Annotated in this window: 47 protein-coding genes and 1 tRNA gene (2 of these 48 cut by a window edge); 16 read left to right on the forward strand and 32 right to left on the reverse strand. The window is 57.9% G+C overall.

Features of this window, described 5'->3' with window-relative positions; genetic code table 11:
* Positions 1-2,517: the 3' portion of an efflux RND transporter permease subunit gene (locus ACPOL_RS11150; RefSeq protein WP_414633342.1), read on the forward strand. 624 nt of this gene lie to the left of the window's left edge; the window shows 2,517 of its 3,141 coding nt (coding positions 625-3,141); its start codon lies beyond the left edge, outside the window; it ends in the stop codon at positions 2,515-2,517.
* Positions 2,518-2,557: 40 nt separating this feature from the next.
* On the opposite strand, the gene ACPOL_RS11155 is transcribed toward ACPOL_RS11150, so the two are convergent.
* Positions 2,558-3,910, reverse strand: coding sequence for a nucleotide sugar dehydrogenase (locus tag ACPOL_RS11155; protein WP_114207132.1), 1,353 nt, complete (start codon positions 3,908-3,910; stop codon positions 2,558-2,560).
* Between the two features lie 116 nt (positions 3,911-4,026).
* Between ACPOL_RS11155 and ACPOL_RS11160 the strand changes: the two genes are divergently transcribed.
* The gene (locus tag ACPOL_RS11160) at positions 4,027-4,734 is read left to right on the forward strand and encodes a uracil-DNA glycosylase (RefSeq protein WP_114207133.1); all 708 of its coding nucleotides are present in this window, start codon (positions 4,027-4,029) and stop codon (positions 4,732-4,734) included.
* Positions 4,735-4,805: 71 nt separating this feature from the next.
* The gene (locus ACPOL_RS11165; RefSeq protein ID WP_114207134.1) at positions 4,806-4,961 is read left to right on the forward strand and encodes a DUF3309 domain-containing protein; all 156 of its coding nucleotides are present in this window, start codon (positions 4,806-4,808) and stop codon (positions 4,959-4,961) included.
* 87 nt (positions 4,962-5,048) lie between these two features.
* On the opposite strand, the gene ACPOL_RS11170 is transcribed toward ACPOL_RS11165, so the two are convergent.
* The 7 genes from ACPOL_RS11170 to dcd form a co-directional block, all read right to left on the reverse strand.
* A tRNA-Gly gene (locus ACPOL_RS11170) sits at positions 5,049-5,123 on the reverse strand.
* 186 nt (positions 5,124-5,309) lie between these two features.
* The gene (locus ACPOL_RS11175) at positions 5,310-8,390 is read right to left on the reverse strand and encodes a chitobiase/beta-hexosaminidase C-terminal domain-containing protein (protein WP_236657403.1); all 3,081 of its coding nucleotides are present in this window, start codon (positions 8,388-8,390) and stop codon (positions 5,310-5,312) included.
* Positions 8,391-9,802: 1,412 nt separating this feature from the next.
* On the reverse strand, positions 9,803-11,122 hold the full coding sequence (locus ACPOL_RS11180) for a Gfo/Idh/MocA family protein (protein ID WP_114207136.1): 1,320 nt from the start codon (positions 11,120-11,122) through the stop codon (positions 9,803-9,805).
* Between the two features lie 73 nt (positions 11,123-11,195).
* The gene (locus tag ACPOL_RS11185) at positions 11,196-12,191 is read right to left on the reverse strand and encodes a sugar phosphate isomerase/epimerase family protein (protein WP_114207137.1); all 996 of its coding nucleotides are present in this window, start codon (positions 12,189-12,191) and stop codon (positions 11,196-11,198) included.
* A 230-nt stretch (positions 12,192-12,421) separates the two neighbouring features.
* Positions 12,422-13,327: a lysophospholipid acyltransferase family protein gene (locus ACPOL_RS11190; protein WP_114210771.1), complete on the reverse strand. Its 906-nt coding sequence runs from the start codon at positions 13,325-13,327 to the stop codon at positions 12,422-12,424.
* Positions 13,328-13,449: 122 nt separating this feature from the next.
* Entirely contained in the window at positions 13,450-14,136 is a 687-nt protein-coding gene (locus ACPOL_RS11195) for a lipid-binding SYLF domain-containing protein (RefSeq protein WP_114207138.1), read from the reverse strand.
* A gap of 331 nt (positions 14,137-14,467) precedes the next feature.
* Complete coding sequence (gene dcd, locus ACPOL_RS11200; RefSeq protein WP_114207139.1) at positions 14,468-15,022, reverse strand: dCTP deaminase; 555 nt, start codon at positions 15,020-15,022, stop codon at positions 14,468-14,470.
* A 211-nt stretch (positions 15,023-15,233) separates the two neighbouring features.
* Between dcd and ACPOL_RS11205 the strand changes: the two genes are divergently transcribed.
* Together ACPOL_RS11205 and ACPOL_RS11210 are read left to right on the forward strand one after the other, a co-directional pair.
* Positions 15,234-15,569 (forward strand): HU family DNA-binding protein, encoded by a 336-nt coding sequence (locus ACPOL_RS11205; RefSeq protein ID WP_479686126.1) that lies wholly within the window; start codon positions 15,234-15,236, stop codon positions 15,567-15,569.
* 13 nt (positions 15,570-15,582) lie between these two features.
* Positions 15,583-16,545, forward strand: coding sequence for a site-2 protease family protein (locus ACPOL_RS11210; RefSeq protein ID WP_161557299.1), 963 nt, complete (start codon positions 15,583-15,585; stop codon positions 16,543-16,545).
* Positions 16,546-16,639: 94 nt separating this feature from the next.
* On the opposite strand, the gene priA is transcribed toward ACPOL_RS11210, so the two are convergent.
* From priA to ACPOL_RS11275, 13 genes are all read right to left on the reverse strand, one after another.
* Positions 16,640-19,123, reverse strand: a complete 2,484-nt coding sequence (gene priA, locus ACPOL_RS11215) for a replication restart helicase PriA (RefSeq protein WP_114207141.1) — start codon at positions 19,121-19,123, stop codon at positions 16,640-16,642.
* Between the two features lie 50 nt (positions 19,124-19,173).
* On the reverse strand, positions 19,174-20,037 hold the full coding sequence (locus tag ACPOL_RS11220; RefSeq protein ID WP_114207142.1) for a uracil-DNA glycosylase: 864 nt from the start codon (positions 20,035-20,037) through the stop codon (positions 19,174-19,176).
* A 3-nt stretch (positions 20,038-20,040) separates the two neighbouring features.
* Positions 20,041-21,300, reverse strand: a complete 1,260-nt coding sequence (gene coaBC / locus ACPOL_RS11225; RefSeq protein ID WP_114207143.1) for a bifunctional phosphopantothenoylcysteine decarboxylase/phosphopantothenate--cysteine ligase CoaBC — start codon at positions 21,298-21,300, stop codon at positions 20,041-20,043.
* A gap of 209 nt (positions 21,301-21,509) precedes the next feature.
* A complete protein-coding gene (gene rpoZ / locus ACPOL_RS11230) occupies positions 21,510-21,740 on the reverse strand; it encodes a DNA-directed RNA polymerase subunit omega (protein ID WP_114207144.1) in 231 nt (76 codons plus the stop codon).
* A 58-nt stretch (positions 21,741-21,798) separates the two neighbouring features.
* Positions 21,799-22,518, reverse strand: coding sequence for a guanylate kinase (gene gmk / locus ACPOL_RS11235; protein WP_114207145.1), 720 nt, complete (start codon positions 22,516-22,518; stop codon positions 21,799-21,801).
* Positions 22,519-22,555: 37 nt separating this feature from the next.
* Positions 22,556-23,551, reverse strand: a complete 996-nt coding sequence (locus ACPOL_RS11240; protein WP_236657404.1) for a YicC/YloC family endoribonuclease — start codon at positions 23,549-23,551, stop codon at positions 22,556-22,558.
* Positions 23,548-25,425 (reverse strand): ABC transporter ATP-binding protein, encoded by a 1,878-nt coding sequence (locus tag ACPOL_RS11245; protein ID WP_114207146.1) that lies wholly within the window; start codon positions 25,423-25,425, stop codon positions 23,548-23,550. The genes ACPOL_RS11240 and ACPOL_RS11245 overlap by 4 nt, the downstream gene beginning before the upstream one ends.
* A gap of 194 nt (positions 25,426-25,619) precedes the next feature.
* Complete coding sequence (rapZ, locus tag ACPOL_RS11250; protein WP_114207147.1) at positions 25,620-26,624, reverse strand: RNase adapter RapZ; 1,005 nt, start codon at positions 26,622-26,624, stop codon at positions 25,620-25,622.
* Between the two features lie 141 nt (positions 26,625-26,765).
* The gene (gene hpf, locus ACPOL_RS11255) at positions 26,766-27,428 is read right to left on the reverse strand and encodes a ribosome hibernation-promoting factor, HPF/YfiA family (protein ID WP_114207148.1); all 663 of its coding nucleotides are present in this window, start codon (positions 27,426-27,428) and stop codon (positions 26,766-26,768) included.
* A 79-nt stretch (positions 27,429-27,507) separates the two neighbouring features.
* Positions 27,508-29,301 (reverse strand): RNA polymerase factor sigma-54, encoded by a 1,794-nt coding sequence (gene rpoN / locus ACPOL_RS11260; RefSeq protein ID WP_114207149.1) that lies wholly within the window; start codon positions 29,299-29,301, stop codon positions 27,508-27,510.
* A gap of 86 nt (positions 29,302-29,387) precedes the next feature.
* Positions 29,388-30,113, reverse strand: a complete 726-nt coding sequence (lptB, locus tag ACPOL_RS11265; RefSeq protein WP_114207150.1) for an LPS export ABC transporter ATP-binding protein — start codon at positions 30,111-30,113, stop codon at positions 29,388-29,390.
* A gap of 5 nt (positions 30,114-30,118) precedes the next feature.
* Positions 30,119-32,602, reverse strand: a complete 2,484-nt coding sequence (locus ACPOL_RS11270) for an LptA/OstA family protein (protein WP_114207151.1) — start codon at positions 32,600-32,602, stop codon at positions 30,119-30,121.
* Between the two features lie 171 nt (positions 32,603-32,773).
* The gene (locus tag ACPOL_RS11275) at positions 32,774-33,388 is read right to left on the reverse strand and encodes a hypothetical protein (RefSeq protein ID WP_114207152.1); all 615 of its coding nucleotides are present in this window, start codon (positions 33,386-33,388) and stop codon (positions 32,774-32,776) included.
* Positions 33,389-33,578: 190 nt separating this feature from the next.
* On the opposite strand from ACPOL_RS11275, the gene ACPOL_RS11280 reads away from it, so the two are divergent.
* The 3 genes from ACPOL_RS11280 to argE are packed head-to-tail and all read left to right on the forward strand — an operon-like array spanning position 33,579 to position 37,561.
* Complete coding sequence (locus ACPOL_RS11280; protein ID WP_114207153.1) at positions 33,579-35,000, forward strand: phytoene desaturase family protein; 1,422 nt, start codon at positions 33,579-33,581, stop codon at positions 34,998-35,000.
* A gap of 28 nt (positions 35,001-35,028) precedes the next feature.
* Positions 35,029-36,435, forward strand: a complete 1,407-nt coding sequence (locus ACPOL_RS11285) for a formimidoylglutamate deiminase (RefSeq protein WP_114207154.1) — start codon at positions 35,029-35,031, stop codon at positions 36,433-36,435.
* The gene (gene argE / locus ACPOL_RS11290) at positions 36,428-37,561 is read left to right on the forward strand and encodes an acetylornithine deacetylase (protein WP_114207155.1); all 1,134 of its coding nucleotides are present in this window, start codon (positions 36,428-36,430) and stop codon (positions 37,559-37,561) included. The genes ACPOL_RS11285 and argE overlap by 8 nt, the downstream gene beginning before the upstream one ends.
* A 4-nt stretch (positions 37,562-37,565) precedes the next feature.
* Here the strand turns inward: argE and dgt are convergent, their stop codons facing one another.
* The 8 genes from dgt to allB form a co-directional block, all read right to left on the reverse strand.
* On the reverse strand, positions 37,566-38,687 hold the full coding sequence (gene dgt, locus ACPOL_RS11295; protein ID WP_114207156.1) for a dGTP triphosphohydrolase: 1,122 nt from the start codon (positions 38,685-38,687) through the stop codon (positions 37,566-37,568).
* A gap of 179 nt (positions 38,688-38,866) precedes the next feature.
* Complete coding sequence (gene pucL, locus ACPOL_RS11300) at positions 38,867-39,715, reverse strand: factor-independent urate hydroxylase (protein ID WP_114207157.1); 849 nt, start codon at positions 39,713-39,715, stop codon at positions 38,867-38,869.
* A gap of 3 nt (positions 39,716-39,718) precedes the next feature.
* Complete coding sequence (gene uraH, locus ACPOL_RS11305; protein WP_114207158.1) at positions 39,719-40,045, reverse strand: hydroxyisourate hydrolase; 327 nt, start codon at positions 40,043-40,045, stop codon at positions 39,719-39,721.
* Positions 40,042-40,545: a 2-oxo-4-hydroxy-4-carboxy-5-ureidoimidazoline decarboxylase gene (gene uraD, locus ACPOL_RS11310; RefSeq protein WP_161557300.1), complete on the reverse strand. Its 504-nt coding sequence runs from the start codon at positions 40,543-40,545 to the stop codon at positions 40,042-40,044. Before uraD ends, uraH begins: the two co-directional genes overlap by 4 nt.
* On the reverse strand, positions 40,542-41,798 hold the full coding sequence (locus tag ACPOL_RS11315) for a M20 family metallo-hydrolase (RefSeq protein WP_114207160.1): 1,257 nt from the start codon (positions 41,796-41,798) through the stop codon (positions 40,542-40,544). The genes uraD and ACPOL_RS11315 overlap by 4 nt, the downstream gene beginning before the upstream one ends.
* A gap of 3 nt (positions 41,799-41,801) precedes the next feature.
* A complete protein-coding gene (gene allE, locus ACPOL_RS11320) occupies positions 41,802-42,536 on the reverse strand; it encodes a (S)-ureidoglycine aminohydrolase (RefSeq protein WP_114207161.1) in 735 nt (244 codons plus the stop codon).
* A gap of 33 nt (positions 42,537-42,569) precedes the next feature.
* Positions 42,570-43,820, reverse strand: coding sequence for an allantoate amidohydrolase (locus tag ACPOL_RS11325; protein ID WP_114207162.1), 1,251 nt, complete (start codon positions 43,818-43,820; stop codon positions 42,570-42,572).
* Positions 43,817-45,166: an allantoinase AllB gene (allB, locus tag ACPOL_RS11330; protein ID WP_114207163.1), complete on the reverse strand. Its 1,350-nt coding sequence runs from the start codon at positions 45,164-45,166 to the stop codon at positions 43,817-43,819. Before allB ends, ACPOL_RS11325 begins: the two co-directional genes overlap by 4 nt.
* A 54-nt stretch (positions 45,167-45,220) precedes the next feature.
* On the opposite strand from allB, the gene ACPOL_RS11335 reads away from it, so the two are divergent.
* Together ACPOL_RS11335 and ACPOL_RS11340 are read left to right on the forward strand one after the other, a co-directional pair.
* The gene (locus ACPOL_RS11335; RefSeq protein WP_338026786.1) at positions 45,221-45,721 is read left to right on the forward strand and encodes a nucleoside deaminase; all 501 of its coding nucleotides are present in this window, start codon (positions 45,221-45,223) and stop codon (positions 45,719-45,721) included.
* A gap of 45 nt (positions 45,722-45,766) precedes the next feature.
* On the forward strand, positions 45,767-47,200 hold the full coding sequence (locus ACPOL_RS11340) for an APC family permease (RefSeq protein WP_114207164.1): 1,434 nt from the start codon (positions 45,767-45,769) through the stop codon (positions 47,198-47,200).
* A 13-nt stretch (positions 47,201-47,213) separates the two neighbouring features.
* Here the strand turns inward: ACPOL_RS11340 and ACPOL_RS11345 are convergent, their stop codons facing one another.
* Positions 47,214-47,657 carry a nucleoside deaminase gene (locus ACPOL_RS11345; protein WP_236657405.1) on the reverse strand — a complete coding sequence of 148 codons (444 nt, stop codon included), beginning with the start codon at positions 47,655-47,657 and terminating at the stop codon, positions 47,214-47,216.
* A 120-nt stretch (positions 47,658-47,777) separates the two neighbouring features.
* Between ACPOL_RS11345 and ACPOL_RS11350 the strand changes: the two genes are divergently transcribed.
* Positions 47,778-48,842 carry an aromatic ring-hydroxylating dioxygenase subunit alpha gene (locus ACPOL_RS11350; protein WP_114207166.1) on the forward strand — a complete coding sequence of 355 codons (1,065 nt, stop codon included), beginning with the start codon at positions 47,778-47,780 and terminating at the stop codon, positions 48,840-48,842.
* Positions 48,843-48,889: 47 nt separating this feature from the next.
* On the opposite strand, the gene ACPOL_RS11355 is transcribed toward ACPOL_RS11350, so the two are convergent.
* Together ACPOL_RS11355 and ACPOL_RS11360 are read right to left on the reverse strand one after the other, a co-directional pair.
* Positions 48,890-49,882: a phospholipase D-like domain-containing protein gene (locus ACPOL_RS11355; protein ID WP_114207167.1), complete on the reverse strand. Its 993-nt coding sequence runs from the start codon at positions 49,880-49,882 to the stop codon at positions 48,890-48,892.
* Between the two features lie 100 nt (positions 49,883-49,982).
* The gene (locus ACPOL_RS11360; RefSeq protein WP_114207168.1) at positions 49,983-51,809 is read right to left on the reverse strand and encodes an ABC transporter ATP-binding protein; all 1,827 of its coding nucleotides are present in this window, start codon (positions 51,807-51,809) and stop codon (positions 49,983-49,985) included.
* Between the two features lie 299 nt (positions 51,810-52,108).
* On the opposite strand from ACPOL_RS11360, the gene ACPOL_RS11365 reads away from it, so the two are divergent.
* The 5 genes from ACPOL_RS11365 to glgP form a co-directional block, all read left to right on the forward strand.
* Positions 52,109-52,987 carry a ferritin-like domain-containing protein gene (locus tag ACPOL_RS11365; protein WP_161557665.1) on the forward strand — a complete coding sequence of 293 codons (879 nt, stop codon included), beginning with the start codon at positions 52,109-52,111 and terminating at the stop codon, positions 52,985-52,987.
* Positions 52,988-53,122: 135 nt separating this feature from the next.
* On the forward strand, positions 53,123-54,490 hold the full coding sequence (locus tag ACPOL_RS11370; protein WP_114207170.1) for a pyridoxal phosphate-dependent decarboxylase family protein: 1,368 nt from the start codon (positions 53,123-53,125) through the stop codon (positions 54,488-54,490).
* Between the two features lie 55 nt (positions 54,491-54,545).
* Positions 54,546-55,469 carry an aldose epimerase family protein gene (locus tag ACPOL_RS11375; protein WP_114207171.1) on the forward strand — a complete coding sequence of 308 codons (924 nt, stop codon included), beginning with the start codon at positions 54,546-54,548 and terminating at the stop codon, positions 55,467-55,469.
* Between the two features lie 36 nt (positions 55,470-55,505).
* The gene (galK, locus tag ACPOL_RS11380; protein ID WP_114207172.1) at positions 55,506-56,672 is read left to right on the forward strand and encodes a galactokinase; all 1,167 of its coding nucleotides are present in this window, start codon (positions 55,506-55,508) and stop codon (positions 56,670-56,672) included.
* A 286-nt stretch (positions 56,673-56,958) separates the two neighbouring features.
* Positions 56,959-57,671: the 5' portion of an alpha-glucan family phosphorylase gene (gene glgP / locus ACPOL_RS11385; RefSeq protein WP_114207173.1), read on the forward strand. The gene runs 1,060 nt beyond the window's last position; the window shows 713 of its 1,773 coding nt (coding positions 1-713); it begins with the start codon at positions 56,959-56,961; its stop codon lies off the right edge, out of view.

Consider the following 57,671-nt stretch of genomic DNA (forward strand, 5'->3'; position numbering starts at 1 on the left):
GGTGTCACTATCTCGGATATCGTCAACGGGATTCAGCTGACGAACCTCGTCGATTCTCCGGGTCTCTATGAAGCCAATCATCAGTTGGTTTTGGGTTTAGTAGGCGGGCAGGTACACGATGCGCAGGAGTTATCCAGAATTCCGGTGAAGACCACCGCGGCCGGCGTCCCGATCAGGCTGGCCGACGTTGCCAAGATCGTTCCGGATACGCTACCGGTCTACACGGTGGTGACAGCGGATGGAGCGCCAGCAGTATTGATCAACATCACGCGGCAGCCTGCAGGAAACACGGTGGCGGTCGCAAATGCGGCGAACGCTGCGATCGAGCAGTTCAAGAAGACCTTACCTCCGGGCATCCAAGTTCAGCCCTATTACGATCAATCGCAGGTTGTGCGCGCGAGCATTGCCAGCGTCCGCGACGCGATTCTCATTGGCCTGGTATTGGCCTCCATTATCCTGGTTGTCTTTCTACGGGATTGGAGTTCTTCGCTGGTTGCGGGCCTCGTTATACCGGTGACCATCGCAATTACCTTTCTGTTCTTGAGGATCGTCGGCCAGAGTTTTAATTTGATGACTCTCGGCGGCTTGGCCGCGGCAGTGGGTCTGGTGATCGACGACGCGATTGTCGTGGTTGAAAACATCGCGCTTCACATGGAATCAGGAGAGTCGCGAGTCGCGGCCGTGCGGAAGGCACTTCGCGAGATAATGGTTCCTCTAGTGGGCTCAACGGTTACGCCAATCGTCGTGTTCTTACCACTGATCGCGGTAACCGGGGTTACTGGCAGTTTCTTTCGCGCGCTCGCCATCACCATGACGGTAGCTCTGCTAACTTCGCTGCTGCTTGCACTTACCTGGACTCCCAGTCTTAGCCTTTATCTTCTGCGAGCAAAGCCAAGGACGAGAGAGAACCAGAGCCAAGGCGGCGACGAATCTGGGCGCCAGGCGAAGGCGGGCAGACTCATGGCGACCGTTCTTGGCTGGCACGAGCGTGCGCTGCGTTTTGCTCTCAACAAGCCTTTGTGGCTGCTTGGTGGATGTGTGGTTTTGGTCGCCGGGACGTTCTTCGGTTATCAGACTCTCGGAAGCGATTTGCTCCCCGAAATGGACGAGGGAGGGTTCATTCTCGATTACATTATGCCGGCGGGGAGTTCACTGACGGAGACGAACCGGGTTCTGGAGCACGTCGAACGCCTGCTGCGTAATACTCCCGAGGTGCAGAGCATCTCCCGGCGCACCGGTTTGCAGATGGGTCTTGCCGCAGTGACCGAAGCGAATACGGGCGATATTACGGTCAAGCTCAAGAATCAGCGCGATCGAGGCATTGATGAAGTGATGGCTGACCTGCGACAGCAGATCAAAACATCTGAGCCAGAACTGGATGTCGAGTTCACTCAAGTGCTCCAAGACATGATCGGCGACCTGTCAAATGCGCCGGAGCCGATCCAGATCAAGTTATATTCCGATAACCCTGATTTGTTGAACAGCATAGCACCTCGCGTAGGAGATGCTATCAGCAAGCTGCCCGGCGTAGTGGACGTCGAAAACGGCATTGACAATACGATAAGCGGTCCAGCAACGAGCTTTCAGGTGGATCCGGCGGTCGCGTCGCGACTTGGGTTTACGACAGAAGAGATCTCAACGGATGCGACCTCGATACTCGATGGAGTGCAGGCCCTAACCCCGCTCATCCAAAATGGCCATCCTTACACGATCAGAGTGCGTCTCGATGCTGCCCATCGTGCTTCTCTGGACGCGATAGAAAATACCGTCTTTAACAGTGCTTCAGGGCGAACGGCGACCCTGAGCGCACTCGCTGAATTGGAACAACTGCCGCCACAGAATGAGATACGCAGGGAGAACCTGAAGCGATTCGTTACGGTTACTGGCAGATTGGAGGGTTCCGATCTCGGGACGGCGATCAAACGAGTCCAGCAGACGGTTTCCCGGTTGCAGATTCCGTCGACGGTGGGGGTGAGTTATGGCGGCACTTACGAAGAGCAGCAAAAGTCGTTCCGTGAGTTAGGCGCAGTCCTCGCACTCGCATTGGTTCTGGTCTTTGGAGTATTGCTAGTAGAGTTTCGCAATTTCTCTGCGCCTATTGCGATCCTGATTTCGTCGGTGCTGTCGACGGCGGGAGTCATTTTTGCGCTTTTAGTTACAGGAAAGACTTTCAATGTCGCTTCGTTTATGGGCCTGATTATGGTCATCGGCATTGTAGCCAAGAACGGCATCCTCCTGCTGGATGCTGATGAGAATTTCCGCGCCGCGGGTCTTACCTCCTACGATGCCATGCTCAGTGCGGCGCAGAGACGTTTGCGGCCGATTTTGATGACTGCCTTAGCGGCGATCAGCGGTATGCTGCCTTTGGCCTTAGCTCTGGGGGCTGGCTCGCAAATGCTGCAACCTCTGGCAATCGCGGTAATCGGAGGATTATTGATCTCGCTCGCATTGTCGCTGATAGTTACGCCTGCCATTTACTACTATCTGACGCGCAACACTATCGTATCGACAACCTAGAGCAGAGTTTGTGAACGTCTCAGGTCAACTCGCTTTTACCTCAGCAACGAACGATGTTCCCGGCCACTATGCCCTTTGTAGCATTGCGAGTGTCAATGACCAATTGCGATTCGCGAACAATGGCTGGATAGTCATAGGTGGTGTGATCGGTAACGATCATCACTGCGTCGTAATCGCCTAGGCTGGTGACTGGAACTCGTTGCATGTTGAGGTCATAATGACGGCCACGGCCTACGGTGGGGAAAAATGGATCGTTATAGGAGACAATGGCGCCGCGTTCGCGCAGCAGTTCGATGATGGTGAGCGCGGGCGATTCGCGCAAGTCATCGATATCGCGTTTATAAGCCAAACCGAGCACCAGGATCTTCGAGCCGTTCAATGCTTTTCGCCGGTCATTCAGTGCAGCGGTCGCGCGATCGATCACGTAGTACGGCATACCAATATTGACTTCCCCGGCTAGCTCGATGAAGCGGGTGCGAAAGTCAAACTGTTTGGCTTTCCATGAGAGATAGAAAGGGTCGATGGGGATGCAATGGCCACCGAGACCGGGCCCCGGATAAAAGGCCTGAAATCCGAATGGCTTGGTCTTCGCGGCATCGATCACTTCGAACAGGTCGATACCCATTCGCTGGCATAGTTGCTTGAGTTCGTTGACCAGGGCTATGTTGACGCAGCGATAGATGTTTTCGAGAAGCTTGGTCATCTCCGCGGCGGCGGGCGAAGAAACCGGTACGGTACGATCGAAAATCGTCTGATAAAGGGCGGACGCGAACTCAAGAGCAACCGGCCCAACTCCTCCTATGACCTTGGGTATCTTGCGACGGGCAATCGTGTCGTTCCCGGGATCTTCGCGCTCCGGTGAGAATGCCACATAGAAGCCTTCTTCTTCTGCAGTGCGCGCAACTTTTAAGGACTGCGTATTGCCCGCTTCGAGGAGCGGAACAAGGACCTCTTCGGTGGTGCCAGGATAGGTTGTGCTCTCGAGAACAATCAGCTGACCGGCCCAAAGATAAGGCGCGATTGAGGATGCTGTCTTGGTGACGAAGCTCAGGTCGGGCTCGTGATAGTCGTTCAGCGGAGTGGGCACACAGATAAGGACTGCGTCCATAAGTGCGATTTGTGAAAAGTCGGCAGTGGCGGAGAAGCCCTGTTTCCGAGCAGAGCGGATCTCCTCTGGAGTGATGCGGACGATGTAGGAGCCATCTGCATTCAGGGTTTCCACTTTAGCCGGATCGATATCGAAGCCGGTGACCGGAAACCCTTCTTCGCTAAAGAGCAGAGCGAGTGGCAGGCCCACATACCCAAGGCCAATCACGCCAATCCGCGCGGTCCGCCGGTCGAGTTTCTCTTTTCTTTCGTTAATGGGGCTGGCGGCAAGCGCGGGCACTGACATAAGGTGTCTCTAGTTTAACGCGGAGACTGCAATCGAACATTCTGCTGAAGAGAACGTGGGCGCGGGCCTCATTGGACGGGGCGATGGCTCGTCGCAAACTGCTCTAGAATTTCCAAATGGTTTCCCTTACAAAAACCGGCCCGGAGGCACTAGCTGAACTGAATAGCCGCATCCTGATATGCGAGCGCTGTCCGCGCCTCAGGATGCACAGCGAAGAGATGGCGCTGCGCAAACGCCGTGCCTACCAGGACCACGAGTATTGGGGACGACCCGTGCCTTCGTTCGGCGACCCACTTGCGCGGGTATTAATCCTTGGTCTTGCGCCGGGAGCGCACGGTTCTAACCGGACGGGTCGGCCCTTTACAGGAGATGGTTCCGGGAATTTCCTGTATCCCATCCTCTATGAGGCGGGTTTCGCTTCGCAGCCCCACTCCGTCTCACGAACCGATGGCATGCAGCTTCTCGATGCGTGGATCAGCGCGGTAGTGCGCTGCGCTCCGCCCGATAACAAGCCGCTGCCGGCAGAGATCGCAAATTGCTCCTCTTACCTCGACGAAGAGATTGTGGCTCTGGAGCGTCTGCGGGTGGTAGTCTGCCTGGGTAAAATCGCCTTCGACGGGTATGTTGCCCATCTGATCCGGCGCGGACATCTTAGCCGCCGACGCGACTTGCAGTTTGCCCATGGAGCGGAGTTCGAACCGGTCTCAAAGAGGTTCCTGATAGCGACCTACCATCCTTCGCTGCAGAACACGAACACCGGCAAGCTCACTTCCGCCATGTTTCTCAAGATTTTTCAGAGGGCGCGTGAACTCGCTTCTTTCTAGCAAGTGCTCGGTGGCGCCTAGACATCTTCATGGCATGAAACTACATCTTCCTAGCTATAGGAGGGTCAAAGATGCTTGTCGATGTTCTGATTGTCATTCTGGTTTTGATGCTCATCGGCTCCTTCCCCGCGTGGCCTTATAGCCGGGGATGGGGATACTATCCTACCGGAGGTATCGGTCTGATTCTGGCGATCGTAGTCGTCCTGCTTCTTCTCCATGTCTTCTGAGCAAGAGATTGGTACGTGCGGAAGCGGGAACTGCCCTTATACCATTCGCCGGCGCCGACATTCCTTCGTATGGAGCGGCTATTTATATGGAGCGGGAGACCGGGATCGAACCGGCGACATTCAGCTTGGGAAGCTGACGTTCTGCCACTGAACTACTCCCGCAGGCGCTTAGAACAATTCATCAAGACGTGGCTATTCGACATCACGTACCAACAGGGTACCACCTCAGAGCCGAAACGTTCCAGCGAGCCTCAACGCAAGATTGTCCACCGGCACCTGCTGGCCGTTCCACCCAATTTGCGAGACTGGGAATGAGACGACTCTCTGATCTATGGCCAAAGACTTGGGCTAAGGACTCGTATATGTCCAGTCGACGATGTTTTGAATCGCTGTTCCATCCCCACTTGCGGCAGTGAAGCCCACGTACGCCGTGTATCCTCCGAGGATCTCCGACAGGCTGACCGTCTTACTGTTGGTGTTGAACCGATGCCCCAGCGGATCTGTGATTGTCCAGGTGAGTACCGAACCATCGTAGACGATATGCGCATGATCGAGATGCCCCAGGTTTAAACCCAAAGACGAAGGGGTGAGATCGATCGACGGTATCGTGGGAGGAGCGCCATTCTGGTAGAAACCCGTCGAGTCGGATCCTTCTCCAGCATTGTTATAGATGTCGAATTTGATCGCTGCGCTCTGAGGTATGCCGCTGTAACCAAGTCCGCCCCCGCCGGCGCCGATTGCGGTGGTTCCTGCATTCTGCAGAACGAAGGTAAACCCATCGGCCGTCGCGCCCGTAAATTGAAAATCGAAGTCTGTTGTGAATTTTGCAATTGGTACTGCCTGGGAGAAGTAAGCACTTGATAACTGACTTGCGCCTCCATTCGTTAGATGGAGCGTGCTGCCCGTCAGTGCTGCGTTCCCATTCATCACGAGATTGCCGTTGTCGAAGCCAGCAGGATAGTTCGGCACAGTCAATTGGCTGCCCAGGTAAGTCCAGTAGGTGACCTTTTGGCTTGCCGAGACTGAGTCGCTCGAAGCAGTGAAGCCGACATAAGCGGTATTTGCGCCAACCGCTGCCGGTATGTTGACGGCAAAGGAATGCGACCATTTGGCGCCAGTAATCTGGTCGGTGATGCTCAGGTTCAGGGCGGCGCCATCATAAGTGATGTGCGCTTGCATGTAGTCTCCGCTATGCAGATTGATGCCGGTATTCGTCAGATCGATAGCTGGAACGGTGGGCATAGCGCCGTTGAGATAAATACCGGTGGAATCGGGTCCTTCTCCCTGGTCGTTGACTAAGTCGAACTTGACCGCCACACTGTTGGGAATAGTGGCATAGCCAAGTGCGTCTCCATTACCGCCGACAGCGTTCGGCCCGCTGTTCTGAATGGTAAAAGTAAGTCCATCTCCTTGAGGGTTCGATAGCTGAAAGACAAAATCGGTAGTAAATGCCTGGATGTTAACAGGGGTGTTATAGAATGCACTACTTTGTTCATTCAAGCCGCCGTTGGTCAGCTGTAGACGAAAATCGTCTAGAGTGGTGCTGCCGTTGAACTGGATAGTACTCTCCGACCCTACAAAACCATTCGGATAGGCGAACGTGTAAAGCGGATCGATAGTATAAACAGCCGTTACCACAAAGCTAGGCGAGAGACCTGGAGCAACAGCGAGTGTTTGTACGGTCTCTGGAACGGGGATATTCAGAGGCTGAGCGTAGATATTCGAGGAGGTTGTCGGAGTGGATCCATCGACGGTGTAGTAAATGACTGCTCCTGGAGAGCTATCGGTAATGGTCAGCATCTGCGGACCTGAGTACTCTCCGGCCGCCAACGAAAGGGACGGGTCCATAGTTGTAACTGACGAGGTGTAAGTTGCAGTCGACGAGGGGCCTTGCAAGTATCCTGGTGCGTTGGCAACAGCCGTGATGATCTTGCTCGAAGTAATCGTGAACGGGCCAGTGTAAAGGTTTGAACTTATCGAGGGTGTCGAACCATCGGTTGTATAGTAGATTTTTGCCCCGGGCGATGCATCGGAGATGCTCACTACCTGAGAACCAACGAAGCCTGTTGAGGATGGGGTGAAGATCGGGGAAGCGACGGTTGGTAGATTGCCAAGGATCCCATATACGCTCAACTGATTGGCGGTACCGACGTATACTCTGCCGTTGGCCACGGTAGGCACGTTGAATCGTATAGCCGGACCCGGAGTGTCGCGCGCCGAGTTTGCATTGCTTGCATAAAGGAGATTCGCGAGGTTGGTGGCGTCATAGGCCAATAAGAGGGCCGGCCCTGAGATTGTGTAAGCATCGTTCTTCAGGACCCACACAATGCCGCTGTGAGTTCCGTTCGCGGAAATGGAAGGCGTAGGACCTGGGTACGCAAACTGCTCCGCTGTCTGGCTAGTTGGCGCTGACGAGAGAACACCCTTGACGAAGGAGTAGGCCGTCACGCTGTTTGTCCCGCCGGAAGGAACCCCGCCAAAATAGATTTTATTATTCCAGTAAGCAGGAGATCCCCAGATACCCGATCCCCAACTACTGTAGCCTGAACTGGGAGTCTTTACCTCTTGCACTACCTGATCGGCTGTCGTGTTATAACCGCCCAATTGATTCCGGTTTAGAATGGTGATCGTGCCATACTTGCCCACGTGCACCAGTGGATTCAGAGTTGTTCCGGATGCCAGAACCTGACTTGGTAACAACACGGCGCCCCCCGAACCTAGGTCACCATCCTGAGCGTCCAGGGACGCTGCGTTGAAAGGTGTGAACTCATCTTCAACGGTCATCACCCCGCCAGTAAGATCAAGATCGATCAAGCTCATCGCATAACTCTGGCTGTTTGTATAAGGTGGAGCAGTCGCGATGGTCCCATTGCCCGTCGAGACAAACATCCTGCCGAATGGCTGGTTGGGATTGTTCACCTCTGCCGCAAGCCCCGCACCCCCTTGCCATATTCCCCCACCGGTTCCGTTCGGAGTGGTGCAGAAGATGCTGATTGGCTGCATGGTCGCTGCACTATACGAGAAGATCCAGCCATGCCAAGCGCCGTTATCGTTAATCGAGGCGAAGGGGACGTAGACTACGCCGTTTTGCAAGAGTAGTCCGGCTCGCTGAATTTCGAGGCCGGCGTTGAAAGTGAGTACCCCTCCGACGCTGCCACTTCCAGTTCCGGCGACCGATCCCTGGATTAAGGTAGGGCCACCAAACTTCTCCAGCCCTGTTGTAATATCCAGCGCGTGCAATCGAGCAGTCCAGGTTCCGCTGTCTGACGTCATAGCCGCCACGTACATCGTGTTTGTGGTTGGGTCGATGACTGGCGTGCCAAGGATCGTATAGACAGTAGGTTTACTGCCGGTGCCAGCAAGCAATGAAGACTTCCACAAAGGTTTAGCATCGCTGCCGCCATTGCTTCCCGCGTCGAATGCGTACATGGTGCCGTTAGAACTACCAACAAAAACGACGTTATGTACGCCTCTCCCGGGGATTGTAAGCGACGAAACATATAGAGGCTGTGCACGAATCGGGCTATCCACAGGCTGCGAGAAAAGCTTTCCAAAGGTGGCAGTGTTCACGTTCGCTGGCGTCAACACTAGTTCCTTAAGATACTGTCCTGTGCGCGCATTATCATTGTGGGCTGTGAGTACGCTAGCCTCAATGCTAGAAGTTCCTATATAGCTAGCAAAGCCGAGAAAAAAGCAGATCCGCAATGACAAGAGGCAGCTTCGCCGGGAAGATGACAGACCTAGGGATGTGGAAGGATGAGCTATAGTCACACTGCTGGCGACGGGATGTTTCATTTATTCTCTCGCAAGAAAATCCAAGGTGGCTGTGAGACGAAACGCTAAAATGATCTTCAGAGATGGCGCTTCACCGCCCAACTGACATATAGGACCAACCACGTAGCTTCCTAGTCTTCGGCATAGAACGTCGGTTTAGTTCTTCATTGAGACAGGAATGCTTTCGGGTCTACTCCAAGGGTGGAACTAGTAACTGGCTGCCTATACTTATAAAAGCCTTTAGCAGACGCGTCATGCTCAATGCACTATTTCAGATTCCTGCCCGATCTACAACGAAACTTATAGCTGTCATTAGTAATTCCTTAAAACGGTTACCGCGATCTCACGATTGCGCAACGCTCGCAACGTTCGGCCGTAAAGTGTGCTGGATGGTATCTAGAGACTATGCGGTTCGCTCGAGCGGATGTGACTTTCGTTTCGATAATTATGTGTATTGAGGTTCCTAAAGGGGATTACTCGGGTATGACCAACTGCCCGGAACATTTCAAAGCGCCATATCTCGCACCACGCTCGGGCAGAGATGCGAAACTCACGACGCCAGGTCAATGAAGTTGTTAGGGGCCGATAGGAGCAGCGAAAGGTGACACGACTTTCGAAAGAAACGCACCGGTGACGAATTATGAGGGTTAACTCGCTTGCGAAAGCGGTGCCGTCACTCCATAGTGAATCTTTTTGTGGCTAGGGTCGGTGTTTGTTATTGCGGTGTAGCCGGAGGAGCGCCAGCGTCGCCTACCTGGGTGTAGAGCGATGCCAGCTTTCGGGTACCATCATCAAGGGCGGCTCCTCATTGGCATCTCTTATGGCTGCTCGAGAGAGAGAACTTATACTTTGCCTAGCTCCTCGACGGAGCTTTAACGTTGAGGAGAGAGAAAACTCTACTGTATTAGATGGCGCCTCTGTTTATCCGTGGATAGACTGTGCCTCGAGAAGGGCTTTGGCGCTGGTCAAAAGTCATCTCCGATCCGTTAACTCCCGAGGCGCAGAACTCTGAAACAGATTGCTGGTGCAATCACGACCGCGACTATGCTCCTTCTAGCGGAACCGTGCTAGATGGTCGGCGCCCAGCCTTTCTCGTAGTCTCGCTGCCACATCTCCATCGCCTTAGCATCGTTCTTGATCTTGCCGTTCTGGGTGTCGAGGTGCATCTCGCGATTCACCTCCCACGCGATGTTGGAGATTTGCAGCATGGTAACGGCGACGTTTCCGACTTCGATCGGCGCATGCAGCTTCTCGCCTTTCTGGATACCGGCGATGAAGTTCGCGAAGTGCAGGTCCGTCATCGAATCGCGGCCGATGAGATCTGAGGATGAGGTCTCTTTCCCTACTTTGAATTCGCTCGCCTTGTTTCCCTTGGCATCGTAGACCTCATATCCGTCACGATCGACCAGGACCGATCCGGTGGTTCCCATGATCGTCGACCCCCGGTCCCGGTTGTAATATTTCATGCCCTGGCAGCTCTTACCCTCCCAGGACAGAAATTTGTCGTCATACTCGAAGCTAGTCACCAAGGTGTCATAGAACTGCCAGTCATCCTTGAACTGATATCTTCCACCGGAGGCGGTGACCCGGTTGGGATAGTCGACGCCCAGCGCCCAGCGACATACGTCGACTTCATGGGTACCGTTATTCAGAGCCTCTCCAGTGCCGTAGATCCGGAACCAGTGCCAGTTATACGGTTGCACATTGTCTGTATAAGGCCGTCGCGGGGCAGGACCTTGCCAGAGTTCCCAGTCCAGCTGCGGCGGCACCGCGGCTTGCTTTCCCGTTCCGATTGACTTTCTGGTGTTGCTATACCAGGCCTTAGCGAAGTAGGCGCGACCGATCAATCCGTTATGAATCTTGTCGACGATCTCGATCGTATGGGGAGAGGACCGTTGCTGGGTGCCCATCTGCACCAGCTTGCCGTACTTCTGTTGAGCACTTACCAGCAGCGCGCCTTCAGCGGGATTGTGGCTGCAGGGCTTTTCTACATAGACATGCTTGCCCGCCTTAAGCCCCGCGATAGCCATGGGAGTATGCCAATGATCGGGGCTGGCAATGGTGATGGCGTCGACATCTTTCGCCTGCAGGATCTCTCGAAAATCTTTGCCGGTGGCGGCGGAATAACCCATCTCCTGCTGTACGCTGTCGGCGAACTTCTTGAGGATATTGCTATCGACGTCGCATATATGAGAGATCCGGGCAGTATTCTTGTTCGCCTTCAGGGAAGAAAGATGCGCATAGGCGCGGCTGTTCAGTCCGATCACTGCGAAGTTGAGGCGATCATTCGAGCCCATGATTTGACCGTAGCTCTTTGCCGAAGAGGCGATTGCAAATCCTGCACTTCCAATTGCCAGTGTTTCGAGAAACGCACGCCGAGTCGTCATCGTTTTCCTTAGGGATGAACTTCGAGAAGCTTTCTGTTGCAATCCTTTTGTGGTCTCGAACCGGTAAGACGACCTAGCATTGGATACCGGCCTTTTGCAGCGCGTCCTTCAGGCCCTTCATACTGACGCGGGTGGACGCTTCCGGAGTTCCCGCTCCGCGCCAATGTGTCTCCAGACTTACAGCATAGTGGTAGCCATCGCGCTGAAATGCGCGGAACTGCCCGACCCAATCGACCAGGCCGCCGCCGACTGGCTGCCATTCGAACTTGCCGTCTGGCTTGCGGCTCACATCCTTACAGTGACAGTGACCGATGCGTTCTTTGGGAAGACTCTCATAGCCATTCGGGTAAGGAGTATTCCCTGGAAAAGTCCCGGCGTTGCCTGGGTCCCAGTTCAGCATGAAGTTCTTGTTCGGGATGGCTGCCAGAACGGCGGCTCCTTCCTCGCCGGTGCCGGTATTGCAGGCCATCTCGTTCTCAAGGATCAAGATCACGTTGCTTTTGGCGCAGGTCTCGGCAGCTTCGCGGAGCTTGTCATTGATGGCCGCGCGATAGGGCTTCTGGTCGTCCAGTCTCCAGAAGTCGAAGCAACGAAGCCGGTCGGTATTAAATGCCTTGGTCAACTCGATGCAATGTTCCAATAGAGGCGTCTGCTGCTTGAAATCGAACGCGGCATTGAACTGGTCGCGCTTGGGGCTTTGCTTGGACAAGGGCGCCCCGGGCCAATCAGTCTTAAAAACCGGACTGGCGATGTCAGTCACCCGCAGCTGGTACTTCTCGAGGATCTTGCGTGCGTCAGCAATCTCCTTCGCATCGAGATCGCTAATGTTTTTGTTCCACATGCCGCGCAACTCGATCCATTGCAGACCGAAATCTTTCGATACCACATAGCAGGCGTGGTCAAAATCCTGGGAGATTTCATCATTGATCACAGCCAGACGGAATGGACAACTTGTACCAGGTGACTCGCCTGCAGATGCCCGGCCGCGTGCGTGAGACGCGGATGGAAATCCTGAGATGAGGCCCGATGCTGCTAGCCCAGCTACAAACTCGCGACGGGTGGGGGACATCGATGGCTCCTGCACTTACTATGAAATGGCTTAGAGAGCGCCTGTAGATTGAGCGATCACCCTCTATCCGATCCTGGATGCACTCACGAAGCACGGCTTCTCTGTTGAAAGTAGCGCGCGACGCTGAGTTGATTCGCAAATCCCGGAAGTGAAAGGCTCACGCAATCGCAGGCGCCGCCCGAAAGCTCGAAACACCCAATGTAGTTCTTCGATAGCGGAAAATCAATTTTCTAAGGGGCGTAAATGGGCGGCTCGCCTTCCGGCCGAGTCTTCCAGCGGCGATGCAGCCATAGCCACTGTTCAGGATATTGGCGGATATATTGTTCCAGCACCTTGGTGAACATAGCGGTATTGGCGATGATGTTTGCCTCGTTGTCACCGGTACGAATCAGTTCCAGCGGTTCCCCGAAATGGAGGACGTAGCGCCGACTGGCCTCTTCCCACAGCAGGAATCCGGGAAGCACGACCGCGCCCGTCTTGAGGGCGACACGCGCCATCCCGGAAGCAGTGCAGGCTGGGGTTCCGAAGAAGTCCACGAAAAGCCCCTGCGGCGGAGTCATGTTGGTGTCCATGAGTATGCCCACGGTTTCGCCCTGGCGCATCGCGGAGATCAAACCGCGGGCGAAGTCATCTTTATGAACCACATTGTTCCCGTGAAGACAGCGGATGCTGTTGACCAGGCGATCGACGGCTTCGTTATCCAGCCGGCGGATCACCATACTCATCGGGTAGCCCATGAGCGAGTGGTAGAAGCTGGAAAGCTCCCAAGCGCCCAGATGGCCGGTAAGGATGAGAACCCCCTTCCCAGCATCGCGGGCCGCCAGATATCGTTCCAGCCCATCGTAGCTGAGGAAATTCCTGGTATTTTCTGGAGTGTACTTCCGCATCTGGCAGAATTCGGCAAGCAGCCAGCCTAGATTGCGATACTCTGCCCGAAGCAACCGAGTCATCTCGTAGCGGGAGAGCTGCGGAAAGGCAATTTGCAGGTTTCGGTAGCCGACTCGACGAAGACGGTGCAACAGGATATACGCCGCAGCGCCAATGCCGGCTCCCACGGCGCGGGCCGCATTGCGCGGCAACCAACCCAGGCAGCGGATCAACAGCAGGACGGCAACAAACTCAAGCTTTCTTCGCAATGCCTCGCTCGACCAATGCAAAGTGTAGCTCACAAACAGTCGCAGCTACACAGCCCTCCGCCAGACGGTAGCCGAAGCTACCTCTGGCGGATAAATGTCTGGGATTGTGCGGCGAGAAGAGACTACTGCTGAACGGAATGGAAGTACTTGGCTACGGTGCGGACGAAAGGCTTCGCGTCATCCGGCACGGGAACATTGCCCTTCAGGATGTCTTCGAAGGTGTGCCCTTCTCCGTAGAAGCTCTTGGTGTCGTCCATGCTCTGAGTCACGGATGCGCCGTTAAGGTCAATTCCGGCGAAGAGGCCCTTGCTACGGGAGTAGGTGAGGAGCTCGGCATTGAGCTTCCAATCGGTTGCAGCCTGGGAGTTACGTCCAACCGGGCCAGCCGAGGCAGCAGCGTCGCCGCCAATCTTGAACTTCGACTTGAGAAGATCCTGAAATCCCTTGTCATTCACGGCAACCAGGACGACGTCCGTCGATTGACCGCCAAGCTGCAGGCCAAAGGAGCCGCCACCCAGGGTAATAAAGACCGGAGCGCTCCAGCCCTGGCCAGTGCGGCAGGTGACTACTCCACGCCCATACTCCGCGCCGAAGATGAAGGCGCCCTTTTTGAGCCCAGGAATCACACCGATGCAGGTTGCTTGCTGCGCGATCTTATCCGGAATAGCGTTGTCCGGCACATCCATGATCTGCTTGATGGTGCTGGTGGCGGCTTGGATGCGGCTGTCCAATGTTGCCCGGTCGGTGGCGGCATTGGCAGACAACGTGACTGCCCCTAACAGGCAAAGTGATGTAAAAACCTTTTTCATGTGTTCCCCTATCTGCCGGTAGAGGTTTCTCTCCGGACTTGAACAACTCATTAAAGTTTTAAACACAGCAACAGGCGCCCCGCTGCGCGGAGCATAGCCAGTAACCCGTCAGATGCTGATTTTACCTGTAGGGTTGAGAAAAATCGCGATCAAAAGGCCTGAAGGGAGAACAAAAAAAATCGGGGTAGTAAACGCCTATACGGCGATCACTACCCCGTTCCCCAGATCTGCGTTGTTTCTAGTAACACTATGGGTCATAAGGCATGGTTACTGCAAGACACGAAAGTAACAATTTGCGGAATATTGATCTTTAGGCCGTAATGGGAATTCTTTATAGCTTCGGAAGTACAATGCCCTGCTGCTTCTGATATTTCCCTCTGCGATCAGCGTAGCTGACCTCGCAGACCTCATCTGACTGGAAAAAGAGGATCTGACACAAGCCTTCGTTGGCGTATACGCGCGCCGGCAAGGGCGTGGTATTGGATATCTCGAGGGTGACGAACCCCTCCCATTCCGGCTCGAACGGGGTGACATTGACGATGATGCCGCAGCGGGCATAGGTCGATTTGCCGACACAGATCGTCAGGACATCGCGGGGAATCCGAAAATATTCGACCGACCGTGCCAGGGCAAAAGAGTTTGGGGGGACCAGCACCGAATCCGACTGCACGGCGACGAACGACCGTTCGTCAAAGTCTTTCGGATCGATGATCGCGCTGTTGACGTTGGTGAATATTTTGAACTCGTCCGCTACCCGAAGGTCATAACCGTAGGAGGAGAGACCGTAGGAGATCACTCCTTCGCGGACCTGTTTTTCACTGAAAGGCTGGATCATCGAATGTTGCAAGGCTTGTTCGCGGATCCAACGGTCACTCTTAATGGACATTTCTCTCCCTGATTGCGCTTGGGGAACCGATGGCGCTGTTTTTTGCGACTAAAGGAAATCGCAGAATGATGGTCTGAAATCAGCATATTACGGGAGCGGCGATGCGTTGACAATGCTCAGCAAGCCCTCTAGCATCGGCTTAGAGCGGTCTCGGGGGGGTAGCTCCGGGCATTGCTCCAGGGTGGAGAGACGAACCCGCTGATTCTCCGAGGTGAGCGCGTTGATCAAGCAGGACATCATCCACAATGTGATCGAGCGGACCGGATTGCCGCGCAACAAAGCCGAAGCGGCGGTCGACACCGTATTTGAAAGTCTCAAAAAAGCGCTGGCCGGAGGCGATCGCATCGAACTCCGCGGTTTCGGCGTCTTCAATGTCAGACCTCGAAAGACGGGAATCGGACGGAATCCTCGCACCGGGGCGGAAGTCACGATAGCGCCGGGGAAGGCGGTCCGCTTCAAGCCGGGCAAAGAGTTGCACCTGAGTGATGCTCCCGTGACCGCCGACGTCGATGATGACGTTGACGACGAAGAAGACGATGACGATTAGATCCGTCGAGTAAGTGCTGGCTTTTCGACAACTCCTTCGACGGCTAAACCCGGCGCCGGTCTCTCGCCGACAGGCGGCATTGTCGATCCTGCTCGGGGTCGTGACGATAATCACCACTACGAGTACTGGCGCTCTCTACATGTGGAACTTCCGGAGGGGCATTCCGGCCTTTGCCACGGTTGGGGACTTTGTGCCGTTTATGTGGGTTTTCAAGCATCCGGGCGAACTGGCTGGCGGTTTGTCCTTCTCCCTGACCCTATTGGCAATTCTGCTGGCGCATGAATTTGGCCATTGGCTGCTCTGTGCGTACCACCGGGTTGTTGCTTCCTGGCCTTATCTGCTGCCTGCACCGACGCTGAGCGGCACGGCGGGCGCCGTGATCCGCATACGATTCGGCATTCCGTCGCTCGACGCGCTGATGGATGTGGGCATTGCGGGGCCGGTTGCCGGCTGTGTCGTGGCGATTCCTGCGACTCTGGTTGGTTTGCTGCTGTCGAAGACGGCGGCGGGACCGGTACAACCGGTACTGATCCAACTGAACGCTCCGCTGGCCATGAGGCTGTTATATGCACCAATGCGACTACTGGCGCCGTCGTTTCCTTCGCTGGACAACTTACTTTGGCATCCGGTCCTGATTGCCGCCTGGGTCGGCTTGTTCGTCACCTCTCTCAACTTGATTCCAGCCGGGCAGTTGGATGGCGGCCATGTTCTTTATGCGATTTCGCGGCGGTGGCACCGTTGGATCACGATCGCCGTTCCCGGACTGCTGCTGATTGCCGGTCTGACGTTGTGGGTGGGTTGGCTCTTGTGGGGCGTAATCCTGCTGATCCCGGCGATGCGGCATCCCTATGTTGCGGCGTATCCGGAGTTGAGCGGTAACCGTGGCCGCTTTGGATGGCTGGCAGTGTTGATGCTGGTGCTGACGTTCTTGCCTGCTCCTTTCGCTGACGCCGGGCTGCTGGGCTATCTGCGATGACAGAGATTGCAGGTTTGGATTGCAGATTTGCCTGATCGAGCAGTGCCGGCGCGACGTGCCCTGACTCGGCCTTTCCTGACTGGCCCTTAAGGATTTACATCAGATTGACGGCGTCAACGTCGACGATCAGGCCCCGCGACGGAATCTTGAGTACCTCGGCTCGAGCGAGAGCGGCGCGGAGAGTTCGGGCGAGCGTGGCGCGCTTCTCGGCTTTGATCACAAAATGAAAGCGATAGATGCGCTTCAAGCGACTGATGGGAGCAGTGGCCGGACCGAGGATTCTTACCCCCTCGAAGGCAGTGTTGGCAAACCATTGGCCAAGTTGCGAGGACCACGCCGCCGCTTCTTCAAGGCGCGGGCTTTGAACGATCAGATTGGCCAAGACGCTGAAGGGCGGATAATGCATCCAGCGACGAAACTGGAGTTCCTTTTCGGCGAACGCCTTGAAGTCGTGTGCCGCGGCCAGGCGGATGGCGTAATGGTCCGAATGATAGGTCTGGACGAGGACCCGCCCAGGAAGCTCGCCACGACCGGCGCGGCCGGAGACCTGGGTCAACAATTGAAAAACGCGTTCGGCGGCCCGAAAGTTGGGCAATCCTAAAGCGAAATCCGCGCCCACCACGCCGACCAGTGTCACCCCATGAATGTCATGGCCTTTGGCAATCATCTGGGTGCCGACGAGCAGGTTAATTTCGCCAGAGTGGAGGCGTTGAAGCAGGCGCTCCATGTCGTGGCGGCCGCGCACCGTGTCGCGGTCCATGCGGCCGATACGAGCGTGGGGGAAGATCTCCTGTAGACGCTGTTCGCCTTGCTGGGAGCCGGCGCCGAGAAAGTGCAGGTGTTCGCTTTCGCAGTCTGGGCAGACTTTAGGGACCGTCCGCTTATAGCCGCAATAGTGACATTGGAGACGCTGGCCGGTGGGGGATGGATCGGCATCGTCCAAGCTGGTTGCTCCGTGGGGCCGGTGGTAGGTGAGGGATATGGCGCAGTTCTCGCACTGCAGTTTTTCTCCACAGGCGCGGCATAAGACGACGAAGGAATAGCCCCGCCGATTGAGTAGGATGATCGCCTGTTCGCCTCGTTCCAGAGTGGCCTGCGTTTCCTCGATGAGCAGGCGGGAGAAGAGCTGTTCCTGCCCGGTTTCTTGAAACTCCTTGCGCATGTCGACGAGTTCGACGACCGGAAGCGGTCGATCGGCTACGCGCTGCGCCATCTCGATCAGCGCATATTTACCGGTCGTCGCATTGCGCCAGGACTCCAAAGAAGGCGTCGCGGAGCCAAGCACGACAACCGAGGAATCGAGTTTGGCGCGCATCACGGCCACATCCCGGGCGTGATAGCGGGGAGTTTCCTCCTGCTTGTAGGAGCTGTCATGCTCCTCATCGACGACGATGAGGCCGAGCCTGGTCACCGGCGCGAAGACCGCAGAGCGGGTGCCGACGACGATGCGGGCTTCTCCTGCCCGGATACGATGCCATTGCTCGGCGCGCTCCCCGGGGATAAGCGCGGAGTGGAGCAGGGCGACTTCGCTGCCGAATGCCGTGTAGAGCTGCGCGGCCATGGCGGGTGTGAGACCGATCTCGGGAACCAGTAGAATCGCAGAATAACCTGCGTCGAGCGCGGTTTGCATGGCGGCCAGGTAGACGGCGGTCTTTCCCGAGCCGGTGACTCCACGAAGCAAGGTTGGTTTGAAAACACCCGAGCCTATCGAGGCAGCGATCGCCTTGAAGGCGGCCTGCTGCGCGGGATTTAGCGTATGAACTAGGGCGCTGCCCATTGGCTGCATCGCGAGATGAAAGTCCGCGGGTCGTTCTTCGAGTCGAACTAATCCGCGGCGAACGAGCGAACCGAGGGTGGAGTCGGGAAGATCCAGACGGCGGAGCTCGGCAACGGGCATTTCGCCGCCGGCTCCGGCAAGCTCCGCAAGCAGGCATTGCTGATTCGCATTCAGCTTGGGGATCCGTACGTCGTGGAGTAGCACGGCGTAGCGGATGGTGCGGCGCGCATCGCGCTGGACGGCCGATGTTTCGCGGAGGAGCCATTTCTTGCGCAGCATGCTCCGCAAAAGATCGAGAGTGGCTCCGGTTGCAGTTCGCAGCTTGGAGACTCGCTCGGCTTGGCCAGCTTCGAGATAATTCAGTACATCGTATTCCACGTCCTGGTCTTCAGCCGACTTTCGACTGTGGCGGGAGGAGCCCTGATTGGCGCTGGCGTAGAGCACCTCGCGGCCTTTATCGGCAATGCGGTAAAGGATCTGGTGCTTCACTTCGGCCATTAAGGGGAGCATCGAGCGAAAGACTTCGCCGAGGGGCGCGAGGTAATAGCTGCTGATCCAGGCGGCGAGTTCCATCAGATCGGGGGCAAGCAAAGGCGCGCCATCGAGGACGGCGAGGATGGGCTTCGCTTCAACCGGCGGAGGCTCCTGGTGGATCCGGGTCACGATGCCAGTCAACTTCTCATTGCGGAAGGGAACGATGACGCGACAGCCGATCGCCGGCGGCTCTGCAGCCTCGCCGATCTTGTAGGTGAAGACACGATCGAGCGGGACGGGCAGAGCGACATCGCAGAATTGAAGCATGCGGGAAGCTACCAGTATCTCAGCTAGAGCGTTTTCACTTCCGGCGGGGTTCACGATCCGGCGCGTTTTGCTTTCAGGCCCAGCTCCGCCATGGCCATCTGTAGATCTTTCCACGCCTCTTTCTTTTGGGTGGGATCCCGCAACAGGTATGCGGGATGGTAGGTAACGATGAGCCTGGTTCCAAGCGCCTCGTGAATGCGCCCGCGCAGTACGCTGAGCGGACGCTTGATTCCTCCCAGCAGATAGGTCGCAGCGGTCGATCCAAGAGCAACCAGGATCTGGGGCCTAATCACACTAATTTGCTGAAACAGAAATGGCGTGCAGGTATTCGCTTCGACCGGTTCAGGAACCCGGTTCTGCGGCGGCCGGCACTTCACGATGTTGGCGATGTAGACTTCTTCCCGCTTCAGGCCCATGGCGTTGATCATGTTGTTCAAGAGTTGGCCGCCACGGCCGACGAAGGGAAGGCCCTGCGCGTCTTCGTCGGCTCCTGGGCCTTCTCCGACAAACATCAGCCGCGCGTTCGGGTCGCCGTCGCCGAAGACGATCTTGTTGCGGGTCGCGGAGAGAGGGCAGCGGGTGCAATCGCCGATCTCTTCCCGGATGGCTTGCAGGGCTTCGCCGCGGCGTGCAGGTGCGATCGGCGCTAGTGAGGGAAGAACGGGAATCGGCGGAACGGCTCTTGCCATGTCTGGAGAGTTCTCAAGCAGTTCGGAAGCGGCCATGGCGGGGGTGGTAGCAGTTGCATTCTGTAGAGCCATGGCGGGAAGAGGGTCTAGGGTCGCTTGGGCTTCGCTACTGGCTGCGGTGAGGGGCAGCGGTTCGCCGCGACGGTAGAAGTCGAAGATGCCAAGGTCGCGGAAGTAGTTGACGCGGGCTGCGACCGCCTGCTGGAGTTCTCGATCGAGCGCCACCCGCTAGCGCCTCGACGTGGTCTGGCTGGGCGAAGTCTCATCGATGACCGATTGTGGGCGGCGCAGAGCAATGGCCTCATCAAGGATGCGATCGGCGAGGTCGCGCTTGGACATCTCCGGCAATTCGATGGCGGTCTGCTTGGTGAGGAAGGTCGCCGCGTTCCTATCGGAGTCAAAGCCGATCCCTTCGCGAGAGACATCGTTCAAAACGATTGCATCCGCGCCTTTGCGCAAAAGCTTGTCGCGGCCGTGAGTGAGATGGTCCTCTGTCTCGGCGGCGAAGCCGATGACCAGCGTACCCGGCTTCCTGAGACTCGCGACTTCGGCGAGGATGTCGGCGGTGGGCTCGAGTTGCAGGGTGAGCGGTCCGGAACGCTTGAGTTTTTGATCGGCCATCGAGATGGCCCGGTAGTCGGCCACCGCGGCGGCTTTGATCACCATCGTCGCTTCGGGCAGACGGCTGACGACGGCGTCGCGCATCTGTCCGGTGGTGACCACGCTCACCACCTCGCAATTCGGTGGCGGATGCAGCGCCGTCGGAGCAGTGATCAGAATGACGCGGGCCCCGCGACGCTGGGCGGCGTAGGCGAGCGCATAGCCCATTTTTCCGCTCGAACGGTTGCCGATATACCTGACGGGATCGAGCGCCTCACGGGTGCCTCCGGCGGTGACCAGAACGACCTCGCCAGCGAGATCGTTGGTGTGATTCAGAAGCTCCAGAGCCGCGCGAACAATCTCTTCATTCTCCGCTAGGCGGCCGCTCCCGACCATGCCACAGGCCAGGTAGCCGCTGCCTGGAGAAACGACGGTGACTCCGCGGGCGACCAGGAGTTGAAGATTCGCCTGAGTTGCCGGGTGCTCCCACATGTTGACGTTCATCGCCGGAGCGACGATCACCGGCGCCTTGGTTGCCAGATACAGCGTAGTCAGGAAATCGTCGGCGATTCCGTGGGCGAACTTGGCGAGCGTGTTCGCCGTAGCCGGGGCAACGACCAGTAGATCGGTACCCTGGGCGGTGTCGATATGCTGGATCGAGGAAAGCGAAGTGCCTTCCGCGGTCTCACTTGCAGAACGACCCGATGCCCATATGCCGGTGATGACCTCGTGCCCGGTAAGGGACGCGAAGGTAAGCGGTTGAACAAACTGCGTGGCTGCCTCGGTCATGACCACGTGCACATCGAGGGCCTGCCGCTGCAGGGCGCGGACGAGTTCCGCCGCTTTATAAGCCGCGATGCCACCGGAGACGCCTACGGTAACTTTCATAGCCCGATTGTACGCCCGGTCTGCGCTCCGGCCGTAGACGGAATGATTGCGCAAAACCGGGGCTCGCCAGTGGAAATTCTGGAGATGAAAGGATCAGGTCGACTTACTTCGAACGCTAAAGCAGAGGAGCCACCAGCGGACGAGAATTGCTCTGCAGGCTTTTTCTAGTGAAAAAGCCCGTTTGCGTGGCGGCTTACTCTGCTTTGGTCCTAGCTGACGAATTTCGGAATGATGGGCGCCTCGATTTCAGGCTTGTGGAGAGGTACGTTCGGCTTGACGTAACCGACAACGCCGGCAGCAATCTCGTCCTGGGCGACGCGGCAGGCCTTGCGGGAGTCCGTTGCGATGAGCGGCTGGGAACCATTTTGCAGTTGCCGCGCCCGCCGGGCGGCGACCATGACATAACCAAAGTGACTGTTCACTCCGTTTTCGACATTCATTGGACAGATCCTCCGAAAGTTTTAACAGCGGCCTAATTCCATAGGCTTGAAGTGTCTCTTAGGTTGGCACTGTCGTTTGATCGTAGAGCCCGAAGGAACTGAGCACTGGTTGCAGCCGGGCCATTGCGTTGGTTTGGCGACAACCTTCAGCCAACTCGATCAAACGCCGCTCCTCGAGATCCGGTTCGCGTCCACTTCGGCGAATACGTTCCGCCGAGACAATAGCCGCAAGTTCCTCCACCGCGTTCTCGAGGATGTCGTTGACCAGAATATATCCATATTGGCGATAATTCACAATCTCGCTGCCTGCCTGGGCCAGGCGACGGTCGATGACTTTCTCCGTCTCGGCAGTGATGCTGCCCTCTGCACGGCTGCGATTACGGAGCCGTGCGGCGAGGTCCTCCTTGCTGGGAGGCATGACGAAAATGCTGATCGCATCGGGAATCTTCTTGCGCACCTGGGCGGCGCCCTGCACGTCGATGTCAAGCAACAAGTCTTTCGCTCGTGCCTCGGCGTCGCGGAGCGATCGGACAGCGGTGCCGTAGTAGTTGCCGAAAACTTCAGCATGTTCGAGGAACTCGTCTCCGGCAACCATCTCTTCAAAGCTGGGGCGGTCAGTGAAGTGATATTCCCGTCCCTGCTGCTCCGAGCCTCGCGGACTGCGGGTCGTATATGAGACCGAAAATTCCAGATTGTCGACCAGTGAGCGCAGCTGACTCACGAGCGTCGATTTGCCCGAGCCGGACGGCGCTGAAATGATGAAAAGAATTCCCGCCAAACGATCTTTCCTGATACCTGGGTTCTCTGGAATAAGTCTATTCGAGATTCTGGACTTGTTCGCGGGCCTTTTCAATCTCAGCCTTCATTCCCAATCCAAGAGTGGTAATGTCAGCCGCATTTCCGGCAATGCCGCTGGTTTTGGAGAGCAGGGTATTTGCCTCCCGGTTCATTTCCTGTAACAGGAAGTCGGCCTTCTTCCCGATCTCTCCTCCCGCAGCGAGGAGCAAGTGAAAGTGCTCGATGTGCGCGCGAAGCCGGGCGATCTCTTCTGCCACATCGCTGCGCTCGACGAGCAGAGCGACCTCCTGCAGGATGCGCTCTCTTTCCATGGGAACTCCGCTGGCCGTGCCGGCGCCACTGAGCAGAGCCGCCACACGCTGGCTTAACCGTTCGAAATAAGCGTTCTGCATCGAGTCTCGCAGGGAAGCGACTTGATCGACCAGTCCGCTTAGCTGATGGAGACACCGACTCAGCTCGGCGGCCAGCGAAGAGCCCTCCTGCGCACGCATGGCATTCAACGCTGCGATGAGCGGATCCAGTTGCCCGACCACCGCGGCTTCGAGGGCTTCCCAATCTTCTTTCATCGAAAAGCTTTCGGTAGCGAAGACTCCGGGCAATCTCAGGATCGCGTTCAGATCAGGTTGCTGGTCGAGGTGATGCTCGGCTGCTGCATCGCGAAATGCATCGAGGTAGGCGGAGACGATGGAGCTGTTGTAACGTGCTCCCCGCTCTGTACCGCGGTCCAGCGTCAGGGTGAATTCGAGGTGGCCGCGGATGAGGTTGTCTTTGAGATAGCGGCGGACGCGCATCTCGAGCGACTCAGTTCCTGGGGGCATGCGGAGGTGGGGATCGAGGAACCGGTGGTTCACGCTCTTGAGACTGAGGGTAAAACCGAGATTATCCGAGACCCGCCCGGAGAGACGAGCGAAGCCGGTCATCGAATAGATCGGCGAGTGAATTGGCGAAGGCGAAGGAGTGGGGGCTCGATGTGCCGCTGGTTTTGAAGAGGAAGTCAATGATTTTGCAGTCACGCCCGAGTGCTCCCGGTATCCAGAGCGACCGCGAACTCGGGCTCCGCGGGAACTGCATCGGCCACTGTCGAAAACTGAAGCTGGTTGAGCCGTTGATAGGTCGGAGAGATGCGCAGGAGCTCCTCGTGTGGGCCGATGGCGGTGATGCGGCCACTCTCGATGACCGCAATGCGGTCTGCGCGGCGCACCGTCGAAAGCCGATGAGCGATGACGATCGAGGTGCGTTTCGCCATAAGGTTGGCGAGAGCAGCCTGAACCAAGGCTTCGCTCTCGGAGTCGAGGGCCGAGGTCGCTTCGTCGAGGATGAGGATAGGCGCATTCTTGAGCAACGCGCGGGCGATCGCCAGGCGCTGGCGTTCCCCTCCTGATAGGCGAAACCCTTTCTCGCCGATGACGGTGTCATAGCCGTCGGGAAGGTTCAAGATGAAGTCGTGCGCCAGCGCGGCCTGGGCTGCACTGATAACCCGTTCGAACGAAATGTCTGGCTGGCCGTAGGCGATATTGTTGCGCACCGTGTCGTTGAACAGGATGGTCTCCTGAGTGACCTTGCCGATTTGTTCGCGCAAACTCCGAAGGCTGACATCGCGCACGTCGTTTCCGTCGATCAGGATACGTCCTGAGCTGACGTCGAAGAAACGCGGCACGAGATTGACCATGGTGGATTTGCCGGCGCCGCTGGGGCCGACCAGAGCGACCACCTCCCCACAGCGGATTTCGAGATCGATATGGTGCAGAACTTCCCGCTCGCCTTCCTCATCGCTGTAGGCAAAACCCACGTCTTCAAAGCGAATGCTTTCGCGGAAGCCTTTCAACGCCAGCGGCCGCGGTCTCTCGCGGACATCATCCTGGGCATCCATAAAGCTGAAGATCTCGGAAGATGCTCCTAGCGCGGTCTGAAAATTGTTGTAGAAGAGGGCAAACTTCCTCACGGGGTCATAAAGCTTGAAGACGGCGACGATGAAGGCGAAAAAAGTGCCTTCGGTCATCGCGCCATGATTGATCTGGATGCGACCCACCCAGAGCAGCAGCGCTATGGCGATGGCTCCGATCGAATCCATAAGGGGCGAGCTGATGGCCTGGGCGCGGACCGACCGGAGATTGGCGCGAAAGAGCCGGCGGGCAGCCGTCTTGAAGCGCAGAGTCTCCCACAACTCCATGTTGAAGGCTTTGACGATCCGGTTGCCGGTGACAGTCTCGTGGAGGATGTTCTGAATCTCAGCAAGCTTATCCTGACCGCGGCGGGTCGTGGTCCGCACCTGGCGGCCGATTTTGCGCGCAGAGCCGATCACCACGGGCAGAAAAATGAGCAAAACCCAGGCCAGCTTTCCTCCGTACCCGATCACGACAACGATCGTGAAAAGCAGCGTAAAGGCTTGCTGGAGAAATTCCGAGAGCACCGAAGACATGGCATACTGCACTCGCTCAATGTCGTTGATGAGCGTCGAGAGAATGGTTCCGGTGGCATGCTTCTGAAAGAAGGAGACCGATCGGCGGAGGATTGCCTCATAGAGCTCGTCGCGCAGATCGGTGATCATGCCGAAGCCGGCGTAATTCACCAGGTAGGTCCCGCCGTAGTCACAGAGCCCCTTGATGATGGTCGAGACGATCAACGCGAAGGCGACGACGTTCCAATCATTATGGAAGTAAGACGGCACGAAGTGGCGCAGGTCAAGGTTGTAGTGGGTGCCGGGAATATTGAAAAGCGAGATGCCGCCATGAGGCGCGGCCGGATCAAGGACCCGGTCGAAGATCGGCTTGATGAGAAGCAGGCGGAAGGCCTCTAGCAGCCCGACGGCGGCCATCAAAACGACGGACAGCAGCGCTTGCAGGGAATAAGGCCGGACGTAGCGGAGAAGACGAAGGAATCTGCTCATGAGGAAGTACCACGCGAACAGACCTCGGCCCCCATTGATTGCGGGACAGAGCTTACCTTCATCGCCATTTCGCTATTGTACTCACCATGGTGAGACGAATTCAGGGCGCTTTGAGACCTGCTTCGATCGGGGCTGCTTGGCGAAAGTTGGTTTGACGCGCTCCGTTGCTCGCCGAATCCGATGCCTCCCGTCGACTAGGTCCGGCTGGAACGAGGCATATCGCGATGCGCCGTCTTGACGCGGTAGCCGTGTTTGTCGAGGCGTTTTTTCACCTCTTCAGCGATAGCCACCGAGCGGTGCTGGCCGCCCGTGCAGCCGAAGGCGACGGTGAGGTAGCTTTTGCCCTCCTGGATGTAATACGGAAGCAAAAACAACAGCATCTCGGTCACTTTGTCCAGGAATTCCTGGGTCTGGGGGAAGTTGCGGACGTAGGCCGCCACCTTCGAGTGTCTCCCGGTAAGTTTCCGAAATTCAGGAATGAAGTGAGGGTTTGGAAGAAAGCGCACGTCGAAGACCAGATCGGCTTCGAGCGGCACGCCGTTCTTGTAGCCGAAGCTGATCGAAGAAATCAGCAGGTTTCTGCCGGTGCTTTCAGTTTCAAACTTGGCCTGAAGGTAGGCGCGCAGCTCGTGAACGTTGAAATTGGAAGTATCGAGGGTGATATCGGCGACGTTCCGGACCGGATCGAGGAGCGTACGCTCGGATTCGAGGGCGGGGCGCACCATCCCTGATTTGCCGAGCGGGTGAGGACGGCGGGTTTCGGAGTATCGCCGGAGCAGGGCAGCATCGCTGGCTTCGAGAAAGATGACGGTGGTTGCGAGCGACTTTTTGATCTGCTGCAAGATGGCTGGAAAGCGCTCCAGGGTCTGGCCTTCCCGGACATCGACGACCAGCGCGGCGCGATCGATCTCGGCGGATTGCCGCACCAGGTCGGCGAACCTGGGCAGAAGCTCGAGCGGCAGGTTGTCGACGGAATAGAAGCCGAGATCCTCAAATGCCTTGAGAGCGGAGGCCTTACCGGAGCCTGAGAGCCCGGTCAGGATGATCAGCTCGCTGGCCTTCGAGGGCGATGGCTTTGGCGTTGCAGCCACTTCGGCCGCCCCTTTTGCGGGAGAAACGGGTGGCTTGGACTTGGGCCTGGTCGCGGCTGGTTGGGCGGCGGAAGACTTCGCCCCAGGAGGTTGACTTTTGCGCGGCATGGCCCATGCTAGAGCATTTTTACTTCCGGTGCATACCAGGCAGCTGGTCACTTCCTGGCTTTTTCCCCGGAAGAAGCCACGCCTCGCAAGTCTTTGGCTGCCGGACTAGAAGCTCAAATGCCCTGGCGGCGCGGCAGCCGGCTACGGAACTTCGATCAACTCCATCTTGCCATCGCGCTTCCGATGCAGAACCTTGAGCTGACCCTGATTGTCACGGAATACGAAAACTTCCCGATCGCGGAACTCTGCCTCCTTTACTGCTTCTTCCAGAGACATTGGCCGAAGCGCCACGGAGTCGATTGACCGGACAACGTGGGGCTCGGCGATGGGGGCCTTTGCCGGAAAAGAGTGGACTGTGACTGGCACCGCCGGCTTGGTCCGGCCGTTGCCGTTGGCTGCGCCATTTCTTATTTCATCCGGGTAAGCTGCGCTGGCGTCGATGGCCATCGCGCGACCGGTGCGCCGGGTGCGGGCCAACTCTGAATCTTCGGAGTTCTTTTCTTCCTTAGGCTTGCGCTTCTTGGCGCGAACCCTGTCTTTGTGGCGAATCGCCTGCGTCTCAGCCTTGGCGATGGCCTCACGCAACGCGGTTTCCATACTGGTCGACTCACATAAGCCAACAATGCTCTGCAGCCGGGTGTTGATGGTGACTTCCGCGGTTTGACGGTATTTTTCTGCAGTGAGCACGATATGGGCGGTGGTGATCCTGCCGAGGATTTTGCCGATCCGCTCGATCCCTTCATCGCCGATGGCGTGATGCGCTTTGGTCACTGTGATTTGTCTGCCGGTGTATTCGATCTGCATTGTTTCGCCTGCTCGGAGGAAGGATCCTCGGGGGGAATTTCCGATCTTACATCAAAACGCGTGCCGGGGAAGACAGGCATCAGTCCCGTTTGCGTCTTTGATGGGTGCTGGGAATACGTAGATCTTCGCGGTACTTGGCGACGGTGCGCCGGGTCACATTGATACCCTGAGTTTGAAGCAAATGAGCTAACTGATCGTCGGTAAGAGGCTTGCGTGCATCCTCTTCTTCGATCAACTTCTTCACCTTGCGCTTGAGCAGCATCAGCGGAGTTCCTGCACCCTCCGGACCATTGACGCCCTCGGAGAAGAAGAAGCGCAGCTCAAAAACCCCCTGGGCGGTGTGAACATACTTGTTTGAGACTGCGCGGCTGACGGTGGACGGGTGCACACCGATCTCCTCAGCAACCTCCTTAATCATCATTGGCTTGAGGTGCTCGACGCCGCGCTCGAGGAATTCGTGCTGCCGGCGGACGATGGACTCGCAGGTACGGAGGATCGTGTTCTTGCGCTGCTCGATGTTTCGAATCAGCTGTAAGGCGGAGCGATACCGCTCTTTCACGTAATCCTTGACATCTTTTTCGGTTCCGTCCTGTTTCAACATGCGCCGGTAGCCCTGATTCAGACGGAGGGTGGGAAGGTCGTCTTCATTCATGACGACGACGTATTCGTTGTCGCGTTTGACGAACGCCACATCCGGCTCAATCAATCGGGCGTCGGAGCGGTTGTAGCGCTGCCCGGGGCGCGGGTCGAGCGTGCGGATCAGGTCGAAGGCCTGCTGGGTATGTTCGACTGACTTGCCGACCGCCTTAGCCAGCTCGCGAAGGTCGCGCTTTTGCAGCAGCGACAGGTGCTTGTCGATAATGTGGGTCGCGGTGTCCGAGATTTCAATCCTGGCGTCGTGAAGGGGAGCCTCGTCAAGGGGAGTCACTTCGGCCTCGATCGCTGCCTGCAAACCGGCCTCGGAATCCTCGGATGTCGTCGGGTCTCCAGGTATCGCCTCCCCAAGCGGGGGCGTTTCCACATCCTCCGGATCGACGTCATTCATGCGAGCGGCCCGCTGCCCATGGATGTGGCGTTCGCGGGCTAGGCGCAGGTCTTGTCCATGGGCCCGAATCTGGATCAGCAGACATTCACGAAGATTGCGAGCCGCGATCCCGAGAGGGTCCATTTGCTGGACGGTTTTGAGCGCGCAGGCGAGGAGCGCGCTTGCGCGGCTCACGATTGCCGGGTCAACTCCAAGCGTGGCCGGATCCGCTACGCCATTGCTCACAACCCCTTCCAGACCGGAGGGGCTCATGGTTGCGAGATTATCCAGGCTTCCGGTATTTAGTGCGACCCGCTCGCGGAGGTACCCTTCCAGAAGCTCTTCATCGGTAGCAGTCAGGTAACCGCATTCGTCGATGTTGCCGACGATGTATTCGGCAGCGTCATGGACTTCGGGAGTGAGGATGAGGGAGCCAAGCTGCCAGAAGAGGTGGTCGGCCAGGGTGCTGGGCTGAGAGAGAAAGTTCTCGAAGGAAGGCTTCTCCATAAGCTCGTAGTTGTTGGGAGAACGAAATCCGGGATCCAGATACTCCTGAAAATACGAGCCGAAATCGACCTCTTCGAACGGATCGGTTTTGTCCCGCTGGGCATCGGCAACTATCTCTTCGGCGGGACGTTCGCGCTCCGCCTCTTGCCCCGCCACGTCATCGAGCAAGGGAACGTTTTCTTCCAGCTCCTCGAGCACCGGATTCTCAACAATTTCGGTGTTGATCATCTCTTTCAACTCGAGCTTGTTCAAGGCAAGCACACTCACCATCTGCATGAGACCAGGTGTGAGGATCTGCCGTTGAGCTACTTTCAAGCTCAGTCTTGGTTGAAGGAGGGCCATAAGCGAATGCCGGCGATTACCGGGTAAATTCAGTGTACCTTTCTTAACTCAGAGCAGAAACCGCCCCGGGTGGACGAATCGATCCATCAAAAGGAAAATGCGCCCCCGAGATAAACTCGGCGAACCTCCGGGTCCCGCCCCAGCTGCTCTGGAGTGCCGGCCCGAAAAATTCGTCCCTCGTTGATAATGTAGGCGCGATCGGTCACAGAGAGAGTTTCGCGCACATTGTGATCAGTTATCAATACTCCTATACCGCTGGCCTTGAGGTCGAAGATAATCTCCTGCAAGTCGGAAACGGCAATCGGATCGATTCCCGAAAAGGGCTCATCGAGCAGGATAAAGGAAGGCTGAATGCAAAGGCATCGCGCGATCTCGACGCGCCGCCGTTCGCCGCCAGAGAGCGCGTAGCCGCGGGTCTTGCGAATGTGCCCCAGATTTAACTGGTCGATCAGCTTTTCAGTGCGCGCGCGCCGCGTCACCGCGGAGATGGATTGCGCCTCGAGCACCGCCAGCATGTTTTCCTCGACCGTCAACTTGCGAAAGACGGAAGGCTCCTGGGGCAAGTAGCTGATGCCGTACTGCCGCGCGCGCATGTACATCGGCACACGGGTGATGGGTTCTCCATCGGCCAGGATCTGCCCAGTATCCGGCTGCACCAGACCGACGATCATGTAAAAGCTGGTAGTTTTTCCTGCGCCGTTCGGACCGAGCAGGCCAACCACCTCTCCTTGAGAGATGTCGAGGCTGACGCCGCGTACCACCTGCCGTCCCTTGTATGACTTGCCGATTTCATCGGTGGAAAGCTTTTGCATCGATCCTACTTCGCTGTGCGGGTGTTGGTAACGGTCCTCGCCTGCCCACCGGTGACACTGACGCTATCATCCTGACTATTGAAAATCAAAGCTTCGCCGGAGACGTTTCCATGAATTTGATCGTAAAGACGCGGCGGAGTTGCAGAAGTTCCGGTGAGGACGAATTTTCCGTCCTGAGAGGTATAGATCAGCCTTTCTCCCAGGCCCCGGCGTCCGGGCTGTTGCAGCACAATGTGGCCGGTGGCGACGATCCGCTCGATGCGGCTCTGTCCGCTCTCAGCGGAGGGATGTTCAGGCTTAACTGAGGGATTTGTAGGCGGATTGGGAGTCGCGAGGAAGGCTTCGATCTGGTCGGAGTGGATGGTGCCACTTGCATCCTCCGCTGTAACCGCCCCGGTAAATACGGCCTTATGTTCGGCGTCCGCATAGATCAGGTTCTGGCTATGAACGCGAAAGACGTTGGACTGGTGTTGCGGGCCCGCAGTCGAGGTCATCACCGTCGTCACCGCCGCCGAGGTTGAACTCTCGCCATAGGCCTTTAGCGTCTCTGGAGTGCGTTGCACCTCAATGATCGGTGCGGCGACTGAATTCGGACCTTGCCAGAGCCGGGCTTGCCCCCGGAAAATCGCCTTTCCATGTCCCTGGTCAAGGGTGGCGCTGTTTGAGACGACATGCCTAGGGCCCTGGCTGCCCAGACCTACAGCGCCCGTACTTACTGCAGGCCCAGCGCCTGGATTCGCCGCTGGTTTTGCCTGTGCATAGGTGGCTTTTACGTTGCCGGTCACATCGGCTACTCCACTATCGCGGTGATATGCTATCTCGTCCCCGGTCAGGTCCGTGGATGCATCGTTTACCCGGGGCGAGCCCTGTAGACGCAAGATCTGGGTAGCAGCGTCATAGTCGGCACGAAGCGCGGTCGCCCGGGTGGGAGTGGCCGGATGATCCGGCTTGGCTGCCGGCGTCTGGATGATGACGACATTCCCCTCCTGGATAACCGACTGGATGTGGGCAGTGTCCAAACCTGCCGCAGCCGTGGGATTCTGCTTGGCCGAGGAGGCAGGGCGGGATCCCGGCGTGGCAAAGTTCACCTGCAGGGTATCCCCGGAGGTGACGCTGTTGGCCCCGTTTGGAGAAGCATCGACAACACTTGTATGACCGGCGCCATGAAGGCTGGTGATGGCATGACCATCGCGCAGGCTGGCGAGCAGCTGATCCCCCTTGATGGTGGTGTTCTGCGAAGGACCTTTGGTGCGGATGGTGTGCAGAACCGCAGTGGCGCCGCCTGAGGCGAGCACCTGATTGGCAATCGAGCGGCTTTGAGCATCGTCCTTTGAGGGCGGCAGGAAGTCGATGTCCACCTGGGGGGCGCGCAACTCGCGAGTCGACGATCCCCCGGGATCGTCGCTGAGGCCATTCTGCTGATCGACAAAGCTGACGGCATCCCGGGCCTGAGCGTGATGAAGCGTGCCTCCAGAGGCAAACTCCAAAGTAGCTTCGACAGCAATGCCATGCATCTGTTGACTGGTGTTGTCTGCTCCCTGCTGATGGGAGATGAAGTTGAGACCTCCACCGACATCGGCTCGCGTCGGTTGACTGTGCACGTCAAGCAGGACCTTCGCTTTACCTGCAGTCAGATCGCGTCCGTCGTTGGTGACCAGGTGAACGTGGCCTTGGGAGTCGATGTGTTCTGCCGATCCATCTTTACGGAAATAGACAATGGCCTGATCGGCCGAGGTACGTTCCGACTGGTAATCGGAAATCGGCTTGAGCAGAAAGGCCTGCAGGCTGTTTCGGAGGAACTCCAGATGGCTCGCATGGACTGCGATGGGCTCGCCATCGCGGTTCGACGTGAGTTCCACTGAAGAGTCGAGCACCAGCAGGCCCTTTTGGACGTCATAAGTCGCTCCCGTGGAATGCCCGGCGCCCTTGGCAGTGGTGAATTCGACATATTGAGTCGTGGTGGCGAGCTGCGTGTTCTGATTGAAGATCAAGCCGCTGGTCTTCACATGAATCGTTCCCGGGTCCAGCTTCGAGGATTCGGACGGGGCGTTCGCCTGCTGACTGGTTCCGGAGTTTGCGGCAGCATTCGCACCGGTTGCTCCTTGCAGGTCGATCTGGACCTCACCTTTCGCAGTGACGACGCCGGCCTTCTGGTCATAGTTGAATTCGCTGCCGGTGATGCGATCGTTGCGATCTCCGTGGGCGCCGTAAAGAGTGATCACCACGTTATGCAGGGTTGCGCTGGATCCGCCGGTATATTGAACGGCATTGGAAGCGTGGATGGTGAAAGCGGTCTGGCCCTTAACCGACTGAGAGTAGGTGAATCCGTCCGAAGACCGAGTGACATCCACGCCAAGCTTGCCCGGGAGATCGCGAATCAGCTGGTGGGCTTTATGGCGAGCGTAGAGGAAAAAGAGCGCCAGCACCGCGATCAGCAGAACTGCCAAGCTAACGATCAAGCGACGCAGGCGAGCGATGCCTATAGGCATTTTCTTTTTCCACTCATCGCGACCGTCTTACTCACGCCTGCGTCTCTTTCCGAAGTTTGGAGCAATTTTGCGATTACTGTGAATCTTCCAGCGAGCGTCAAGCTGGCCTTTTCTCCCAAGAATCGGCCCGCGCAACGGTAGCTCTGGCTTAAGCCTCCGCTCCTGAACGCTTTAGTTGACGCGCTGCAAACGCTCGACAAGCTTCTGAGCCAGACTTTCGCCCGACTCCGACCAGAGTAGACGGCTGGAGATGCCGCAGTGTTCCTGGACAGCATTCGTAAAGTCAACCAGCAACTGCACGTTCTCTTTGACGCGGGAGACGGCAGGAAGGTCAAGGTCTACGTCTTCATGAAGAAACGGGGTATCGATACCGAAGTCGACGCGGATGTGGCCATTCTGCTCATAGGCGCCGTCATCGAACTCGGGACCAAATCCGATCACCGAGACGCGACTGGGCTCCTTGCGCCAGATCGGGTCGAGACCGCCCCCCACCTCCGGCGTCCACAAATCCCAGATGAGGTCAAATTCATACGCAAAATCGTCGTGGAGTGATTCCGTTGCCGCGGCCACGGCGAGTTCCGGAATCGCTTCCTCCATCTCGTTTTCGGAGTAAATGCGTTGGTAAGTGGGTGCTTCCGTGCGAGAGATTGGATAGACGGTTGCCGCGGCAACGCGCGAGGAGCCGCCGACTCTTCCAAATTGGCGGATGACCGACACGAGCGCCGGAGCCAGGCCGGCGACGCGAAAATTAGGGAACCAAAGACTCAGGTACAGCTGATCTGCCATGACACTAGTCTAGATGGTTTAGCGCCGGGCTCGGATGCACTCTGGCGACTCCAATGTTGCTGAAATGGGCACAGAGTTTGGTTCGTTCAAAGATCCATGAGCGCGCGTCGGCTAATCCGAAGGGTGTCGATCCTGTTGGGAAAGTACAGTCGAGCTTGCAATAGAGTAGCTTGCAGTAGACTAGGGTGCGATGCCCAGCCTACAGCGAGCAAATGTCATTGGCGCGGGTCCCAACGGGCTGGCGGCAGCCATCGTTCTGGCGCAGGCCGGCATCGAGGTCACGGTATACGAGGCTGAAGCGATTGCTGGCGGCGCCGCACGGACGCTCGACTTGACGCTTCCCGGTTTTCACCATGACTTTGGCTCGGCGGTGCACCCCATGGCTGCCGGCTCGCCCTTCTTCCGATCCCTCCCGCTCGAAAAATATGGGCTGAAGTGGATTCATCCTCCAGTTCCGCTCGCCCACCCGCTGGATGACGGCACGGCAGTCACGCTGGAGCGCGACCTGGGCGCGCAAATCGATGCCCTTGGCAGGGATGGTCCCGCGTGGAAGCGGTTGTTTGCTCCCTTCGTAGAAAAGTGGTCTGCACTCGCCGAAGACGCCTTCGGCCCACTGATTCGCTGGCCTCGCCATCCTTTTCTCATGGCCCGCTTCGGAGCAGTTGGATTTCTGCCTGCCGCCACCCTGGCACGCGGAGCCTTTCGTCAGGAACGAGCAAGAGCGCTCTTCGCCGGTCTCGCGGCACATTCCTTTCTTTCCCTGGACAAGCCGCTGTCGGCGGCGGTCGGACTGATGCTCGGCACCGCGGGTCACGCTATCGGCTGGCCGATTCCTGAAGGGGGGGCCCAGTCGATTACCAATGCCCTGATTGCGCATCTCGAGGCGATAGGCGGCATCGTTCATCGGTCCCAACGCGTGGCGAACCTGGCAGAGCTGCCTGCGGCCCGGTTGACGTTATGCGATGTCACTCCAAATCAATTTCTCAAGATCGCCGCGGGAAGGATCTCAGAGAGCTATGGCAAAAGCCTGCGGAGCTATCGCTATGGTGCTGCCAGCTTTAAGGTCGATTACGCTCTGTCGGAGCCGATCCCCTGGAATGCGGCGGGATGCCGGCAGGCGGGCACCGTTCACGTGGCCGGAACACTCGAAGAGGTCGCCGCCTCGGAGGCGGCCGCGAGTACAGGCAAACACACGGATCGGCCCTTTGTGCTGGTGTCGCAGCCAACGTTGTTCGATCCAAGCCGCGCTCCAGCGGGAAGGCACATAGTATGGGCCTATTGCCATGTACCGCATGGATCCAAGGACGACGCAACGACCGCCATTGCGTCCCAGATCGAGCGCTTCGCTCCGGGATTTCGCGATTGCGTTCTGGCCCGGTCGGTACTCTCTCCCGCCAGACTTGAGTCGATGGACGCAAATCTGGTCGGAGGGGACATCAATGGAGGCGCGATGGGAGTTTCGCAGTTTTTGTTTCGCCCGACCCGGCATTATTACCGGACCTCGGCTCGGGACATTTATCTTTGCTCGTCGTCGACCCCGCCTGGGGGAGGTGTCCACGGAATGTGCGGCTATCATGCCGCGAAGATGGCGTTGGCGTCATTGAAGCAGTAACCTTCCGCGCAAATGAGAAGATGAAGCGATGACCATTCTCTTTCGCCCTGAACTTGTCTACACCGGAGACCGCTTCGAGGGTGGCAAGCAGATAGTGGTCGCGGATGACGGCATCATCCAGGGCATTGAGGATTGGAGTATCGCGGATTCCGGCGAAGTTGCGGGAGCGACGATCGAAAATCTGCCTGGACGCGCGATGCTGCCGGGAATGATCGACGTCCACTCGCACAGCTTTCAACGGACTATTCGTGGATCGGTTGAATCGCGCCTGAAGGCTGGTCCGAACTTCTGGTCGTGGCGCGATGCCATGTATCGGGCCGCAAACCGGTTTTCCCCCGAAGAGTTGTACACGATCGCGTGCATGGCGTTCATGGAAATGGCCCTAGCCGGCATCACCACGGTTGGTGAATTCCACTATGTTCATCGCGACCGCGATGGCTCGCCGTACGAAAATCCAAACGAGATTGCACTGCAAGTTATCCGTGCCGCAAACGACGTGGGTATACGAATCGCCCTCCTTCGCGTGGCCTACGTCCGCGCGGGATTTAACAAACCCGCCGATGCTGGGCAAAGGCGCTTCATCGAACCGACTTCGGAAGAGTTCCTGACGAATACCGACGCACTTCGGAGCGCGCTGCGAGAAAGCGGAGAGTCGGCATGGATAGGAGTTGCGCCGCATAGCATTCGCGCGGTGCCGATCGACTATTTGCGCGAGATAACCGCCTGGGCGAGGTCCGAGAGGCTGCCGGTTCATATGCATGTGGCCGAGCAACCGGCAGAGAATGACGCCTGCATGGAGGAGTATGGGACGACGCCCTTCGCGCTGTTGGACCGCGAAGGCATTCTGGAGGAAAAATTTACTGCTATCCACGGCATTCACCTCAGCGCCGGGGAGATTGCCGCGCTCGGGCGCAGCGGCGCGATCATTGGCGCGTGTCCGACTACCGAACGCAACCTCGGGGATGGCATCCTGCCGGCAGATGCGCTGATGCGGGCCGGCGTGCGGATCGCCTTCGGCTCCGACAGCCTGACGCAGATCGATCCCCTGGAAAATGCGCGGGAACTTGAATATAACCTTCGCCTCAAGCAGCTCGAACGCGCGGTTCTCGACAACGTCGATGGCACCGCATTGCCGCAGCGGCTTTTCGCTTGCTCAACGGTAAACGGAGCGGCATCGCTGGGCGCAAATGCTGGAACGCTGGCACCAGGAATGCCGGCCGACTTCTTTAGCGTCGATTTCCACGATCCCTCGATCGCCGGCAGCGGACCAGAAGAACTGCTCGCCAGCATCGTTTTTGGGCTGGCGAAGACCGCAATCGCCGAGGTCGCCGTGAATGGGCGATTCCTCGTTCAAGGAGGCCGTCATCAACGCCAGGAAGCAGTGATCCGCGATTACGCGGCACTTATGCGACGGCAGGCTGGTGTCTATGACTGATCCTGCAGAGTTGCTGCGTGAGTTAGTGGGGGTTTCCTCTGTCTCCCGCGAGTCCAACCACGGGGTTATCTCAGTTGCTGAAGTGGTGCTTGCCCAGGCTGGCTGGCGTTTCCGGCAATATGCCTATGTCGATGCACTCGGGGTAGTGAAAACCAATCTTGTAGCCTGGCCGAGTCAGAATTCCGCCGATGACATGCATTTCCGGTTAGCCCTGGTATGTCACACCGACACCGTACCGTACTCAACTAATTGGGCTGATGCGACCAAGCTGATTGAGGATGGACCGGATCTTAAGGGATGCGGCGCCTGCGACGTGAAGGGGTTTCTGGCATGTATTCTGGCTGTCGCCGCCACCATCGACGCCGCGTCGCTTACGAAGCCACTGTGTATCGTCTTGACGGCCGATGAGGAGATCGGTTGTCTAGGCGCACGCCACTTAGTGGAGTCGCAGGCGCTCCGCGCTGATTACGCGATTATCGGCGAGCCTACATCCTTGCAGCCGATCAGCGCTGGAAAGGGATATTGCCTCGCCGAAGTTACAGTCAACGGCAGAGAGGCGCACAGCGCTTTTCCCGACAACGGGAAGTCTGCAATCTTCGGCGCGGCGAGGTTGATTGTGGAGATCGAGAAGATTGCCGAGCAGCTCAAGGAGTTTCGAAGGGACAACTTCTCGCCACCGTGGACTACTTTGAATGTGGGCGAGATCCAAGGCGGTCTGGCTAAGAATATCGTTCCGCCTGCGTGCCGCTTTCTTCTCGAGTGGCGTCCGGTGGCTGACCAGGATCCTGAGTTCGTGCTTGAGCTTGTAAGAGGTGCGGTCCAGAGATTGGAGCAGTTAGATCCCCTGTTTCACTGCGAGCTAAAAGTCCTTCGCGTGCAGGAAGGCTTCGTCAGTTCCCCAGATAGCGAGTTATTAATGTCGTTGATACAGGCGACCGGCAAACCTCCTGCGTCCGTCGCGTTTGGCACCGAAGCTCCCTGGTTGCAGAGGCTGGGCGCGGAGACCGTGGTCTTCGGTCCGGGATCGATGAATTCGGCGCATAGTCCGCGGGAGTTTGTTCCAAGAGAAGAGTTATACCGCTGCATGGATGTACTTACCGAGGCGATTTACAACTTATGCCGTTAACAAGTTATCGTTCGCGCCAATGCTCGAGGATAAAGCTGTCGGTCATGCCGGCGATGTAGTCGGCGACCACTCGTGGACTGCCATCGCGAGCGACCATGGAGAAGTAAGCGTTCGGAAGCAGCTCAGGATTTCGTACCCAGTCGCGAAACAAGCCGCCCACCACTTCCTCGGCTTGCTTGTGGTTACGGAGAATCTCCTCGGAGACATAAAGGCACGCGTGCAGGTATTCTTTGGCTTGACGGCGCTCAGCCTCTCTTTCCGGAGACAAGGACGCGAACCGTTCGGGATGACGGCGAATCGACTCGAGCGAAGTAGCTCCAGCATTCTTAACCCGTCTTGCTGTCTCCCGGATGAGATCGCCGGTAAGCTCATTCAACATACGCGTCAGCGCGCCGGCGAGCAACAATTTGCTGGCGGCGCGGGGGTGTTGTTGCTCCATGCGCGTGTGGGCGCGATCGAAGATTGCCACATGTTTGCGCACATCCTGTAACTCCAGAATGCCGGCCTCGAGCCCGTCATCGATGTCTGCCGTCAGGTAGGCTATCTCGTCGGCGAGATCGATGAGCTGAGCTTCGAGTGGAGGCCGCTGATCCAGAAAATACGCAGCAAGTTCAGGATGGTCCGCCGCCTTGTAATCGCGAGAGTGCTTGACTATACCTTCGCGTACGCCAAGAGTCAGATTCAAGCCGGGATGCGCAGCGTAGCGTTGCTCGAAGTGCTCAACGATCCTTAAGGCATGCAGGTTGTGATCGAAGATCAATCCGTGTTCGCGCATTGCGGCGTCGAGGGCCCGCTCACCCGCGTGGCCGAAGGGCGGGTGCCCGATGTCATGAACGAGGGCGAGCGTTTCAGTCAGTTCCTGGTTCAAACCGAGAGCTCCGGCAACCGTCCGGGCGATCTGCGAAACTTCGAGCGTGTGAGTGAGCCGGCTGCGGAAATGATCGGAATAGCGATTCGAAAAGACTTGAGTCTTGCCAGCCATGCGGCGGAACGACCGGGCATGAGTCACGCGTCCCCGGTCGCGCTCGAAGGCGGTCCGGTAAGCGTGGGCATTCTCTGGATAGGCGCGGGCGGTAAGCGGGTCCTGGCTTCCCCCGCCATCGACAGCGCAAGCAGAGAGATCCACTTGCTTCACTTCCAAATTGTTGGTACCAGGCTCGCTCACGAAATTAGTTTAGAGCAAAGGCGGAGTTGCCGTAAGCTGCAGGGGAATCGTCCTATAGGCCTTTGCCCGGAAGAAAACGAAGAACGCCGTGAGTGTTCCACAAGACACTTCCACATGACACCTGGACTGCTTGTGCTTTATTACAGGTCCCGCTTGACCGTGGCCTCGATGTATCCGTGAGGTTCATCAGTGGGGACGAAGATCTGGTTGGGGTTGTCTTGTCCAAACGGACTCAGATCCACGAGCAGGCAATGTTTGTTTGGCATCGTCAGGGTGACATCCAGGATGTTGGCCACTTGATCGAGCGCCGCCGCGGCCATGGCAAAGAGGGTGTGCTGGACGGACAAGCTCTTGTGTTCGGCAAAGGCTGACAAGAGGGCGGTGCGAACTTGAGGGCGCACCCGATCGAAATGTAGAGAGTCTGAGTCATAGGTCCAACTTGCGGTCACATCCGTTCCAAGGAGCCGGTCGCTGGTTTCGCGGAGGGTAGTGAATCTGTCCTTGATGTAACCCGAGAAGCTTGAATCCGATGTTTTCAAGATGACCAGCCCGCTTATCCCAGCGACGACAGAGACCGTTCCGCCGCGCGTCGCAGTGACGATGACGGTCTGCCGTTCCCCGCTTTGCTGGTGGAAGGTGGTGGGATGCAGATGACCGTCGAGCATCAGGTGGTCCCACGATGTTTCTTTGATGTCGATCGAGACGGTCCGCGCTTGAGAATAATTACTCAGGAAGTGAGCGGCCAATTCTTTCCCGAAGTCTTCGATACAGGTCGCGGTCGACTCCCGGGCGAGAGAATACACGGTGTTCTTCATGGTGTCGGTGGGCAGAACCTCACTGTTGTCGCCGGAACCAAAGCAGTTTTCATAGTCGCCTTGAATGAGGATGTTGACGCTCCACTCGCACACTGAGTGGACTCTACTTTCCCGATTCACTTTGACGAGCCTGACCCGCGACTTGCCGTACCGATTCTCGCCCAGTAAGGCCATGATTCAAGATCCTCGATAAGTAGTGTAGCCGTGTTGGCTCAGTAGCAAGGGTAAGTGGTAGTGAGTGCTGCCGGGAACGACCGAGAAGGACACGATCACCTCCGGATAGAACGACGCATCCTGATAATTTCCCGTTTGGAAGATCAAGCGATAACTGCCCGCACTGACATCCTGTGGAGGGAGAACTTCGTCGCAACGGCCGTCAGCATCTGTATCTCGAGAGGCTATCTCTACCCAGTGGCCAAATTCGAACCGGTACAGACGCACGGGTACATTGGCGGCGGGTTTTCCAAGACTGAGATCGAGAACGTGAGTAGAGATTCCGCTCATGGAGTGAACAACTTTCTTAGCCGAAGGCTAGTGATCTGCCGCTGTTGTTCGGCGGCGTTGTTGATTTCTACGGTTGTCGGGTTATTGAGACGATCTTCTAAGATCGTAAGCAGTTCGCCGGCGGACCTTCCGCTGGCGCAAACGATGTAGATGAAACCGTGACGCTGTTCATAGGCGCGGTTCTTCTTGGCGATTTGGTCGAGAACGCTGGCATCCCCATTGCATACATCGGATTGCTCTTGCTTCGACCAGGTCGTAAATTGACGCGAAGCGCCAGAGGTCTGCTCGCCGATGCGGGGATGGCAGGCGAAGGCTTCGAGCCAGTCAGCTTCGGTAAGTGACCACCATATATCGTCGGCGGCCGCGATGGCGGCATCGATGCCGGCATAAGGTCTCGACGCGACCAACCGCGTCGCGAACGCGCGAGAGCCGCAGCAAGCGAGGACCTTAACAAAGGCTTCCTCCGAACCAAGGCCATTCCAGTCGGCGAATGCGGTCACGCTGGATACTCCGTTGCATTCGCCAGGTGGGCAAGCGTCTCCGCGAGAATGAGCACGCCGGTAGTGATCTGTTCCGCTGAAGAGTATTCGTCGGGGCGATGGCTGATGCCATCGCGGCAGGGAATAAAGATCATCCCGGCAGGCGCGATCCGGGAGACAAAGAGCGAGTCATGATAGGCGCGGCTGACCATCGAACGCGATGAAATCTGGTGGCGTTCGCAAGACCTCCGGATTGCGCTGATGATGACAGCGCTACATTCGGCGGGTGAATCCGCATTGAGCTGATTGATCTCGATGGCAACGCCCCGGCGCTCACCGATCTCGCGACAGGCACTGTACAGGCTCTCCAGTAATAGATCGCGGCGCGCAAGATCGGTATCGCGCAGATCGAGCGTAAGCTTCACCTTGCTCGGGATGCTGTTCACGGCACCGGGAAAGAGATCGCACTTACCGATGGTTGCGACAGTATCGACGGCTCCCGAACTGCGAGCAAGCCGCTCTATGATAGTGGCCAACTCTGCAGCAGCCATGAACGCGTCCTTGCGGTCGGCCATGAGCACGGTTCCGGCATGACCGCCTTGACCTTCAATCGCGATATTGAAACTGGCTGGAGCGGCGATGCTGGTAACGATGCCGATCGCGGTCCCTTCTGTGTCGAGGATGGGGCCTTGCTCGATGTGAAGCTCCACAAACGCGGAGTAATAGCCACTCGGGAGCAAGACCTGTTCGAGATCGCCGCTGAAGCCTGCTTCGCCGCGCAAGCTGTCGAGGGAGGCTCCTTCGGCATCGCGAAGTTCGCTAGCGGCGCCTGGCGACAATGAGCCTGCAAGCATTCGGCTGCCCAGACAGCCGATACCGAAGCGAGTAGGCTCTTCAGCGGTGAAGAGGAGCAACTCGATGGACCGCTTCGGCCGGAAGCCGCTTCTCTGCAGTGCGCGAAGGGCTTCGAGCGCTCCGAGTACGCCAACCGTGCCGTCGTACTTCCCAGCGTTTGGGATTGCATCGATGTGGGAGCCAGTTCCGACTGGCGAGAGTTGCGGGTCGCTGCCGACCCAACGCGCAAAGGTGTTGCCGATCGCATCTTCCCGCACGCTGAGACCAGCCTCAGCGAAGAGCGCCTTCAGCCAAGTCCGGGCCTGACGGTCTGCTGGAGAAAAGACAATGCGCGTCACTACGGGCGCCGCCTCCGAGGAAAATGCGGCGAGTTGATCTAATTCGTCTTCTAACCGAGGTTGATCGATGTGAAGTTCCATAGCTTACGCGAGCGGATTACGATTCCAATCTTTGTAGATAAGATACTTTGCCGGAACTTTGCCCAGAGCACCGAACCACTGGGGACAGTAGGGAGCCATCCAGATAAAATCTCCCGCGGTCACTGGATACCAGCTCTCGTCGAGACGATAGATTCCGCCGCCTTGAAGCATCAGCAAGCCGTGCTCCATCACATGCATTTCTACCATCGGGAGAACAGCCCCAGGTTGATATTCCATGATGTTCACCGCGAAGTCGAAGGCCATCGTATCCGGCAGCAAGGAACGCACCTGAAGCGCTGTATCGCCCATCAGTGGTTGCGACGGAAGATCCGATTCTCTTCCGAAGATCGCTGCCGGCGGCTCCAGGCCGTCCAGCGCGAGATAAGGTTTTTCGAAGACCTCTATGCGTGAATCAACGGAAGCTACGACGTGGTGGTCAAGCCCTTGAGGCAGATAGGCGAAGCCACCCTGTTCCAGTGCATATTGAGTCGCGGAGAGCGTCACCGTCACCGCTCCGTCGAGAACATAAATGAACCGCTGGGCCGGGACTGGGTCAAGGCTGCCGGTAGTTGCCATCTCCGCCGTGTACTGCGCGAAACGGGCTCCGTTCGCTGGCGACGCGTGGACGATGGCCATGGCGTCCCGCATGCCCGGCAGGCGAGTGCGGACGAAGGTGTCCGGGGTCTGGAGGAGATGGGTTGGCTTCGACGTGCTGCGGGTAGCTCCGAGGTTCTGCACGAGATACTTTCCGATCCAGTGATGAAAGCGAGACTACAGATTTTTCTGGACAGTGGGCGGCGGATTCAGATGTTTGAGAAAGTATAAGCCAGCATCGAGAGCTGCCTGTACGTCTTCGACCAGCACTGTTTCGTCGGGATGGTGGCTGATGCCAGCAGGGCTGCGAAGAAAAAGCATGGCAGATGGGAGCTTCCGGGCGAGCACCATGGCATCATGCCCGGCGCCGCTGTTCATGCGATGTCCGTCGCGGCCGGTGGCGGCGACTGCTGCTGCGAGCGAGTCGCGCAGCCCTCGATCCAGAGGAATTGCCGGCTGATCGAGCTTCTTTTGCAGGCTGAGTTGAAGACCTCGGGTTGAAGCAATCTGTCGGCCGTTGGCCTCCATGTCGTCTGCGGCCGCATGCCTGGTGGCATCGTCCGTGTGGCGAAGATCGAGGCTCAACCGGACCTCCGACGGGATCACGTTGGTCGCGCCCGGCGTGACTTCGAGTCGACCGACAGTTGCCACCAGGCCGTTTGTGATTCGAGCCTGTTGTTCGACAGCACCGATCCATTCTGCTGCTCCCGTCAATGCGTCGTGGCGAAGAGACATGGGAGTGGTTCCAGCGTGGTTGGCTTTTCCATGGAACGTCAGTTCATAGCGGCTCTGTCCGGCGATCGCTTCGACGATGCCCAGAGGAGCATTCAGCTGGTCGAGCACCGGACCTTGTTCGATGTGAAATTCTAGAAAAGCGAATGTCGCTGGATTGAGTAAGGCTGCGTGCAGCTCAGACAAATTCAAGCCAAAGCTCTCCATGGCTTGGGCGACGCTTACTCCACGCGGGTCGGTCAACTGGAGCAGGGGAGCATCGATGTCTCCGATCAGGGCGCGGCTGCCAATAAAAGGCACACCGAAGCGGACTCCTTCCTCTTCGGAAAAGGCGACGATTTCGATATCGTAGTCGAGCCGGTCTGCTTCGAGACCTTCGATGAGGGCTAGCCCCATAATGACTCCGAGAACACCGTCAAAGGCGCCGGCATTCGGCACTGTATCGATGTGCGAACCGATGAGCAAGCGACCGGCATTCTGTCGCTTCCCTGGATAGAGACCACGGAGATTTCCTACTGCGTCGATGCTCGGGCGCATGCCAAGCCGGTCCATCCAGCTGCGCAGAAAATCGTGCACCCGGCGGGTTGCCGGAGAGAGATAAGTCCGGACGAGGTAAGCCGGGTTGTCGCTGAATCCGGCGATTTCCTGACAGGCTTCGACGACCTTGTGCGCCCGGAACGAAGCTGTGCTCTTCAATGCCGTAGTTCCATCCCGAGTGGTTGGTCCGCAAAGGCGTTGTTCGAGAAGACCCGGCTGCCGCGGAGAAACGTAGCTTTCACAGTGCCAAACAAATTCTCGCCCACATAGGGGGAGACGGAATGGCGAAAGTGCAGCCGCTCCGGGGTGACCGTGAATGCTGCCTCCGGGTCGAAGACCACGAGATCGGCATCGAATCCGGCTGCGATCTTGCCTTTGCGCCCGCTGAGACCGGCTAGCTTTGCTGGCGCCTCAGCCATCCACCGCCCGACATAGGTGAGCGGCAGACCGCGCAGCCGAAGCTCGGTCCAGAGGACTGGCAGGCTAAGGGAGAGCCCGGCAATACCTCCCCAGGCCTGCTTGAAGTCGCCAGTGTCATGGCGCTTCATCTCCAGCGGGCAGGGAGAGTGATCGCTGGCGACGAAATCGATGACGCCGCTCAGCAGCGCCTCCCAAAGGCAGTTCTGGTTAATTTTATTGCGGATCGGCGGCGCGCACTTGAAGAGCGTCGCTCCGTCGGGAATTTGCTCTGCCGCGAAATGCAGATAGTGAGGACAAGTCTCGACAGTGATCGGTAAACCCTCGGAGCGGGCGTCGCCGAGGATCGCCAGCGCCTGCGCAGACGACAGATGCACGATATGGATCGGGGTCTTGAACTCGCGGCAAAGATCGATCAAGAGTCGAATCGCGCTGACTTCGGCTTCGTCCGGTCGCGACGCCAGGTAGGTCGCATATTTCGTCCAGTCGGCGTCAGCCAGTGAAGCCTCTGCTTCTTCAAGCGGCGCGGCAAGCTCGGCATGAACCAGCAAAGGAAGACCGCTCCCGGCAACGTGAGGCAGTGCGGCGCGCAGCTGATTTTCGTCGACCATCGTGAAGCCTTCGATACCGGGATAGATGAGGAAGCACTTGAATCCGGGCACCCCGGCGGCGGCGAGCGGTGCGATCTGTTGCTGATTATCGCGAACGATGCCGCCCCAGGGCGCCCAATCGACCCAGCATTTGCCCTGGGCGGCGGCCCGCTTTTGCTCGAGCGCCTCGACGGTGACGGTTTCGGGCAGACAATTAAGCGGCATGTCCACCAGCGTCGTGTACCCGCCAGCGGCAGCCGCGCGGGTCGCTGTCGCGAAACCTTCCCATTCAGCCCGGCCCGGCTCATTGATGTGAACGTGGGGATCGACCAACCCCGGAAGGAGGCAGTCAGCGCCAAAATCCTGTACGGTGTAGCCTTCGGGAACAGCGTATCCGTGGGTGACGGATTCGATGTGTCCACCGGACACCAGGACGGTTGCCGGGCCGATGCCTTCGGGCAGCACAACCCGGCTTGAAAGAAATGCTTGGCGATCCATGGACAATTCCATACTCTGATGTCAGAAGACCTCGTCGCATGCAAGTAAGTCAAATTGATCGCTCTGAAAGGATTTCCTCAGATGGCGGCAGACTACTCCTTTATGGAACTCGCGATCGACCTGGCGATGAAAAATGTGGAGACAGGATCGGGCGGACCCTTTGGCGCGGTGATCGTGAAGGACGGCAAAGTAATTGCCAGCGCCGCCAACTGCGTCACCGCTACTAACGATCCGACTGCCCACGCAGAGATCGTTGCCATTCGGAAGGCCTGCCAGGCCCTGGGGAGCTTCCAGCTGGACGGATGCGAAATTTACACCAGCTGCGAACCATGCCCCATGTGCCTTGGAGCGATGTATTGGGCGCGCCCTCAAGAGGTCTACTATGCCAACACCCGCGCCCACGCCGCCGAGGCCGGCTTTGATGACGCCTTTATCTATGACGAAGTGCCGTTTGCTCCGCACGAACGCACACTCAAGATGAGCCAGCTGACGCTGCCGCAAGCTCAGGAACACTTCGATGCCTGGGTGGCGAGTCAGATTCAAGTGAAGTATTAGTTCCTGTTACTCCAGAAAGCAGCGCACGAGAGGATGCAAATTCCTATGGGGCAATCCCTATCTGTCGACCAGGCAGCAAGCGCCGCCGAACATACTCCTTCGTATGGTTTGAAACAGCATAGTCTTTCGCCGTTGGAGACCCTCGCCCAATCGGTTTCGACTATGGCGCCGGTTACGTCTCCGACCATGACCATTCCTCTAGTCTTCGCTCTGGCGGGAAACGGTACGTGGCTTTCGTATGTCTTCGCGACCGCTGGAATCCTTCTGGTGGCGCTCTGCATAAGCCGCTTTGCCCGGTACTCGTCCTCGCCTGGTTCCCTCTATGCCTACGCGGCATCGGCGTTTCGCAGCAAGGCTGGCGAGCCGCGATCTACCTGGTGGGGATTGGTTTCAGCATGGGCGCTGCTGTTTGCCTATGTCGCGACCGGGGCCTCGGTGACCGGGGGTTTCATCAATTATTCGAATGTTCTGCTTTTCTCGATGACCGGCCACCACGTGTCGCCGAGCGGGCTGGCGGCGGTCGCGATTCTCGGCGCAACGGCGATCGCTTACCGCGACGTCAAGGTCTCGGCACAGTTCATGCTCTGGATCGAAGCAGTGTCGGTGACGATGATCCTCATTGTGGTGGCGCTGCTGTTCTGGAAGCATGGGTTTCATCTCGATCCTGAACAGTGGAGATTGAAGGGGGTTTCAGGGTCGGGCGTGCGGCTGGGCGTGGTGCTGGCGCTGTTCAGCTTTGTTGGCTTTGAAAGCGCGAGCAGCCTGGGATCAGAAGCGCGAGACCCGCTCAAGACCATCCCTCGGGCATTGATTCAGAGCGCGGTGCTGGCAGGATTTTTCTTTCTTATCAGCACGTACACCGAGGTGCTTGGCTTTCACTCGTCTCCGCAGAGCTTTGGCGAGAGTCCAGCCCCGATGCGTTTTCTCTCCGGGCAGGTGGGAGTACGGTTCCTTGGGCCATTGATCGATGTGGGCGCGGTGATCAGCATGTTCGCCTGCACGTTGTCGTGTATTACTGCTTCGGCCCGGGTGCTGCTGCTGATGTCCCACCACGGACTTGCGCACCAGCGGTTCAGCAAAACCCACAAGCGGAACGCGACGCCAGGCGGAGCGGTGGTCTTGATCGGTCTGTTGACCCTGTTGCCGACCGTGATCTTGACCTCGCGAGGTGTCTCCGGCTCTGATATTTATGGCTGGATGGGTTCCTTAGCGACCTATGGATTCATTACTGTCTACGGGCAAGTGACCTTCGCTTTACCTTTCTATCTCAAGCTGAAACAGCATCTGACACCAGCTCTGCTGTTGCTCTCGATCATTGGCACTCTGGCGATGGTCCTGGCGTTAGTAGGCACGCTTTATCCGGTCCCGGCGGCGCCTTATAACTGGCTGCCCTACCTCTACCTGGCTTATTTGATGACCGGCCTGGTGTGGTTTGCAGCTTCGCGACGCATTAAGGCGGCCAGGCTGCAAGGCCTTTAGGAAAATTGGCGCATCAGCCTTCGCCGATGTCCTCGTTCCAAACCGCAGGATTGTCACGGATGTATTCGGCAAGCAGCTTGACACATTCAGGATCATCGATGTCGACGACGTTCACGCCCACGGATCGCAACCAATCTAGGCCTCCAGCGAAGTTCCGGGTTTCTCCCACAATCACGGTGCCTATGTTGAACTGGCGCACCAATCCGCTGCAGTACCAGCACGGCGCGAGGGTGGTCACCATGATGGTGTCGCGGTAGGAGCGTTGGCGTCCGGCATTGCGGAAGGCATCGGTTTCGCCATGGGCGGATGGGTCCCCGTGCTGGACGCGGCGATTATGACCGGAGCCGAGCAGACGTCCATCGGCGTCAAAGAGCGCCGCGCCGATCGGGATTCCGCCTTCAGCCAGCCCGATGCGAGCTTCGTGGACGGCGACGGCCAGCATTTCTTTGTGGTTCAAGGGCGTGGGTTCATTAAGGAAGCCGGTGGGAATTGTTCTCGCTCCGAAGCAGACTGAGAGATCCTAGGCAAACAGCGTTGCCACGATTTGCAATCTATCAGATAACTGGAATAATTCAATATGGCTGATTCGACCGCGATCCTGCCCCTGCTGCCCTCGGCGACCGCAACGCTTCCTCGTGAATGTACCTTTGCGGAGTCCGACTGGCGGGCGTTAGCGCCCTACTGGTACCCCGTCGCCTTTTCGCATGAAGTAGGCGAACAGCCGATTCCGGTGCGACTCTTGGATGAGCGGGTGGTGCTCTACCGGTTGAGCGATGGCAAGATTTTCGCGGCCCGGGACATCTGCCTCCATCGGGGCGTTCCGCTCAGCATGGGGCACGTCGAGGGCGACGAACTTATCTGCAAGTATCACGGCCTTCGCTATAACCGCAGCGGGCAGTGTGTCTGCATTCCGGCCCATCCGCAAGGAGCGATCTCGCCAAAGCTGCACCTGCACACCTACGGGGCGCGGGAGGCGTATGGATTGATCTGGGTTCGGCTGGTGGACGATGGACCGGATTACTTTCCGGATTTTTCAGAATGGGATGATCCCAGCTTTATCCAGGTGCTGCCCGACAGCGTATCGCTCGAGGCGTCGGCTGGACGGCAGGTTGAAGGCTTTCTCGACGTCGCCCATTTTTCCTTCATCCACACCAGCAGTTTTGGTGAGCCCGAAAATGCAGTGGTGCCCGACTATCCAATCGAGAAGACGGCTGACGGCTTCATCGCCGATTACGTGAGTACGGTCAGTAATTATTCCCACGGATTCAAGCATCTCAATCCTCCTGGATTCCTATGGCGGCGTCGTTTTCAGGTGTGGTTTCCGTTTACCGCCAAGCTGACGATCTACTTCCCAAATGACGGGCGGTTGAACATCCTGAATACAGCATCCCCGGTCTCGGCGCGTAAGACGCGAATGTTTTCGCCAATCTGCCGGAACTTTGACCGCGATGCCCCGCTGCAGGCGACGCTCGACTTCAACAGCATGGTCTTCGCCGAGGACAAGGCGGTGGTCGAGAACCAGTATCCAGAGGACCTGCCAATCGATCTGCACGCGGAGGCGCATTTCCCGGCCGACCGCAGCTCAATCACCTACCGGAAGGGTCTGGCGGCAAGAGGCTTGGGGCGAAGCTTCACCGCTTGACGTCGTGATCCAGAAAGTTGCCTTCTACCGGTTAGATCTAGAACCGGTTACTCGTCGTCCCTTTCCAGCGCAAGGTCTTCGACGACGTTAGGATCGGATTTCGCGAGTTCACGAAGAAGGCCTTCGTCGGTAAGGTCGAGATGCTCCGAATTTTTCCAATCATGGTGAATGACGGCATTGAGGCGTTCGATGACGTGGTGGTCGGTGACTTCGATGGCGAGTTCGCGGCGGCTATCGAAGCTGCCGGGCGATAGATTGATCGAGCCAATAATGGCGCGCTCTCCATCGGCCAGCAGCAGTTTGGCGTGAAGCTTGACGTGCTTGAGCTTGTGGATTTTGACCCCCACATCCTGAAGGATCCGCAGTCCGCTGACGCCTTCACTGAGCTGCGCTTTCTTGAGCTTATGCGGCGGACGCGACATGACATGCACCCGCACACCGCGGCGGCTGGCCCGAACCAGGTGCTCGATGATGACGGGATCCTGATAACGCTCATTCTGCAAATAGAGTGAATGCTTGGCGCCGTCAATGAGTTGGCCGAGGCGCTGGCGTCCATTGCCAATGCACCAGATGAGATGGGAACGATCTCCGGGCGCAAAAGGCGTCCTCGCCCAATCCGCTTCGAAGCACTCGATGACTTCATCGACTTCATGCTGGTGAGTCGTGACGACTGCGTAGTCGCGAGTCGCGGTGAGATTCTTCGTCTCCCAGTTGAGAGACTTGACGTAGGCGGTGCGGTCATCGACGACCATCGATTTTTCGTGGGTCACGTCGAACTGTGGACTGCTATCGACTACCTCAATCCCGGCGGCGGTCAGGACTTTGTGCGCGGCTTCATTTTCCTGCTTGCCGCTGCGCCGGGCAGGATTCAGCATGATGCGTACGTTGACGCCCCTCTGGTGCGCCCGGACGACCGCGTCGAGCAGGGTTGGGTCGGAGAAAACGAACATTTTGATGCGGAGGGACTTCAGGGCTGCATCAATCGCTGCGACGATCGGGCGGGCGGAATCATCAGGCAGGACGATCACGGAGCGGGACATGCGTTTCCTTCCAGACGGCGATTGGTTTGGTGGGCGCTTCTCTACGACTGGGCAAGCCAATTGTATCGGCGTGGGGGTTTTTCGGGGAGGGGGCAGCTATTCATACACTTCCACTGCCTAAAACAGGAAGAACGCTCTCGACCCGAACTCGAGAGGGTTCTGCATCGAATTGGGTCCGGTGAAGGCTGGCATAGACGCCGTGAAGCGCCATCAATGCGTCATGGGTACCATGTTCGGCGACCATTCCGCCTGAAATAACAATGATCTGATCGGCGTTGCGGATGGTGCTGAGGCGGTGGGCGATCATGATGACGGTGCGGCCCTTCATGAGCCGCTCGAGGGCGTCGATCACCAGCTTTTCCGATTCGCTGTCGAGCGCGGCGGTGGGCTCGTCAAGGATCAGGATCGGACTGTTTCGCACCATGACCCGGGCGATGCCGATGCGCTGCCGCTGTCCACCAGACAAGGTGCAGCCGCGCTCGCCTACCATGGTCTGGTAGCCGAGCGGCATACGGGAGATGAACTCGTCGGCGTGGGCGAGCCTGGCGGCGGCGACGACCTCTTCCTGGCTCGCATGTGGACGACCGAAGGCGATGTTTTCGAGGATCGTTCCATGAAACAAAAGGGTGTCTTGCAAGACGTAGCCGATCTGGTCGCGCAATGGTTTGAGCAGATAGTCGCGAACGTCCCGGCCGTCTACATAGACGGCGCCGGATTGCACATCGTAAAACCGGGGAATCAAGCTGAGAATGGTCGATTTGCCGCTGCCGGTAGGGCCGACCAGCCCGACGAACTGCCCGGGCTCAATCTTGAAGGAGACGTCTTTCAAGATGGGGACAGCGGAGTCATAGCCGAAGGCGACATGCTTGAACTCGATCGCTCCGCCGAGCGTTTCCGGGGCAAGCCCGTCCGGCTTTTCCGGGATAGTCTCATTTGTGTCGAGGATGGTGCGAATGCGTTCCGCCCCCACCGCGGCCTGGGCGACAGCATTGGTCGTGGTGGCGAGGTCCTTCACTGGCTTGAAGAACTTAGCGAGGTAAGCAAGATAGACGGTGAGTTCGCCAATGGTCATCGCGCCATGCAGAATCAGCGCCGCCCCGCGCCATAGCACGACCGCCGTGCAAAGCGCCACGGTAATGGTGACGACTGGGGACAGCAGCGATTTGATGCTGCGGGCCTTCAACGCAGCGGCGACAGTCGCGTGGCTGACGCCGGCAAGCAGATCTTCCTGGTTTTGTTCCTGGCCGAAGGCCTTGACTACCTGCATCGATTCCAGCCCCTGCTGGACGACTGCCAGGATCTCGCTTTGCTCCTTTCTTACTTCGTGGGTCGCTTTCTTGACTGCCTTTTTGAATCGGGAGACGAAGAGCAGCAGAAACGGCGTGACCGCCAGCGCAATGAGGGTGAAGTCCCAGTTCAGCCAGAACATGAGCCCTAACATGCAGACGATCGTGAGCAGGTCGACCAGAATATCGAGCGTCGAGGACGAGGCGAAACCCTGGATGGTCTGGATATCGGCGGTGATGGTGCTGAGAATCGTCCCCGTCTCGTGGGTGTTGTAGTAGCCGAGCGAAAGTCTCTGGAGATGGTGATAGGTACGCACGCGGAGATCGTGGGCGACCCATTGCCCCACGCTCTCGGTGTAGTAATTGTCCAGGTACGAAGCGACTGCGCCGATCAGGGCGATGATTACAAAACTCGCCGCGGCAAGGGCGGCTACATGCAGACGCGCCCCGCTATCAAGCAGGGGGCCGATCAGATGGCGCAGCCAGGGCGCGAGTTTATGGTCTTCGACGACATTGTCGAGGATGATCTTCAGCGGCCACGGCGTAGCCAGGCTCATCGCCGTCTCGAGCAGCATGGCAGCCAGGATAGCGAGCAGCGTGCCGCGATAAGGCCGAACTAATCCACCGACAAAACGCAACATAAGATTTGCCTTCTGGGCAGCCGCGAGAACTCAATGGCTTTGAGTGCAGATTGTAACCGGTGAGACGCGTCTTGGCAGGCCCGTCTCTTCCTTGGCTCGCGACAGGGAAGAATTCTCAGATTTCCGTACAACTCTCAAATCCGATCTTCTTTGGGGATCGTTCGCACAGTGGAATGGTCTTTCGACGACTGCTCCACACTGGCAATTCTCGAGCATAGTACGGACGTGGCGCCCTGGCCCGCCCGAAGATGTCAACGTACAACCGCCGGCTGGACATCCCGCCGGAAGGAGCAGTCACAATGCGTCTGGATCAAGAGAACCTGAAGTCTGCTGTCAACCGCCGCTCGTTTCTCAAGAACGCGGGCACTGCAACCGCCGCAGTTGCGGCCATGGGTGTCGCCGCGCCGAAAACGCTGTTTGCCGCGACGCCAACCACTCCGCTGTCCCCTGATTCTCCCACTGAGATTTTCACCGCTGCCCTGGTCGCCGAGGACCTTGCCATAACCTTTTATTACAATGCCCTGATTGGCGGCGTCATTCAGGACCCCAATCTGGCGGGGCCGGGCGGCACAGCGCTCAATGTCACTCCTTCCGGCGATAACGGCAATGTCCAGTATCTGCGGGGCGCGCTGCATGAAGAGATTATTCACTCCAATCTTTTTAGGGTTCTATTGGGCAGGGGAGAGTTCTCGTTCGCTCAAGATCCTTACACCAGCTTCTATCTTCCGACCGGAAGCCTGGACTCATTGAATGTCTTTGTCGCCTTGCTCCAGGCACTCGAAAACGCCTTTATCGCCGCGTATATGGCGGCGGTGCAGGAGTTTGCTCTTCTTGCTGCAGTCGGTAAGCCGATGACCTTCAACGGCGTCACCTACCAACCTTCCGACTTTGTTTATTTCGCCGGGGTCGCCTCCTCCATCATGGGAGTCGAAGCGGAACATCGTGCGTTAGGGCGGTCAATCAGCCCCCAGGCTTACCTTGCCAACCAGCTCAACTACGAGCAGCAGCTGGGGATCTTTACCGTCTATAACGGGAAGACATCGGCCGTCGCCGCGCTGACTCCGTTCTTGACACCGGGGGAAGGCAAAACCGAGTACTCCCTTATCACTGCCTATGGGAATGCCCACACCGTGTCCGACACTGCGTACGGGTCGATGCCGACGAAGTTCTTTACCTAGGAATATCGCTATCCTGGTTCCTCTGAAACGCCGGGGCAAGGTCGTGTGCCGATCCTTGCCCCGACCATGCTCCGAATGCCGTCCGGCTGGATTCCGAGAAGTCGACCTTGCAAGGTATTCTGATGAGCGACGCTTATGCCGGACGATCCTTTCCTTTCTTTAGTGAACGAGGCTTTGCCTCGGCTTCAGGGACAATTCGCTACCCTCCCGCTCACCGGCGCCAATCCTGAAGGTCTGGATGCGATGCAGGCTGTTCTGGCCGATGTAGCGGTGCGCATGGGCGACAATTATCCCTATTTTCACCCGCTTTATGCAGGCCAGATGATGAAGCCGCCACATCCGATTGCGCGGGCCGCTTACGCCATGGGCATGTGGTTGAATCCCAATAATCATTCACTCGACGGCGGCCGCGCGAGCTCGCGTTTTGAAGTGGAGGCGGTTGCGGAGATTGCCTCCATGTTCGGCTGGACGGGGCATTTGGGTCATCTTACAGGCGGCGGCACGGTGGCGAATCTGGAGGCGCTTTGGGTCGCCGGGAAGCTTCGCCCCGGCAAACGAGTGGTCGCCTCTGCCCAGGCGCACTACACGCATAGCCGGATCAGCGCTGTTCTTGGGCTGGAGTTCTCTGCGGTCGGAGTAGACGGGCGAGGGCGGATGGACGCGGAGGCTTTAGAGCACCAACTGCGTTCCCAAGAGATCGGCACGGTGGTCGTCACCCTGGGAACGACCGGAATCGGGGCGGTCGATCCTCTCGATCAGATCCTCAAGCTTCGCGAGAAGTACGATTTCAGGATCCATGTGGATGCGGCTTACGGGGGCTACTTCAAGCTCCTTACGGGCCTGCCGGCCGGGGGCTTGTCGGGCGGGGCCACCCGGGCGTTCGATTGCATCGGCGAAGCGGATTCCATTGTCGTTGATCCTCACAAACATGGTCTGCAGCCTTATGGTTGTGGCTGCGTTTTGTTTCATGATCCTGGAGTCGGTCACTTTTACAAGCACGATTCTCCGTACACCTATTTCTCGTCAGCCGAGCTGCACCTGGGTGAGATCACTCTGGAGTGCTCCCGTCCCGGGGCGGCAGCGGTTGCGCTTTGGGCGACCCAGCGGCTGCTTCCGCTTGCTGCGGGCGGCGAGTTCGCAGAGAGCCTGGGCCGGTGCAGACAGGCGGCGTTGCAGCTTTACGACCGGTTGCGTAGCGATACCCGCTTCGTGGTCGCATTTGAACCGGAGCTCGATATTCTTGTCTGGGGAGTCAAGGCAGCCTCGGTCGAAGAGGCCTCGAGGCGGGCACAGAGCATCTTTGATGAGGCGGCCCGGCGGGATCTTCATCTCGCTCTGGTGCAGCTTCCCTTGAATCTTTTCCCAAGCGACAGCTGGCCGGACGCTTCGCCCGGGGGGACCATGACCTGCCTTCGTTCGGTGCTCATGAAGCCTGAGCATCTGGACTGGGTGGACAGGATCTGGGGGATTTTGAGCGAAGCGGCGAAAGATGCGTTGGTTTGAACTCTGCGGACTGAGCGCGTTCCTGCAGAGGAGTTGCTTTTCGGGAGAGTGCGGCGTGACTGAACGACTAATTCTGAGCAACGAGAGCCTCAGCGTCGAGGTCCTTCCGGAGTTCGGAGCCAAGGTTTCTTCCATGCGCCTTCTGCCTGAAGGGGAAGAGCTGTTGCAGCAGCCGCTTCGGCCCTACGCGCCACGCACCCGCACCATGGCCTTCGAAGAAGGGGACGCAAGCGGCATCGATGAATGCATCCCAACGGTCTCTGCGTGCGATGTCGAGTTCGGCGGCAATTGCCTCCCGGTACCGGACCATGGAGATTTCTGGCGCATTCCTTTTGCCTCACGGCGCGAAGCAGAGGAACTGGTGCTCGAGGCTACCGGCTTTACCCTGCCGCTTCGCTTCGAAAAACGTTTTGCTTTGGAAGGCACCCGGCTGCGAATCGATTACAGATTGGAGAACGTGGGCCGCCAATCCCTCCCGTTCTTGTGGTCGGCCCATCCAGGTTTTGCGGTCGAGCCAGGTGATCGAATCCTCCTACCAGACTCCGTCAAAGAGATCAACGTTTGGCATAGCGGCGGCGGCCGCCTGGGTGCGCCGGGACAAGTTCATTCCTGGCCCCATACGCACGACGCCGCAGATCAATCTGTCGATCTAAGTCTGGCAGGCGGCCCGGAGGATGGCGTCGGCGACAAGTTGTTTGCGGTTGCGCCGCGAGAGGGCTGGGTTGCGCTTGAGCGTCGCCGGCTGCGGAAGCGGATCGAAGTGCGTTTTGATCCGGCCTGGGCCTCATTCTTAGGACTCTGGCTGGCCTTCGGTGGCTGGCCCGCGGGGCAGGCCCAACGGCAGCATTGCGTGGCCCTCGAACCCTGCACGGCCCCGGCCGATTCCCTGGCTACGGCCCTGGAACGCGGACTCGCCCGCATTCTCGAGGTCGAGGCATGGTTCGAATGGAAGATTGAGATTCATGTGATTCCTGCGTAGACTCGGCTAGAGCGTCCGTGCTGCGGAAGAGGACCAATGTTAGATGTAAGCGCTACCAAAGAAGTTCATGTCAAGCGCTTTGGCGCTGAGCCTGCAATGTTCATGGCTCCAGGTCGAGTGAACCTCATTGGCGAACACACCGATTACTCGGAGGGTTTCGTCATGCCGGCGGCCATCGATTTCGCAACTTTGGCCGGGGTCAGCCCGCGCGCGGACAGGCAGATCTCCATCTCTTCGGAGAACTTTGGCGACCAGGCGGTCTTTGATCTGGATTTCCTTCCGCATCATCCCCGGCATCACTGGAGCGATTATCCTATCGGCGTCCTCACCGTACTGAAGGAAGTTGGAGTGAAAGTATCCGGCTTCAATTTGACGTTGAGCGGCGACGTTCCGCTGGGTTCCGGATTAAGTTCATCCGCTTCAGTCGAGGTGGCGACTGCCCTGGCCATTCTCGAGGTTGCCGCGAAATCGGGATCTACCCATCACTTTTCTGGCCCAGAGATTGCCCGTCTCTGTCAGCGAGCGGAAAACCACTTTGTCGGAACCCAGAGCGGTATCATGGACCAGTTTGTCTCCTGCTGTGGCGCGGCGGGTAAGGCGCTTTTGCTGGATTGCCGTGACCTGTCCTTCGAACTGGCGCCAATCTCTCCGGAGCTAAGCATCGTCATCTGCAATACGATGGTGAAGCATTCTCACGCGGGCGGGGAATATAACACCCGGCGCGCCGAGATCGAAGCCGGGGCTGAGATTATCCGGCTGCATCGCTCCGATGTGCGCTTTCTGCGAGACGTTACGGTGGCCGATCTGGAGCGCTGGGGCGATGAGATGCTGCCTGACGTGCTCAAGCGCTGCCGGCACGTGGTTACCGAGAACCTGCGTACGGTGGCGGCGGCCCGGGCGCTTGAACAGAATGATCTGCCAACGCTAGGGCGGCTGATGGCAGAATCCCACGCCAGCTATCGCGACGACTTTGAGGCAAGCTGCAAGGAGGCCGACATCCTAGTCGAGTTGGCCTCGCGGGAGCCTGCTTGCGTGGGGGCGCGGCTGACCGGCGGCGGGTTCGGGGGCTGTACGGTGAATCTTGTTCATACCGCCGAAGCCGACCAGTTCGGCAAGAAGATGCTGGAAGAGTATCTTCAGGCAACTGGCATTGCGGCCGAGATCTATCACTGCCATGCAGCGGCTGGGGCCCACCGTATCTGACCTTCCCGTAGAAAAAGGATAGGGCGCAGGGAGTTTCACCTCGCTGCAACCGTTCGAAGGTCCCGATGAACCAGGCGAAGAGCAGTCGAAGCCGCTTTTGACTGCGCACACCAGGAGCGATGCGGGGGTCTGAGTTTCTCTACTCTCGCTTGGTGGAAGTTGCTAGAATCTTTGGACTGTTCGCGCGGAAGTGGAACTCGGGCGAATGCTTGCCCTGTGCACCGGGATGGGCTGGAGCTTTCGATCCATCCAGCAAATATATTGAGAGAGTGCGGAGAAAAATTGGATGAGTTTTCCTATTCAAACCCATGAGTTAGCTTCGTTGGACATTTGCGATGAGACCAGCCAGGTCGCCTACTTCTCGATGGAAATCGCGATATTGCCTTCGATGCCGACCTACAGCGGTGGCTTGGGTGTGCTGGCAGGCGACACGCTCCGCTCGGCGGCGGATCGCGGCCTTCGCTTAGCTGCGGTGACCCTGGTCCACCGTAAGGGGTATTTTCGTCAGGTGCTGGGCGAAGACGGTGTGCAGACGGCGGTGGAACAGCCATGGTCTCCTCAAGATTCGCTGTTTGAGGAGAGCGCTCGGGTTTCGGTGGTCATTGAGGGTCGCCCGGTGGTGGTTCGTGCGTGGCGTTTCGATATGGAAGGCGTCACCGGGAAAGTCATTCCGATTTACATGCTGGATACCGACCTACCCGAAAACGAAGAGTCGGACCGGCGACTCACTGACTACCTTTATGGGGGAGACAGCGACTACCGGCTGCGGCAGGAGGCGGTGCTGGGAATTGGCGGTGCGCTGATGCTCTACGCCTTGGGATATGAGCCGGCGGTCTTCCACATGAATGAAGGACACGCCGCCCTGCTGACGGTGGCGTTGATGAAAAGGCAGGTTCCGGCAGGGCAGCTTTCTGCCATCTCCGATGCAGACGTGAACGCAATCCGGGAGCACTGTGTTTTTACCACCCACACACCGGTGCCGGCGGGACACGATCGATT

This window comes from Acidisarcina polymorpha (genome assembly GCF_003330725.1).
In the GTDB taxonomy this organism is placed as follows: domain Bacteria; phylum Acidobacteriota; class Terriglobia; order Terriglobales; family Acidobacteriaceae; genus Acidisarcina; species Acidisarcina polymorpha.

Bases quoted from the DNA above. Each gene is read 5' to 3' on its own strand.
- ACPOL_RS11280 (WP_114207153.1), top strand. From the start codon at position 33,579: ATGCCCAGCCTACAGCGAGCAAATGTCATTGGCGCGGGTCCCAACGGG.
- ACPOL_RS11360 (WP_114207168.1), bottom strand. From the start codon at position 51,809: ATGTTGCGTTTTGTCGGTGGATTAGTTCGGCCTTATCGCGGCACGCTG.
- rpoZ (WP_114207144.1), bottom strand. From the start codon at position 21,740: ATGAATGTCGAAAACGGAGTGAACAGTCACTTTGGTTATGTCATGGTC.
- pucL (WP_114207157.1), bottom strand. From the start codon at position 39,715: ATGGCCTTACTGGGCGAGAATCGGTACGGCAAGTCGCGGGTCAGGCTC.
- ACPOL_RS11365 (WP_161557665.1), top strand. From the start codon at position 52,109: ATGCGTCTGGATCAAGAGAACCTGAAGTCTGCTGTCAACCGCCGCTCG.
- ACPOL_RS11275 (WP_114207152.1), bottom strand. From the start codon at position 33,388: ATGGCAGATCAGCTGTACCTGAGTCTTTGGTTCCCTAATTTTCGCGTC.
- dcd (WP_114207139.1), bottom strand. From the start codon at position 15,022: ATGTCCATTAAGAGTGACCGTTGGATCCGCGAACAAGCCTTGCAACAT.
- ACPOL_RS11180 (WP_114207136.1), bottom strand. From the start codon at position 11,122: ATGACGACTCGGCGTGCGTTTCTCGAAACACTGGCAATTGGAAGTGCA.
- uraH (WP_114207158.1), bottom strand. From the start codon at position 40,045: ATGAGCGGAATCTCTACTCACGTTCTCGATCTCAGTCTTGGAAAACCC.
- ACPOL_RS11370 (WP_114207170.1), top strand. From the start codon at position 53,123: ATGCCGGACGATCCTTTCCTTTCTTTAGTGAACGAGGCTTTGCCTCGG.
- ACPOL_RS11185 (WP_114207137.1), bottom strand. From the start codon at position 12,191: ATGTCCCCCACCCGTCGCGAGTTTGTAGCTGGGCTAGCAGCATCGGGC.
- rapZ (WP_114207147.1), bottom strand. From the start codon at position 26,624: ATGCCGCGCAAAAGTCAACCTCCTGGGGCGAAGTCTTCCGCCGCCCAA.
- ACPOL_RS11160 (WP_114207133.1), top strand. From the start codon at position 4,027: ATGGTTTCCCTTACAAAAACCGGCCCGGAGGCACTAGCTGAACTGAAT.
- coaBC (WP_114207143.1), bottom strand. From the start codon at position 21,300: ATGAAAGTTACCGTAGGCGTCTCCGGTGGCATCGCGGCTTATAAAGCG.
- ACPOL_RS11285 (WP_114207154.1), top strand. From the start codon at position 35,029: ATGACCATTCTCTTTCGCCCTGAACTTGTCTACACCGGAGACCGCTTC.
- ACPOL_RS11340 (WP_114207164.1), top strand. From the start codon at position 45,767: ATGGGGCAATCCCTATCTGTCGACCAGGCAGCAAGCGCCGCCGAACAT.
- ACPOL_RS11350 (WP_114207166.1), top strand. From the start codon at position 47,778: ATGGCTGATTCGACCGCGATCCTGCCCCTGCTGCCCTCGGCGACCGCA.
- ACPOL_RS11165 (WP_114207134.1), top strand. From the start codon at position 4,806: ATGCTTGTCGATGTTCTGATTGTCATTCTGGTTTTGATGCTCATCGGC.
- ACPOL_RS11175 (WP_236657403.1), bottom strand. From the start codon at position 8,390: ATGTACGCATTCGACGCGGGAAGCAATGGCGGCAGCGATGCTAAACCT.
- ACPOL_RS11195 (WP_114207138.1), bottom strand. From the start codon at position 14,136: ATGAAAAAGGTTTTTACATCACTTTGCCTGTTAGGGGCAGTCACGTTG.
- ACPOL_RS11315 (WP_114207160.1), bottom strand. From the start codon at position 41,798: ATGGAACTTCACATCGATCAACCTCGGTTAGAAGACGAATTAGATCAA.
- rpoN (WP_114207149.1), bottom strand. From the start codon at position 29,301: ATGGCCCTCCTTCAACCAAGACTGAGCTTGAAAGTAGCTCAACGGCAG.
- priA (WP_114207141.1), bottom strand. From the start codon at position 19,123: ATGCTTCAATTCTGCGATGTCGCTCTGCCCGTCCCGCTCGATCGTGTC.
- ACPOL_RS11355 (WP_114207167.1), bottom strand. From the start codon at position 49,882: ATGTCCCGCTCCGTGATCGTCCTGCCTGATGATTCCGCCCGCCCGATC.
- lptB (WP_114207150.1), bottom strand. From the start codon at position 30,113: ATGCAAAAGCTTTCCACCGATGAAATCGGCAAGTCATACAAGGGACGG.
- allB (WP_114207163.1), bottom strand. From the start codon at position 45,166: ATGGATCGCCAAGCATTTCTTTCAAGCCGGGTTGTGCTGCCCGAAGGC.
- ACPOL_RS11270 (WP_114207151.1), bottom strand. From the start codon at position 32,602: ATGCCTATAGGCATCGCTCGCCTGCGTCGCTTGATCGTTAGCTTGGCA.
- ACPOL_RS11155 (WP_114207132.1), bottom strand. From the start codon at position 3,910: ATGTCAGTGCCCGCGCTTGCCGCCAGCCCCATTAACGAAAGAAAAGAG.
- argE (WP_114207155.1), top strand. From the start codon at position 36,428: ATGACTGATCCTGCAGAGTTGCTGCGTGAGTTAGTGGGGGTTTCCTCT.
- hpf (WP_114207148.1), bottom strand. From the start codon at position 27,428: ATGCAGATCGAATACACCGGCAGACAAATCACAGTGACCAAAGCGCAT.
- galK (WP_114207172.1), top strand. From the start codon at position 55,506: ATGTTAGATGTAAGCGCTACCAAAGAAGTTCATGTCAAGCGCTTTGGC.
- ACPOL_RS11245 (WP_114207146.1), bottom strand. From the start codon at position 25,425: ATGAGCAGATTCCTTCGTCTTCTCCGCTACGTCCGGCCTTATTCCCTG.